We start from the raw sequence: 55,433 nt of genomic DNA on the forward strand, positions 1-55,433 counted from the left end.
GCCCGCCACGCAGACCACCGCCGAACCGTGACCAACCACGCTTAAGTTCCTGGCATTGGGAATCAGAGTCCGTGAGGGTTCCCCTCACGTACCGTGGGTCAGTGTCCGACGGCGGCCCGGACGGATTCCTTGAGCGAGCCGAGCGTCGCGATCACCGCGGTGGGTTCGTAGCCGCAGTGCGCCATGCAGTTGGCGCAGCGCGGGTCCTTGCCTCGGCCGAAGTTCTCCCATTCGGTGGTTTCGATGAGTTCCCGGTACGTCTTCGCGTAGCCGTCGTCCAGCAGGTAGCACGGGCGCTGCCAGCCGAGCAGGGAATACGACGGGATGCCCCACGGCGTGCATTCCAGGTCGCGTTTGCCCTCGAGGAAATCGAGGAACACCGGCGAATGGTTGAGCCGCCAGCGTTTCCGGTTGCCGCCGCCGAAGGCCTTGGCGAACAGTTCCCGGGTCTGCTGCACGCCGAGCCAGTGGTCCTGGTCCGGGGCCTTTTCGTACGCGTACCCCGGCGAGATCTGCATGTTGTCGACGCCGAGGTCGTTCAAGTAGTCGAGCACGTCGATGACGTCCTGCGGGGTGTCCCCGGTGAAGAACGTCGTGTTCGTCATCACCCGGAAGCCCTTTTCCTTGGCGAGCTTGATCGCGTCGACCGCCGCCTGGAAACCGCCTTCCTTGCGCACCGACGCGTCGTGCCGTTCTTCGAGGCCGTCGATGTGCACCATCCACGCGAAATTGCGGTGCGGCTTGAAATTGTGGATGTGCTTGGGCAGCAGAAGCGCGTTGGTGCACAGGAAAATGATCTTGCCGCGGTCGAGCAGCTGCCGGGTGATCTCGTCGATCTGCGGGTGCATCAGCGGTTCGCCGCCCGCGATCGACACCATCGGCGCGCCGCTTTCCTCGATCGCCCCGACCGCCTGCTCCACCGGCATCCGCTGTTTCAGCAGGGTGTGCGGCTGCGCGATCTTGCCGCAGCCGCCGCATTTGAGATTGCACGCGAAGAGCGGTTCCAGCTCGACCAGGAGCGGGAATTTCTCCTTGCGCAGCAGCTTCTGCTTCATCAGATAACCGCCCAGCCGAAGAGACTGGCGCAACGGCATGGCCATCGCTCAGAGCACCTCCCGAGGTAGGGTGAACGTCATTTCTTCCTCCGTCAGCGTGTTTTCCGCGACGCTGACCGGTCCCAATCCGCGCAGGGCTTCGACCGCTTCGGTCACGAGATGCGGCGGTGCCGACGCACCCGCGGTGAGCCCGATCCGCCCGGCGCCGGCGAGTTGGCGCAGGTCGATGTCGCCGCATCCGTCCACTAGCACCGCCGGGGTTCCCTCGCGTTCGGAGACTTCCACGAGCCGGCGCGAGTTGGACGAGTTCCCGGAACCGACCACCAGCACCAGGTCTACTTCGTGCGCGATGGCGCGCAGGGCCTGCTGCCGGTTGGTGGTGGCGTAACAGATGTCGTCCTTGCGCGGCGCGGAAAGTCCGGGGAATCGTTCGCGCAGCACGGACGCGATCTCCTCGGCCTCGTCGAGCGCCAGGGTGGTCTGCATGGTGTAGGCGGTCCGAGACGGGTCGCGCGCGGTGGCCGTCCGAGCTGCTGCGACATCGCCGACGACCACGACGTTGTCCGGCGCTTCTCCGACGGTGCCTTCGACTTCCTCGTGCTCGGCGTGTCCAATGAGGAATACCGTATCGCCGCGACCGGTGTAACGACGGACTTCGTTGTGCACCTTGGTGACCAACGGGCATGTCGCGTCCACAACAGACAGTCCACGATCGACTGCGGCACGCCGAACCGCCGGGGAAACTCCGTGCGCGGCGAACACGAGCGTCGAGCCTTCCGGAACTTCCTCCACCTCGTCGACGAACACCGCGCCGCGCCCCTGTAGCCGATGCACCACATGGGTGTTGTGCACGATCTGACGGCGCACGTACACCGGCGCACCGTGCTTCTCCAGCGCCCGCTCGACGATCTCGATCGCCCGCTCCACTCCGGCACAGAACGATCGCGGGCTGGCCAGGACGACCGTTCGCGGACCCACCGCCTCGGTCCACGCGGTGAGCGCGGGAGCGGCTCGACGCAAACTCCGCAACCCGGCGAGTCCATTGGAGACCGTGGAAGGATGAAACAGCGGCGCACCGACAGTGTCCACAATGGCCCGGACCACCGCGAACGGTTCGCCGCTGGCAGCAAGCCACGCGGACTCCATATCGACAGCCAGCGCGCCGCTAGCCGCTAACGAAGCCCGTTCCCGCTCCCGCACCACATGAGAGCTGCCAACGACCGGTCCGAGATGGACAGTGAGCCCAAGCCGCCGCAACGCACCCGCCAGCAACGGTGCGGACGGCACCGGCACCACGCCCGAAGGACCGCGCACTTCGGTGGCGACCACAACGTCTCCCGGCCGTACCTCCGGGGTGAGCCCGCCGCCGACCCCCGCCACGATCCGCGGCCCGGACGGGAGCCGGGCCGCGGCGGCAGCGGCCCGGCGAGGCCCGAGTCCAGTGTGGACCGTCCGCAGGCCGCGCAACGCGGCCTGCTCGATCCGCAGCGGGGTGCAGACGATCGGTGTCATGACCCGCCCCGGACATACCGGCCGAGTGCGGACAGCGGGAACACCACGCGATACAGGTGATACGACAGGTAGAAGTCGCCAGGGAAGCCGGTTCCGGTGTGCTTGTCCTCGTCCCAGCCGCCGTCCGGACGCTGCCGCTCGCACAGCCATTCGACGCCCCGGGTGACCACTTCGGACTCCCGCTCGCCAGCGGCGAGCAGCGCCAGCAAAGCCCACGCGGTCTGCGACGGCGTCGAATCACCGCGTCCGGCCCACGCCCGGTCGTCGTACGACCGCAGATCCTCGCCCCACCCGCCGTCGGCGTTCTGGTGCTCCGCCAGCCACTTCACCGCACGCCGGATCCGCGGTGAAGTCCCGGGAATTCCAGCGGCCACCAACGCGGGCACCACCGCACCCGTGCCGTACACGTAATTCGCGCCCCAGCGGCCGAACCACGAACCGTCGTCCTCCTGGTTGTCCAGCAGCCACCGCACCCCGCGACGGCATTCGCGCGTGTCGGATTTCCCTTCCGCCGCCAGCATTTCCACCACATGCGCGGTCACGTCGGCGGACGGTGGATCGATGACCGCGCCGAAATCGCAGAACGGCAGCCGAGTCGTCAGCACCTGTGTGTTGTCCGCGTCGAACGCGCCCCACCCGCCGTCGCTCGACTGCATTCCCTCCAGCCAAGCCACGCTCCGGTCGACCGCCTCCCGGATCCGCAGATGATCCGGTTTGCCCATCCGCCGCAGCGCGAGCACCACCTCGGCGGTGTCGTCGGTGTCCGGATAGCCGTCGTTGGCGAACTCGAACGCGAACCCGCCCGGCCGCAGCGAAGGCCGCCGCACCGCCCAGTCCCCGGACACCCGGATTTCCTCACCGAGCATCCAATCGGCCGCGCGGACCAGGGATTCGTCGCCGGGGGAGACGCCCGCGTCGAGCAACGCGGTCATCGCCAACGCGGTGTCCCACACCGGCGACTGGCACGCTTCGAGCCGCCGCACCCAGCCCTGGTCGGTCTTCTCGCGGATGGTGAACCCGTCCAGCCCGGCGATCCCGGCCTTGAGCGCGGGATGGTCGAGCGGGTAGCCGAGCAGGTGCAGCGCGAGGATCGAGTACACCCACGGCGGCTGGATCCCGCCCCACGAACCGTCGGCCTCCTGCCTCGCCAGTATCCATTCCGCCGCTTGGTTGAGAGCGAGCTTGCGCACCGGGTTGAGCGGCAGCTTCGCGTACGCGTGCAGCGCGGTGTCGAGGTTCTGGAACACGCCGTCCCACGTCCACGGCGCGCGCGTCTTGGGCGGTCGCTTGCCGGTGCGCAGCTCGGAAACCTCGAAGGGCAGCTTCCGCACCGGGCGCAGCGTGCCGACGATGGTCAGCGGCACGACGGTCTGCCGGGCCCAGCAGGCGAAGTCGTAGACGTTGAGCGGGAACCACGACGGCAGGAAGATCAGCTCCGGCGGCAGGCTCGGCAGCTCGTCCCAGGACCACTGGCCGACCATCGCGAGCCAGATCCGGGTGAACACCCGCGTGGCCTCGAGCCCGCCGTGGTCGCGGATGTACTCCGCGGCCGACGCCAGCCACGGCGCGTCCGCCGGGTCGCCGGCCAGCCGAAGCGCGACCCACGCCTCGACCGTCGTGGACAGGTCGGCCGGGCCGTCCGGGAAGTTCGCCCAAGTGCCGTCAGCGCGCTGCTGCGAGCGGATCCAGCGGGCGGACTCCTCGGCGAGCTGCGGGGTGAGGATGCCGAGGAAATGCCGGAGCAGCAGGTCCTCGGCGTCCATCGTGACGTTGGTGGCGAGTTCGCCCTTCCACCATCCGGCGCGGTCCTGCTCGCGGCGCAGGAACTCGACCGCTGAAGCGACCGTGCCGGCGGCGGTGCGCGCGGCGGGCGCGGAGGTGGAGGTCCGGGGGACGGTCTGGGTCATCACGCTTCCCTTCCGGCGATGAAGCGGGCGATCGAGACGAGGTCGGCGCGCGGGCCGGACGGGATGGCGGCCAGTGCTCGCTCGGCGGTGGCCACGTGCCGTGCCGCCTCGGCGGTGGCCCATTGGCGGCCGCCCGCGTCGTCCACCAGGGCGGCGATCCGCTCGAGGTCGGTGTCGTCCTCCCCGGCCAGCCACTCCGCCAGCCGGCGGCCCGCCGCGCCGCCGTGCGTGGTCGCGTAGGTGATCGGCAGCGACTTCTTGCGCGCCCGCAGGTCGGAGTACACCGATTTCCCGGTGACCGCCGGGTCGCCCCAGATCCCGAGCACGTCGTCGACGAGCTGGAACGCCAGTCCGATCTCCTCGCCGAACACCGACAGCGCGTCGACCACCTCGGCGGGCGCACCGGCCAGGACCGCCCCGATCGCGGCGCTGGCGGACAGCAGCGCGCCGGTTTTCCCGGCGGCCATCGTCACGCACTCGGCGAGCGCTACGTCGTCCCGCTGCTCGAACGCGACGTCCAGGAACTGGCCGTGGATGAGCCGTCGCGTCGTCTCGGTGAGCAACCGGCCGGCGGGCACGGCATGCGGGGAACCGCTGTCCAGCACCACTTCCTGGGCGAGCGCGAGCATCGCGTCCCCGGTCAGGATCGCGCTCGCCGCGCCCCACAGCGCCCACACCGTCGGCCGGTGGCGGCGCTCGGTGTCGCCGTCCATCAGATCGTCGTGGACGAGCGAGAAGTTGTGCACCAGCTCCACCGCGACCGCTCCGGGCACGCCGACCTCCACCGGCGCGCCCGCGGCCCGCGCGGACACCACGGCGAGCGCCGAGCGCACGGCCTTGCCCCCGTTGCCTTGCACCGGCACGCCGTTCGGATCGGTCCAGCCGAGGTGGTAGGCGCTGATCGCGCGGCTGGTGTCGTCCAGCCGGTCGACAGCGGCGCGCAACGCGGGCTGCACGACGTCGCGGGCGCTGCCGAGCACCGGCGGCACCGCTGATGTTGTCCTCTCGGTGGAAAATACCTCGGTCGTCATGCTCCGACTCCCTCCCTCTTGCCGTTGTGCTGAAGAAGGGCGGCGGCCGCGGCCGCACCACTGCGCGCGGCGCCCTCCATCGTCGCGGGCCATCCGGTCGCGGTCCACGCACCCGCCAGATACAGCCCGGGCAAGGCGGTGCGCGCGGGCGGCCGCAACGAGGCGGTGCCGGGACCGGGCCGGAACGTCGCGTGCCGCTCGCGGGTGACGAAAAAGTCGAGTACCCGCGCGCCGCGCGCCTCGGGCAGCAGCGTCAGCAGTTCGGGCAGAAGTTGTTCGCGCAGTTTCGCGGTGGGCAGGTCGATCTGCGCGTCCGCGGCGGACAACGACATCGCGAGGTACTGCCCGGAGTCCAAACCGGACTGTCGCGTTCGGTCGAACACCCACTGCACCGGTGTGCGCACGCCCGCGACGAACGGTTCGTCGAGGACCTTCCGGTCGAGCACCACGTGCACGTTCACGATCGGCGAGCTGCCGAGCCCGCCGGACCAGCCCGGCGGCAGCCCGATCGCCCCGGCAGGCGCGAGCTGTTCGGTCACCGGCGGGGGAGCGGCCAGGACGACCTGGCTGAACGTTTCCTCGCTGCGGTCGGTGCTCACCTGCCAGCCTTCGCTGATCGCGCGCACCTTCGTGCCGACCCGGACGTCCGCCCCGGCCTCGAGCAACCGTTCGCGTGCCGGGTCGCCGTGCAGTTCCCGCAACGGGACCAGCGACCATCCGATGTCGGCGGCGGCCGGATCGGTGAGCAGACCTTCCTGAAACACTGTCGCGGCGAGACTGAGCGACGCGTCGTCGGCGGTCGCGTTCAGCGTTGCCACGCCGACCAAATCCCACAACGCTTCGATCGCCGCCGCGCTTTGACCGTGCCGCCGCAGCCATTCTCCGAAGGACTGGCGATCCGTGCGATCCGCCTTCGGGTCCACCCGCCGCAACGCGAGCGCGGCGAGCGCGAACCGGGCCCGGTCGAGCGGACGGAGCGGGTCGTAGCGCAGCAACGAGGTGGCCAGGTGCAGGGGAGCGGGCAGGTCGTCGCGTCGCAGCCAGGTCGGCTCGGTCGCGCCCGGCAGGCGGATCGGGATCTCCAGCCTCGGCTGCAGCGTCACCCGATCGGCGACGCCGAGCCGGTCGAGCAGCGCGCGATAAGCCGTGCAGCAGCGGAGGAACACGTGCTGTCCATTGTCGACTCGCAGCTCGCCGCGAGCGAACGAATGCGTGAGCCCGCCCAGGTACGGCCGCGCTTCGAACAGCGTCACCGGCCGTCCGGCGTCGGCGCAGGCGAGCGCGGCGGCGATGCCCGCGAGCCCGCCGCCGACCACCGCGACCGGCGCGGTCATCGGCCGATCCCGGTCAGCGCCCGGAACGCCACCACCGCCTTTTCCCGGCCGGACAACGAAAGCCGCCGGTCGAACACGCGCGCGGGCCGCTCGTCGATCCGGTCCAGCAGCGTGCGGTAGATGCCGGACATCGCGGTGCAGCACGCGGCGCTGCGACCGTCCAAAGAGGGCACCAGGCGAAGACCGCGGGAGTACCAGTCGCGGGCCCGCGCGGCGCTGTCGTGGATCAGCGCGGCGAGCCCGCCTTCGGGGTCGGCCAGCTTCCCGTCCGGGCCGACGGACAGCTCGACGCCGAACCGGTCGAGGTCCTCTTTGGGCAGATACACCCGTCCGTTGAGCAGGTCCTCGCGGATGTCGCGCAGGATATTGGTCTGCTGCAAGGCAATCCCCAGCTCGTCGGCGTACACCGGCGCGTTCGGCTCCGGACGGCTGCCGAAGACGCCGAGGCACAGCCGCCCGACCGAACCCGCCACGCACCGGCAGTACTCGACCAGTTCCTCGAACCGCACGTATTCGCGCCCGGTCACGTCCATTTCGACGCCGTCGAGCAATTCCTCGAACGCGCCCAGCGGAATCGGGTACCGGCGGGCCGCGTCGGCGACCGCGACGTACACCGGATCGGTGGTCGCGGACAGGTCGCCGAGCGATTTCCGCACCCCGGCGAGCCCCTGCAGCTTCGCCTCGGCGGACGCCGCGGTGTCGTCGCCGATGTCGTCGATGATCCGGGCGAGCGCGTACACCGCGCACAGCGCCGCGCGTTTGTCCGGCGGCAGCAACCGGATTCCGTAGTAGAAGTTGCGTGCCTGTTCTTTCGTGACCGCCGCGCAGTGCGCGTAGGCCTCGTCCACTGTGCCCATCGCCGTCATCCGGACCGCCTCCTCGTGCCGACTTGCAGCCACCCCAGCCAACTCAGCAGTCCGGTCCGGCTCGGCCGGACCGGTGCGGACAGCACGTCGCCGCCGCTCGCGTGCAGCGCGTCGACCGTCGCGAGCCCGCCGGCGAGGAAGCCGCTCACCGCGAACCGCCCCCAGCCGGACAGGCGCCCCAGCAAATCCGCGCCGCCGCCCAGCAGGGCGGCGGCGCGGCCGGTTTCCCACCGCATCAGCGCTTTCATCTCCGGCGACGCGTGCGCGGCGCCCAATTCCTCCTCGGCAACGCCGAACTCGGCGAGATCCTCCCCCGGCAGGTAGACCCTCCCGTTGCGGTAGTCCTCGCCGACGTCCTGCCAGTGCTCCACCAGTTGCAGCCCGGTGCAGATCCGGTCGGACAGCATCCGCGCGGCCGGATCGTCCACTTCGAGCAGGTCGAGCACGATGCGCCCGACCGGGTCCGCGGAAAGCTGGCAGTACGCCAGCAAGTCCGCGAACACCGGATAACGGTGCACCTCCTGGTCCTGGAGGTTCGCCTGGACCAGCCGCTGGAACGGTTCCTCGGTCAGCCGTCCCGCCCGGATCGCCGGGAGAAGTCCACGGACAGCGGGATCTTCCGGTTCCCCGTCGCCGAACGCCGCGGACAGTTCCGCCGAGAAGACTTTGAGCTGCGCGACCCGGTCGCCCTCGGCCTCGTCGCCCAGATCGTCCACAGTGCGCGCGACGGAATAGACCGCGACGAGGTCGGCGCGCAGCTTTTCCGGCAGCACCCGAAGGGCCACCGGGAAGTTTTCCGCGCGCCGTTTCGCTCGCAGGCCAGACGTATCCGGAGCGTGACGGACTGCCGACGTCGATCTCATCCCCGCCAGTGTCGCGCCCCCGGTCGGGCGGCTTCTGCCGCCGGAAAGCGAATTTCGCTGGCTTCGACTTGGCACGAGAGGCCAAAGTGGGGACAGGATGTCCCGAAGCGACCCGAGGACCGCTGCCTGCGACGGAAGGACTCCCGGACACATGGGACCAGATCAGGTGACCCGGCTTGACGAACTGGAGACGGTGGTGACCCGCCGGCTGCCCGCCATGCTCAACGAGGTCCGCGACCAGCTCGCGGACGAGCACCCCGACTACGCGGAGTTCCTGACCGAAGAACTGGCCGACCTCGTCGCCGCCAGCGCGGGATTCGTCCGGCGGCTGATCGACATGGCGGCCGAGCCCGACGAGCGGCTGCCGGAACTGGGGTCCGGCGTCGAGCAGACGGTGTTCGAGGAAATCGGGCGCGCGCAATACCAGCAGGGCAGGCGCGTCACGAGTCTGCTGTCCGCCTATCGGGTGGGCGCGCGCGTGGCGTGGCGGCACGTTTCGGAAGCCGCGCTCGATCTCGACGTGCCCGCCGAACTGTTCGCCTCGCTCGCCACCACAGTGTTCGCTCTGGTGGACCAGCTTTCGGAATCCTCGCTGCGCGGGTATCTCCAGGAACAATCAGATGCCGTGCGCGCGCGGGAACGGCTGCGCGACGAACTGACCGCGCTGCTGTTGTCGGACCGTGCGGACAAGGCCGCGGTGCGCGCCGCCGCACTGCGCGCGGAGTGGCGGCTGCCGAAGCACGCCGCGGTCGTGCTGGTGGAGGACGACAACGAACTCGGCCGGGAATTGGTGTTCCGCCTGGAAGACAGCTGCCTGCGGCTGCGTCGCCCTGGAGCGGTCGTGGCGATCGTGCCGGACCCCGGCGGTCCTGGCAGGCGTGCGTGGCTGGCTCGCGCGCTGCGCGGCGGCGGCGCGGTGGTCGGCGCGACGGTGCCGCTCGACCGGCTCCCGGCCAGCCTGCGCATCGCCGAGGTGACCGCGCGACTGCGCCGCGACCACCTGCTCAGCGACGATCCGGTGTTCGCCGACGAGCACCTCGACGCGATCATCGTGCACCGCGACGACCGGCTGCTCGACGTGTTGCGAAGACAAGCCCTTGCCCCGCTTGACGAGCTGAACGAATCCGCGCGGGAACGCCTGTCCACCACGCTCACGTCGTGGTTGCTGCATCTGGGCGACCGCAAGGCGGTGGCGGAGGATCTGCACATCCACCCGCAGACGGTGTCCTACCGGCTCGGCCGCCTGCACGACCTGTTCGGGCCGTCGCTGGACGACCCGGCCGTGCGCGCGACGCTGGTGCTGGCGCTGGCCTGGGGGCCGCCTGGGGAGGTGGACGAAACCGGGTGAGTGGGGGAGATTCCCTGATGCGGTCGGGCTGGGGGCGTGCTTGGGTCTCGTGAGTGGCAATCCCGGTGAGAACCGGCTGTTGAGTTTCAGGACATCGCCGCTCACGAGGTACGCGGGGGAGGAGGTCTGCGTGGAACCGTCAGCTTTCGGCGCCGAAGCGTGCCGCGAGCGCGCGGTACAGGCCGGGCGCGGCGCCGCGCAGCGCGACGGGGACGCGCAGCCAGCGCGGCACGTAGTAGTCACCCGGATGCGCGGCGGCGCGCAGCACGGCGGCGGCCACGCGTTCGGCACTCACCGGCCGGGGCGTGCCGCGGGTGTACGGACGGCCGCGGCGTTCGAAGAATTCTGTGCGCACCACACCGGGAACTACGATTCCGACCGTTACTCCGGTGCCGTGCAACTCGAATCGGAGGCTGTCGGCGAAAGCGTCCACACCGGACTTCGCTGCGGCGTACACCGCTTCTCCGGCGACACCGGTGCGCCCGGCGATCGACGAGACGAAAACAATCTGCCCGCGGTCGCGTTCCAGCATCGCGGGCAGCAGCGCGCGGGTCAGGTCGAGCGGCGCGGTCAGGTTCACCGCGACCAGGTGCCGCAGCCGTTCCGCGGACAGCTCCGGCAGGGGACCGGCCCAGCCGAGGCCCGCGTTGTTGACGAGCAGATCCACCGATCCGGTGATCGCCAGCGCGCGTTCGGCGAGTTCCGCCGCGGCGCCGGGGTTCGCGAGGTCGGCGGCGAGCGCGGTGCCGCCGGTTTCCTTGGCGAGCGCGGCCAGCCGGTCCTCGTTCCGGCCGTGCAGCAGCACGTGGACGCCGGAGCGGGCGAGCTGCCGGGCAGTGGCGGCGCCGATGCCGGACGACGCGCCGGTGACGAGTGCGGTGCGGGCCATCAGGCGGCGGGCAGCGCGGCCGGCCGGTGGCCCATGCGCAGCGTGATGCCCGCCGAGCGCAGCGAACGCCGGAACCACCACAGCGAACCGGCGATGGCCAGCCCGATGAGCGAGTACGAGCCCGCGGTGCTCGCCATGAGGAAGCTGCCGACGGTTTCCCGCGCGAGCATCAGCAGCGTCACGCCGCCGTTCACCGCGAACACGAGCCCCCAGAGCACGGACACGCGCTGGAAGAACCTTCGCATTCCGGGATGCCCGGACAGCGTTTCGGGGAATGCGCAGAAATCGCCCGCGAGCCGCGCGAGAATCGGTTTGTTGAACGGCGCGGAGACCAGGAACAGGCCGGCGACGAGGAAATTCTGTAGAGTCGGCTGCAGGAAGTACAGGAAAGCGCTGCCGGTGACCAGGCCCAGCACAGTGCGCGCGACCAGCAGAGCCGTGGTCAGCAGCAGCACGGCGGGGATCTTCTTGCGCAGCGCCAGCCGGGTGCCGATCACGGCGACCGACCAGCAGAGCGCGGCGATGACCCCGCTGTCGAAGCTCACCAGCGTCAGCAGGAGATAGAACAGGCCGGCCGGGACCAGCGTCGACTCGAGCAGGTGCCGGCCCCCGCCCACGACGAGGTTGCGGAACGAGGGGAGGTCGATCGTATGGGGGTGTCGCATGCGGGTTCTGCTGCCTCCGGTGCCAACCGGGCGACTCGGCCTCGGACAAGGCTCGAGCATAAGCACGGCGGATGGGGACGGTGTGAGGTGAAGAGTCCGTGACAGTTACGGGGATGTCGCTGGTCGTGGCTGTCCCCGCCGCCGTCGCCGGCGCGGCGTGCATGGGACTCGCGAGCGCAGCGCAGGCCAGGGCGACCAAAGAAGTGGAAACCGGCAAACCGCTCGACCTGACGCTCTTCAAGCGGCTCGTCGGACGCCCATTGTGGCTCATCGGGATCGCCGCGACCATCCTGGGTCTCGTCCTGCAGCTCGTGGCGCTCGCGTTCGGGCCGTTGCTGCTGGTCCAGCCGCTGCTCGTGACGTCGCTCATGTTCGCCGGGCTCGCGTCCGCGCGGCTGGAACGCCGCCGTCCGGACCGCACGATGAGTGTCGGCGGCTTGCTGTGCGTGGCCGGGCTGGCCGCGTTCCTCGTCGTCGCCCGGCCGAGCGGCAACAGCGAGACGCTCGTCAGCGGAGGCGACCTGCTGCCGCTCGGCATCGCGCTCGCCGTGCTGACGCTGGCCTCGCTTGTTGTTGCCGCGTCAGCGAATTCCGGATCTTGGCGGGTGCTCGGGCTCGCGGTCGCCACCGGCGTGCTGTACGGCCTCACCGCCGGATTGATGAAGGTGGTCGCGGGCCAGTTCCGCGTCGGGATCGACGAGCCGTTCCGGCACTGGACGCTGTATCTGGTGTGCGTCGTGGGGCCGCTGGGATTCCTGTTGAGCCAGAACACGTTCCAGCAGGGCCGGTTCCTGACGCCGGCGCTCGCCGTCATCACCGCGCTGGATCCGCTGGTCGGCGTCGCGATCGGGCTGTCGTGGATGGGCGAATCGGCCGACGGGAGGCCGCTCGCGCTGTTCGGCGAGGCGCTCGCCGGGCTGGTGATCGTGGTCGGGATCGCGCTGCTGTCCACGCGCGCGTCGCATTTGTCGGCGGAATCGGAAATGCCGCCCGCCGAAGAGGAAACCGCGCCGGACGAGCCCGGCGAACAACCTGATTCGGATCCGGACGACGGGTACGGCCTCGCCGGGACCGCTTGCTAGCGAAGGGGGAAGCGCCGGTGCGCGTGCTGATCGTGTCCGCGAACATGGGGCAGGGGCACAACGCCACGGGACGCGCGCTCGAGGACGCGGTGCGCGAGCGCTGGCCGGACGCGACCGTTTCGTGGCTCAACGCCCTCGAACGGCTCGGCCCTGGTTTCGAAAGCCTTTTCCAGCGGATTTACGTCGCCAATGTGGAAAGCGTCCCGTGGCTTTACGAATTCTTTTACGGCGCGATCTGGCGCATTCCGTGGTTCGCCGCCGCGTCCCGCTGGTTCACCGCTTCGTGGTGCGGGGCGCGGCTCGCGAAACCGGTCGCCGAATTCGCGCCGGACCTCGTGCTTTCGACGTATCCGATGGGCACCGCGGGCCTGGCCTGGCTGCGCCGCAAGGGAAAACTCCCGGTGCCGCTCGGTGCGTGGGTTTCGGACTTCGCACCGCATCCGTTCTGGGTTTACGGCGCGGCCGATCTCACCATGGTGATGCACGACGTCGCGGTCGCCCCCGCGCTGCGCTCGTCGCCGTCGGCGCACGTCGGGGTGTCCGCGCCGCCGGTGCGCGCGGTGTTCCGCCCCGGCGACCAGCCGGCGGCGCGCCAGGAGCTGGAGCTGCCGCCGGACGCGTTCGTCCCGCTGGTTTCGTGCGGGTCGCTGGGTTTCGGCGAAATCGAGACGACGGTGCGGGAATTGCTGGCAGCGGACCCGTCCGTCGTGCCGATCGCGATCTGCGGGCGCAATGACGCGGTGGCTGCCCGATTGCGGGCACTGGACGAACCGCGGCTGCGCGTCGTCGGCTGGACGGACCGGCCAGAGGTCTACACGCTGGCTTCGGACGTCGTGGTGACCAATGCGGGCGGCGCGACTTCGTTGGAGGCGCTGGCCTGCGGGCGGCCGGTGCTGATGCATCACCCAATCGCTGCGCACGGCAAGGCCAACGCCCGGTTGATGGCCGCGGCCGGGCTCGCTCTAGTGTCCACAAAGGACGGTGAGCTGGCGGAGACAGTACGGGGCCTCTTGGCTGAACCGGAACGCCTCAAGGAGATGGCGGAAGCTGTCGCCCGGCATTGCGAGACAGCCACCCCGTTGCGGGCGGCGCTGGAATCGCTGGCTTCCGCGCCGCTGAACCCGCCGACGCAACGGCTCCGGCCGGAGGACGCGCTGTTCGTGCACGTGGCCACCCCGGAGGTGCCGCAACAGGTCGGTGCGGTGCTGCTGTTCGACCCGAAGCCGGACGGCACGCCGGTTACGCACGCGGACGCGGAGCATTTGCTGGCGGCGACTCCCGGCTTGCGGACGCGATTGCTGCCCGGCAGCGGGTTGTGGCGGGCGCGCTGGCAGGAGGACCCGGGCCGGACGTCCTCGGATGTGCTGACGTCGGTGCGGGTCGGCCCGGACGCGCCGTTGGACGCGGCTTTGACGCGGGAGATGGACGCGTTCTTCTCGGAACCGGTGTCCCCGGAACGCCCGGTGCGAGCGCGGCTGGTGACGGGGATCGAGGGGGAGCAGGGGGCGTTGCTGATCGCGTTGCACCACGCGGCGAGTGACGGGATCGCGGTGATCAGTGCGCTGGTGGGGCAGGCTCGGGGGAAGGATCCGCTGGTTCCGGTGGCGGCGCCTCGGCCTCGGTCTCGGTCTCGGCGGAGGGGGTGGTGGAGCCGCCCCAATGTGGCATTGGGTGCATCTCACGCACCGAACGCCGCATTGGGTGCGTCTGGCGCACCGAATGCCACATTGGGTGCGTCTCACGCACCGAACGCCGCATTGGGTGCGTCTGGCGCACCGAACGCCGCATTGGGTGCGTCTGGCGCACCGAACGCCGCATTGGGTGCGTCTCACGCACCGAATGCCACATTGGGACGCAACAGGTCTCAACCCGGGCGGAGTGCGGTGCGGGCGCGGCTTGCCGGGCTGGCGGCACCGGTGCGCGAGGTGCTCGCTCGGATCACAGGCCCGGCGTGGCACGGACTTGATCGGTCAGCAGGAACGGCCCGGGGTTCCGGTGCCGCCAAGCCCGCGCACCCGAAATCCGGATCAAGCGGCAAAGCCCGCAACCAAGCCGCCGATCTTGCCCGCGGCATCTGGGCCCTCGCCCGAGCCGGTGCCGCGCCCCGGGTCCGGTGGGACAAGCGGATCGACAGCCCCCAACGGCATTTCGCGCGCGCCCACCTCTCGGCTCCCGAGGTGCGGAAAGCCGCGCGGCGGGCAGCGGTCCCGACGACCAACCTCGTCCTCGCACTAGTAGCCGAGGCCTTGCACCGCGAGCTGGGCGGAACCGCGCCGGAGCAGCTTCGGGTGTTGATCCCGATGTCGGTCCGCGACACCGGGACCTTCCGTCAGCTCGGCAATCACACCGGCGCGGCGTCGATCGACTTGCCGACCGGGCCGATGTCCCTCTCCGAGCGGGTGCGGGCGACGGACCGGATGCTGTCCGACCAGGTCGGGCACGGCGCGCCCCGTGCGGGCAACGCGGTCGTGCGCGTCCTCGGGATTCTGCCGCCGGCGCTGCACCGCCGGGCGGCCAAGCTCGTCTATCGCGGCACGTGGTTCAGCGCCATCGCCTCGGTGCTTCCCGGCGCGCGGTCGCCGGTGGTGCTCAACGGTGCGCTTGTCCGCACGGTGTACCCGGTCTTGTCGCTCGCCCCGGGCGTTCCGGTCGCGGTCGGCATCATGACGTGGGCGGAACGGTTCACTGTCTGCATCACGGTGCCCGCCGGACAGGAGGAGCGCGGCGATCGGCTGGCGGCCGCGGTCGTCGAGGCGTTCGGCCGGTTGTAGTCACTGCGAGAAGTGCGTGCGCGGACGGGGGAGAAGTTCGCCGTCCACCTCGATGTCCACCATCTCGTTGTAGAACGCCACGAGTCCGGCGATCGGCAGCACCGCGGCGGTCGGGTAGGCGTAGGTCCAGGCGAGGTGCTCGTGCAGGACGTCGCCGACGCGGACGGACCAGTAGCCGGACGTCTCGCCCTTGTACGGGCAGGCGGTGACCATGTCCGGCTCGGCGACGAGGTGCGTGAAATCGACTTCGGTGCGGTTGAAGTAATACCGCGTCGGGAGGCCGGTTTCGAACAGCAGCACCGGCGACGACGATTCCGCCAAAGTCACGCCGTCGAGCGCTGCTCGGACATGGCGGGTCGAGCGCAAAGCGTCCACTCGCGTATACGGGTTGCGCGGGTGGACGAAAACCTGTTCGTCTTCTTCGAACCAGGCGTCCAAAGCGTCCCAGGAGAACCGGACGTGTCCAGGCAGGACAGAGTCGTTTACCCAAGCGGCGGCAGGCTTTTCGACCTCGCCGACGCGGAGCGCGTGCCTTCGGGCCGGGCCGTCGGTCTCGCCTTCGGGGACGAGTGCGCCGGAGAGAACGTCGTCGAGAGGGAAGTAGAACTGCGGATAGTACGGCCATTCCCAGACGTATTTCGCCCGCGTGCTGTCCACAATGGTCTTCCCGGCGAGCACTCCGCGCACTCGCCGGGGGACCGGTTCCACCTGCCCGGTTTCGACTGCCGCCGCTGGATAGTCGGTCATGGTCAGCGGCGCTTCGGGAGTTTCCAGCCGGGGCGCGGGAAGTGGCAGTTGTAACCGTGCGGGTAGCGCTGGAGATAGTCCTGGTGCTCCGGCTCCGCTTCCCAGAAGTCGCCCGCCGCGGTCACCTCGGTGACGACTTTGCCGGGCCAGAGGCCGGAGGCGTCGACGTCGGCGATGGTGTCTTCGGCGATCTGTTTTTGCTCGTCGGTGGTGTAGTAGATGGCGGAGCGGTAGCTGGCGCCGATGTCGTTGCCTTGGCGGTTCTTTGTGCTGGGGTCGTGGACCTGGAAGAAGAATTCGAGCAGGGCGCGGAAGTCGGTGCGGGCGGGGTCGTAGGTGACTTCGATGGTTTCGGCGTGGGTGCCGTGGTTGCGGTAGGTGGCGTGGGGGACGTCGCCGCCGCTGTAGCCGACGCGGGTGGCGGTCACGCCGGGCTGGTGGCGGAACAGCTCCTCCATGCCCCAGAAACACCCGCCGGCCAGGATCGCTTTTTCCGTCATTTCCTTCTCTCCCATCGCGGATTCCGTGTACAGGATGACGCTGCGGCGACGGTCGCTATTCCGGCCGCCCGGGGCCCGGTCAGAACTCCGTAATATCTCCCTCCGCCGCGGCCGCGACGAACAGCTCCAGCAGCGTCCGCAAGGCCTGTGACGGCGGCCGCTTCGCGGAGACGACGACGGTGAGCGGCCAGGTCAGCGACGTGTCGGCGAGCGGGATCGACACGACGCCCGGCATGGTCAGCCGGGCGGTGCCGGGCAGGACCGCGATGCCGAGTCCGGCGGCGACGTAGCGGGGGACCGTCCGCAGGTCGGCGACCTCGGCGGCCACCCGGCGCGAAAGCCCGAGCGTGGCGAATTCCCGGTCGACGGCCAGCCGGTTCCCGAAGCCGCGCGGGCAATCGACGAACAGCTCTCCGTCCAGTTCCGGCAGTTTGACCGACTCGCGCTCGGCGAGCGGATGGCTGTCCGGCAGCACTGCGTAGTACGGCACGCTGGCCAGTTGCGTCGCGTCCAGGCCGCCCAGCTCCGCCCGGGAGAGGCCGAGCAGCGCGACGTCGAGGCGGCCGTGGCGGACGTCGTCGGCGAGCCCGGACGACCCGGTGAGGGACACCGTCAGATGCAGGTCGACCAGCGGGTGCCTGCGGTGGAACGCGCCGAGCAGCACTGGCAGATCGAACGCGTTCATGCTGGTCAGCGTGCCGATCCGGAGGCTCCCGCGCAGGCCGGCGGACGCCTGCTGCACCACCTCGCGGGCCCGCTCCACCGATTCCAGCGCGGCTTTCGCCTCGGGCAGGAAGAGCTCGCCCGCGGTGGACAGCGCGACCCGGCGGGTAGACCGGTCGAACAGCGTCGCGCCGAGATCGGCCTCCAGCGCGCGGATCGTCGCCGAAACCGTGGACTGGGTGGCGAACAGCCGCTGCGCCGCCCGCGTGAAGCTCAGCTCCTCGGCGACCGCGACGAAGAACTCCAGCTGACGCGTCTCCATCGCCTAATTATCGCCGATCCAGATAACTATGACCAACACTTTTCGTTGGACTTGATGAGTGGAGCGGCGGATCGTGGCAGACGTAGGTTCCCGCTTGGAAGGTCGACATGGTCACCACAGTTCCGCCCGCTCTCACCGCCCCGGCCGGATGGCGCGTCAGCCACGGCTGGGGGTTCCGGGTGATCGCGTTCGCGTTCGCCGCGTGCCTCGCGTTCTCCACCGTGCCCACTCCGCTGTACGCGCTTTACCAGCAGCGGGACGGGTTTCCGACGTTCTTGGTCACCGTTGTCTTCGCGGCCTACGCCGTCGGCGTGATGGCCAGCCTCTACCTCGCTGGCCACGTCAGCGACTGGCTCGGCCGCCGTCGCGTGATCCTCGCTTCGGTGCTCGCCGAGGCGCTGTCCGCGGTCTTGTTCCTGCTCTGGCCGGAGGTACCGGGCCTGCTGATCGCGCGGTTCGTGTGCGGCGTGGGCATCGGCGCGCTGACGGCCACCGCCACCGCGCACCTTTCGGAGCTGCGCGCGGTGACCCGTCCGGACCAGGATCTCGGCCGCTCCGGCCTGATCGCCACCGTCGTGAACATGGGCGGCCTCGGGCTCGGTCCGGTGGTCGGCGGCGTCTTCGCGCAATACATCGACGCCCCGCTGACCAGTACGTTCGTCGTGTTTCTGATCGTGCTGCTGGTCGCCGCGTTCGCGGTGTGCCTGGTGCCGGAGACCGTCGAACGGCGCGAGGAGCGTCCGGCGTACCGGCCGCAGCGGGTGTCGCTGCCCGCCGGGGCGCGGCCGGCGTTCGTCGGCGCGGCGATCGGGGTGTTCGCCGCGTTCGCGATCACTGGGCTGTTCATGTCCCTCGCGCCGACGCTGCTCGCCGAGGGGCTGCACCAGCACAGCCGGATGCTCGCCGGGGTCGCCGCGAGCTCGATGCTGGCCGCCGCGGCGGTGTCGCAGGTGGTCTTCGCGTCGATGGCGTCGCGGGCACAGCTGCGGCTGGGGTTCGTGCTGATGCCGGTCGGGTTGGCGGTGCTGTCGGCGGCCGCGTTGCTGCCTTCGCTGGCTCTGTTCTTCGTCGGTTCGGTGATCGCCGGCAGCGGGATGGGGCTCGGGTTCCGCGCCTCGGTCGGGACGGTGGCCGCGCTGGCCGATCCGATGTCCCGGGGCGAGGTGCTGGCGGGGATCTTCCTGGCGGCTTACGCCGGGCTGGTGGTGCCGGTGCTGTTGGTCGGCATGGCGCTGTTGTGGATGCCGAGCCCGCTCGCGCTGGTCGGGTTTTCGGCCGCGGAGCTGGTGCTGCTGGGGTTCTCCGCGTGGCGGGTGCTGCGGACGGCCTGAGCCGGACAGTAGGCGGCAGCTTGGGTCAGGCGACTTCGGTGGACCGGCCGCGCGCGGCGCGGGCGCTCCACCGTCCGTCGTGCCGGTCCACGCGGATCGGGTGGCCGAACGCCCGGCTGATGCTCGCGGTGGTCACCGCCTGTTCGATCGGCCCGGACGACACCACCGAACCTTCCGCGATCAGCAGCGCGTGCGTCGTCGTCTCCGGCAGTTCCTCGAGATGGTGCGTGACCACGATGGAGGCGAGCCGGGGGTGGGTCCGGGTGAGCAGGTCGATCGTTTCGAGCAGCTGTTCGCGAGCCGCGACGTCCAGGCCGGTGGACGGTTCGTCGAGCAGCAGCAGCCGGGGGTCGCTGATCAGGGCGCGGGCGATCAGGGCGCGGCCGCGTTCGCCTTGGGACAGCGTCGGCCAGCGTTCGCCGGCCTTGCCGTCGAGGCCCAGCAATCCGATGAGTTCGTCGGCCTGCTCGATGTGCGACGCGGTGGGCTGCCAGCGCGGGGGAGTGTCGATGCTCCCGGTGATGCCGGTCAGCACGACCTCCCGGATGGCGAGCGGCGAACGCAGCGGATGCCGCGGGTCGACGTGCCCGATGCTGCGGCGCAACGCCTGCAGTTCGACGCGGCCGAGCCGTCCGCCGAGGACGTCGACGGTGCCGGTGGTCGGATGCGTGACGGCGCCGCAGAAACCGAGGATCGTGCTCTTGCCCGCGCCGTTCGGGCCGAGCAGCGCCCAGTGTTCGCCTGCCCGCACGGTCAGGTTCACGCCGTGCAGGATCTCCTTGCCCTGCCTGCGGAACACGACGTCGGTCAGCCGCAGCACGACCTCGCTCACGAAAGTGCCTCCTTCAAGGCGGTCAGGTGCGCCCGGCTCAGTTCCGCGGCGGCGGACGCGTCTTTGTCCGCGATCGCGTCGACGAGCGCCAGGTGGGCGGCTTGATCTTCTTCGGGCGCGGCGATCGGCCGCGCACGCAGCATGTCCGTCATCGCGCGGTGGACGCGCGGCACGAAACTGTCGAACAATTCGATCAGCACGTCGTTGTGCGCGGCGACGAGCACCGTGCGGTGGAACGCGGTGTCGGTGTCCACCAGGAACTCGACGTCCGGGTCGCCGAGCGCGCGAGCGGCGAGCGCGCGGCGGATCGCGCGCAGGTCGGTCGGTGTCCGCCGGAGTGCGGCGAGGGCGGCGGCTTCCGCTTCGATGGCGATGCGCGCCTCGATCACCGCCCCGATAGTGGCGCGGCGCAGCACCGCGTCCCAATCCTCGGCGACGTCCAGCGCGGTCACGAAAACGCCGGCGCCTTGCCGGGAATCGAGCACGCCTTTGCCCGCCAATTCGCGGATCGCCTCGCGCATCGTGGACCGGCCGACGCCCAGTTGCGCGGCCAGTGTCGTTTCCCCGGGCAATTTGTGACCCAGCGCCCATTCGCCGGCGCGAATGCGGGTCAGAAGTACTTCGGCGGCCTGCGCGGCGAGCGGGTGCCGGTGCACGAGAGGGGGCATCGGAGGGCTTTCTGATCGGGCGGGGCTACGGGAGCGAGACTACTGCGGGACATTCTTCCGGCGGGGTGTCGAGTGTGGAGCGTCACTAGTCTACTTGTCTGAGGAGTGCGGTATTTTATGACCCGTTCGGGTGGGTTACGGTGTTTCGACTGCCGCATTTCGCCCGCGCCGGGTAAGGATCGGCCGCATGCGTGCCAGGAAAATGGCCGTCGTCGGCGGAGCTCTCGCCGCGGCGGTGTGTGCGGTGGCGTTCGTGGCCGGTCCGGGCGCGAGCGCCGCTCAGCTGCCCGGGGGCTTGGGCCCGTGCGTCGGCGACGCCTGCCCGGGCAAGTACCCGCCGGTCAACAACGGGCCGTTCGCGGGACGCGACAACGGCATCAACGTCTTCGCCGGCGGCGACTTCCTCGTGCGCGAAGGCGCGGCCGAGGCCGAGGGCCGGGTCGTCGTGCTCGGCGGCTTCGACATGAACAAGCGCGCGGGCGGGTCCGCGATCTACAACGTCGGCATCGCGGGCGTCGGCTCGCGCGTGCCCCCGCCGGACGGCGGCGATTTCCTGACCACGGGCAAGAACGTCACGGTCGCGCCGAACCAGCGGCTGCTCGCGGACGACGGCGTCGTGCGGTACGGCGGCACTGTCACCGGGACCGTGACCGGCACGCTGAAGCAGGACCCGAACGCGGCGGACCCGTACAAGCAGCTTCGGCCGCAGCTGCAGGAGGCCAGCACCTGCTACGGCAAGTCCGCGGCGACCGGGACGGCGAAGAACGAGGGCTACCGGACGCTGTTCACCGGCGACGGGAAGTCCGCGCTGCAGGTGTTCAACGTCGACTTCGACCTCACCGGCCCCGGCGGCGGCATGCAGGGCCTCGAGTTCGCCGGCATCCCGGCGGGCGCGACGGTGCTGGTCAACCTCGTCGGCGGCAACCGGGTGATCAACACCTACACCGGCGACCTCGCCGACCAGGACCCGATCAACCACCTGCGCGAGAAGCTGCTGTGGAACTTCCCGGACGCGTCGAAGGTGAAGATCGCCGGGCAGGCGCAGTTCCAGGGCAGCGTGCTGGTCGGCAACCCGTCCAGCGACACGACGGTCACCGCGTCGGGCACCAACGGCCGGTTCTTCACCGCGGGCAACCTGCTGCACACGTCGGAAGGCGCGGCGGGCGGGCAGGAGTTCCACGCGTATCCGTTCAACGGCGACCTGCCGGACTGCGCCGGCCCGACGACGACGCCCACTACGCCGACCAGTACGACGTCCACGTCGACTACGTCCAGCACTACGACGTCCAGCACCACGACGTCGACGGAGCCGACCAGCACTACGACGTCGAGCACGTCGAGCACCGAGCCGACCAGCTCGACCACCACCAGCACGTCGAGCACGGAGCCGACGTCGAGCACCACGTCGACAACCTCCACGTCGTCGACCACGACTGAGCCGACGAGCACTACGTCGTCCAGCACGTCGTCGTCGAGTGCCACCTCGACCACGTCCAGCAGTTCGGCGACGTCCAGCTCCACCACGCCCGGCCCGTCCGGGACGTCGTCCTCGACCGCGCCGACGTCGTCCACTTCGTCCAGCGCGACGTCCTCGAGCTCGCAGCCGACGTCCTCGGCCAGCAGCACGAGCCCGACGACGTCCACTTCGTCCTCGGAGGCCCCGGCCCCGATCACGACCACCAGCGACAACTCCGGCGGCGTGGCCCCCGGAACCGGCCCGTCGGACCAGGGCCCGCTCGCGTCGACCGGCGCGGACATCCGCGGCTACCTGATCGGCGGCGGTGCATTGCTGCTCATCGGCGGCGCGCTGGTGGCGGCAGTGGCGGTTCGCCGCAAGCGCTCCTGACCAACGCCGTGAAGGGCTCCTTGAAGGAATCTGATTCCTTCAAAGAGCCCTTCACGGACAGTCCGGTCAGGCGGGCGCTCTTGGGCGACTCGTCGCCTGGCGGCGACATTGCCGTGATGGTTGCGTGGGGCACCCCGAAGCTTGATTGTGCTGACGGTCCGGGATTGCTTGTCAAGGCGGGAAAGATGCCTTGACAAGCAATCCCGGACCGCAGGGACGCTTCGTATCGGGGTGCGGGGGAGGGCTGGGCACCTCGACTGTTGGGTGCGCCGGTGCGGGGTGGTAGGTGAGGGGGCTGGGTGCGCTGATAGTGGGTGCGCCGGTGTCTGTCGAGGCGTGGTTCGTGAGGGTTCCCCTCACGAACTCAGAGTCCCGCAGGGTTCCCCTCACGGACTAGCGGGCAGCGGGCGTGCGGGAGGCGCGGTATTCGGCGGCCCGGGCCTCGTAGGCGCGGAGTTCTTCCTCCCGGTCCGGCACGTCGTGCTGGGCGCCAGCCGGTTGGTCGGCGAAGAAGCCCCGCAACGCCGCGTTCGCGTCGGCGGCTAGGTGTCCGGTACGGGCGAACATCGCGGTTTCGTAGCGGCTCAACGCGGCTTCGACGCTCGGCTCCTCGTGCAGCGCGTGCGCCAACTCCGCGCCGTCGAGCAGTGCCAGGTTCGCGCCGTGTCCGCCGAACGGGGCCATCGCGTGTGCGGCGTCCCCGAGCACGGTGATGCCCGGGACGCGTTCCCAGGTCAGGGGAGCGGGCAGTGCGGTGAACGCGCGCGCTACGTAGTCGCCGTCGTTGTCGGTCAGCAGCGGGCGCACTGTCGAGCCCCAGTCGCGGAACTCGCGCAGCAGGAACTCCCGCACCGAGGTGCAGTCAGCAAGGTCGACGCCTTCCCGTGCGGCCCAGTCTTCTTCGGCACGGAACGCCACGTAGCCGCGGATCACTCCGTTGCTGTTGCGCTGCACGATCACGGCCCGGCCAGCGCCGTCGGCGGTGAAGAGCTGGCCGTTGCCGACCAAGGCCGCGATACCGGGGTGCTGGGTTTCGACGTCGTCGAACCGGACGTCCAGAAAGGACACTCCGAGGTACTCCGGCATCGCGTCGGTGAGGCGTCGGCGCACCTTCGACCAGGTGCCGTCCGCGCCGATCACGACGTCGGCGTCCACTGTGGATCCGTTGGCGAAACTCAAGCGGTGGACGCCGTTTTCGGTTGTCAGGTCGGTGAGTTTGTGTCCCCAGTGGACGGTTCCGGGTGTGAGCTGTTCGTACAGCATGGTGCGCAACTGGCCGCGGTCGATTTCCGGGGCGGCGGTGTCGTCGTCGGCGGGCGTGAACTCCTTCAGCAGAGTGCCGTGGTGGTCGCGTCTGGTCATGGCTTGGCCTTCGACGCGGGCCAGTGCGTGGAAGGCGGGCAGCAGCCCGGCGTCTGCCAAAGCGATCTGCCCGCTGTCGGCGTGCAGGTCGAGCGTGCCGCCGGGATCTCGGGAATCCACGGCGGTGTCGGCGTCGTAGACGGTCGCGGCGAGGCCGTGCCCGTGCAGGACCTGGGCGGCGAGCAGTCCGCCCGGGCCGCCTCCGACGATGGCGATGCGCGGTGTCTCTTTCATGGTCGTCCCCTCTCGTGCCGGTGTGGTCTGCACCCAGCATAAGTGGAACCATATAAAAAGTGCAACCGTACAACTTAGTGAGTCATTGCACTTTACTGTGGACGCTTCGCCGCCAGTCCGGCGAGCACGATCCCGAGGGCGTATTCGAAGCTGTCCTCGACGGTGCTTCCGGCTGCCTGTCGTTCCCGCAGTCCCTGCGCCATCAGTGGAAACGGGATGCTCTCGATGGTCTCGTCCAGGTCGTCCGGCCAGGTCTGGTCCTCGACGGCACGGCCGAGGATGAAGTGCACGTACACCCCGGCGCACCGGGTCGCGTCGGCGAGCGGGAACCCGGCGCGGTGCAGCACGCCCACCGCGAGTTCGGCGAATTCGCCCAGCGAGCGGGCGGTCCGGAGGTCTGCGCCGAGCGCGATGCGAGCGCCGTCGCGATGGCCGAGTAGGGCGGCGTGCAGGGCGGTGCCCGCTTGCTCCAGCCAGTACAGCCACGGGGTGTCCAGTGGCGGGAGGCCGTCCAGGACTGGGGTGACGAGAGCGTCGGCGAGGTGGTCGAGCAGGGCCCGCTTGCTGCTGAAGTGCCAGTACAGCGCGGGTGCCTTGACGCCGAGTTCGGCGGCGAGGCGGCGCACGGTCAGCTTGTCGAGGCCGTCGGCGTCGACGAGGGCGAGTGCGGTCCGGACCGCGGCGGGGATCTCGATCGGCAAGGCGGTTGCCTCCTTAACTAGTTCAGGGCAGTCTAGTCTTTAACAAGTTAAGGAGAGTCATGGACGCAGATGTGCTGGTCGTCGGAGCCGGTCCGGTCGGCCTGTTCCTCGCTGCCGAACTCCGGCTCGGCGGCATCCGGCCACTGGTGGTGGAGCGGCTCGCGCGGTCCTCGACGGAACGGAAGGCGCGCGGCATCGGCGTGCTCGCGACAGAGGCGCTGACCCGGCGCGGTCTCGGCCCGCGGCTGGCCGCGGCGCACGAGGAGGGGATGCGCGATTTCGCCCGCGACCACGGCAGCTCGCTCGGCCACTTCGCGAACATCCACAAACTCCTCCCGGACGAAGACCGCCCGCGCACGCACATCTGGCAGCCGGAGCTGGAGCGGCTGCTAGCCGAATACGCGGTCGGTGTCCCGGTGCGCCGGGCGCATCGGGTGACGGCAATCGAGTCTGATGTAGACGGTGTGACGGCGGTTGTCGAGACACCGCAAGGAGAACAGCGGATCACTGCGGCTTACCTAGTGGGTTGTGACGGCGGCCGGGGGAAGGTCCGGAGTCTCGCCGGGTTCGGGTTTCCGGGCACGCCGCCGTTGTTGCGGACGCTCGCGGGCCAGGTCCGGTTCGAGGGACCGGTGCCGCCCGCCGGACGCTACCCCGACGGGTCGTTCCTGCACGGCGGAAGCATGGCTGGCGTCACTGAACTCGCCCGCGACGGCGAGCCCGACGGCCCGGTCGCTCCGGCGGAACTGGCGGCGGCGATCCGGCGGGTGACCGGCGAGGACGCCACCGTGACGGAGGTGCGCGATTCCCGCCGGTTCGCCGACCAAGCCCGCCAGGCCGACGACTACCGGCGCGGCCGAGTCCTGCTCGCGGGCGACGCCGCGCACGTCCACTCGCCGAGCGGCGGGCAAGGGCTCAACCTCGGCCTGCTGGACGCGGCGAACCTCGGCTGGAAGCTGGCCGCGGTCGTGCGCGGAGAAATGCCGGATACGTTGCTGGACAGCTACTTCTGCGAACGCGGCCCGGTCGGCGCGGCGGTGTTGCGCAATACGTGCGCGCAGTCGGCGTTGCTCGCGCCGGGACCGCATGTCGACGCGCTACGAGAGATCGTCGCGGAGCTGATGGATCTTCCGCAGGCGAACCGGTACTTCTCGGACCTGCTGTCCGGAGTCACGGAACGCTACGAATTCCCTTACCCCGCTGAGGAACCAGTCGGGCTGCACAGTCCAGAAAAGTCCCTTGTGGACGATGACGGCCGGGTCACGCGGCTGTCGGACCACACTCGCACGGGGCGAGGCGTGCTGGTCCTCGATCCGGAAAACCGAGACCTCGCTGCGCTGGCAAAAAAGCGGGCCGAGGTGGTGCCGGTGACGAACACCGGATCGTTCCTGCTGCGTCCGGACGGGGTCATCGCCTGGGCCGGGGGAGAAGCCGAGCTGAAGGTCGCGCTGGATGCCTGGTTCGGCTAGGCGTTCGCGCGGCTCCGCCACAGCAGCCAGCCGAAGTACGGCGCCCCGATCAGCGCGGTCACCAGGCCCGCCGCGATCTGGGTCGGTGCGAGAACCGTGCGTCCCAACGTGTCCGCGACGCACACCAGCACCGCTCCCAACGCGGCTGCCACTGGCAGCGAGCGCGAGTGGCGGGAACCCACCAAAGCGCGCGCGGCGTGCGGGGCGACGAGGCCCACGAAACCGAGCGCACCGACCGCACACGCAGCAGCTGCGGTGAGCACGGCGGCGAGTGCGGCGAACGCGAGGCGAGACCGGTCCAGCGGGACGCCGAGCACGCGCGGCACGTCCTCGTCGAGGGAGACCAGATCGAGCGTCCGCGCGCTGGACAGGGCGATCGGCAGGGCGATGAACAGGCACAACAGCACCGGCAACACCTGGCCGAACTCCCGGCCGTAGGTCGATCCGGCGAGCCAGGTGAGCGCGAGGTGTGCGTTCCACGGCGAGGTCAGCACCACGACGAGCGTCGTGATCGCCTGCGCGCCCGCGCTGACGCCGATGCCGACCAGCACCAGCCGGTCCGACGACAGCCCGCGGCCGGTCGAACCGCGACCGGTGGCGAGCCAGTGCACGAGGGCGAACGTCGCGAACGCGGCGACGGTCGCCGCGCCCATCATCGGCCAGATTCCGATGCCGGGCACCAAGAGCACGACGCTGATCGCGCCGACACTCGCGCCGGGCGTCACGCCGAGCAGGCTCGGTTCGGCCAGCGGGTTGCGGCAGATCGCCTGCACCAGCGACCCCGCGACGGCCAGCGCCGCCCCGCCGAGCAGCGCGGCGAGCATCCGCGGCCAGCGCAGGTCGAGGGCGAACGACACCTCGGTGCCGGACACCCCGCGCAGCCAGTTCAGGACGTCGCCGAGCAGTACGATCCGGTCGCCCAGCAGGAGCGCGGCGATCACCGCGCCGACGAGCGCGACCGCCAGCACGACGCCAGTCCCGGCTACCCAACGACGCGACCGGACGGTGCCGTGCGTGCCGCGTGCGGACGGTGTTCCGGAGGGTTGCCGTCGGGCCAGCCAGACCAGGACGGTGGCACCGGCGAGGGTCGTCACGACACCGGTTGGCACTGAAACCGCTTTGTCCGCCGGGACGATGGCGCGCAGCAGGACGTCGGCGGTCACGACGACCAGCGCCCCGGTCAGTCCGGTGAGCGGCAGCAACAGCGGATGTTTGCCGAGCCCGGGCACCCGGTTGGCCAGCAGCCGCGCGATGACCGGCGCGCACAGGCCGACGAACCCGATCGGCCCGGCGACGGTCACCGCCACCGCCGAAAGCAGCACCGCCACGACGACAGCCAACGTGCGCGTGCGGCGGACGTCGATGCCCAGCACGCGCGCGTGATCGTCGCCGAGGCTGAGGACGTCGAGCCGGTGCGCGAGCAGGAGCGTGGCCACGATGCCGATCGCGATCACCGGCGCGGCAAGGGAAACCTGCCGTAATCCGGATTGGACAGTCGTGCCGCTGCCCCAGCCGTACAAGCCCGCGGTCCGCTCCTGGAACAACATCAGCAGCACGGACGTGAGCGCGGTCAGCGCCAGCGCGATCGCGGACCCGGCGAGCACGAGCCGGGCCGCTCCGCCGCTGCTGCTGCGAGCGACGAGCAACACCAGCCCGGCCGCCGCGAGACCGCCGACGAAGGCGACGATTCCGTTGACGTAGAAGGGAAGCGAGATCCCGAACGCCGCGACGCCGACCACCGAGACGTACGCGCCGGCGTTGACCGCGAGCGTGTCCGGCGAGGTGAGCGGGTTCCGCGCCACCGATTGCAGCACGCAGCCCGCGAACCCGAGCGCCAGCCCCACGAGCAGCGCCGCGGCCAGCCGGGGGAGCCGGCTGGCCACGAGCACTGCCACCGCCTGGCTGCGCGCGTCGTCGTCCGTGCCGGGGAAAACGGCGCGCAGGAGTTCGCCGAGCCCGACGTGCGACGTGCCTTGCAGCAGGTGCACGGCGGACAGGACGAGCAGCGCGACAATTCCGCTGAGGAAGACGACGGACGCCGTGAGCCTCGGTTTCCGCGAGACGAGCGGCCGGGCGGGTGCGGGGGCTGGTGCGGTCATCGGATCAGCGCGTCAGAGCGCCGGTGAGCGCGTCCACGTAGGCGATCGCCGACTTCGGGCCGCCGAACATCCAGATGCCGTCCGGAATCCGGTGCAGCTTCCCGGCCTTGACGAACGGCAGCTGCTTCCACACCGCGTTGCCCGCGAGCTCCTGGGTGAAGACGTCGGACTCGGCGGCGTTGGCGGCGTAGACGAAGGACGTGGCTGGATCGGTGATCTTGGTCAGGCCCTCGACGTCGGTGGGGGCGAGGCCGTAGACCTTGTCGCCCTCGCCGGTCCACTGGTTCGCGACGCCGAGTTGGTCGGCGATGCTGCCGAGGAACGAGCCCTTCGTGTACATCCGGACGGTGACCGTGCCGGAGGTCGCGTAGCCGTCGGTCATGACGAACTTGGCCCCGGTCTTGCCCGCGTCGGCGAGCTTCTTCTTGCCCTCGGCGACCTTGGCGTCGAATTCGGCGAGCAGCGTGCGGCCCTGCTCCTGCGTTCCGGTCGCCTCGGACAGCGTGGTCACGGTCTTGCGCAGGTAGCCGATCGGGTCGGCCGAATCCGATCCGCGCAGCGTGAGCACCTTCGTCTGCTTCGACAGCTGTGCGATGACGTTCTCCGGCAGGTCCGTGGTGGTGACCACGAGATCCGGGTGCAGCGCCGCGACCGCGTCGAGGCTCGGCTCGCCGCGGGTGCCGACGTCCGGAGTGGACGCGGCGAGCGGCATCGCCTTGTCGTAGGTGTTGTAGCCCTTCACGTCCGCCGCGCCGATCGGCTTCACGCCCAGCGCCAGCAGGTTCTCGGTGAGGCCCCATTCCAGCGATACGATCTTGGCGGCGGGCGCGGGCAGGTCGAGCTTGCCGCGCTCGTCGGTCAGGTGGACCGGGCCGGACGGCTTCGCGGCGGCGGCCTGGTCCCCGGCGGCGGGGGCCTCGGTGGTGCCGCACGCGGCGAGCGCGAACGTGGCGAGCAGCGCCGCGGCGGTCTTCAGGAATGGCCTGCGGGCAGGTTTGGGCACACTGGACACGGGGTTTTCCTTTGAACTAGGGGATGGGTCAAGCTGAGCGGACCGGCCGCGGCCGGGAGGTGTGCCGTCCGACCGGGCGCGTGCGGACGTGCCCCTCGTCGTCGACGTGGACGTCGATGCGCAGGCCGTAGACATCGCTGAGCAGATCGGCGGTCAGCACGTCGGCCGGGCGGCCGGTCGCGCGGACGGAGCCGCGGCACAGCAGCACCACCTCGTCGGCGACGGCGGCGGCCTGGTCGAGGTCGTGCAGCACGACACCGACCGCGACGCCGTGCTCGTCGGCGAGGTCGCGGACGAGGTCCAGCGTTTCGATCTGGTAGCGCAGGTCGAGGAAGGTGGTCGGCTCGTCGAGCAGGACGACGCCGGTGTCCTGGGCGAAGCAGGTCGCCAGCCAGACGCGCTGGAGTTCGCCGCCGGACAGCTCGTCCACCGGGCGTTCGGCCATCCCTTCGACGCCGGTGTGCCGCATGGCCCGCTCGACCAGCTCCGGTCCCTCGGGATCGCCGGAGCCGAAGCGGCCGCGGTACGGGTGGCGGCCGTAGGACACGACGTCGCGCACGCGCACGCCGCCGGGCGTGGGGCGCGACTGGGTCAGCAGCGTGACGTGGCGGGCGAATTCCTTGGGGGACAGGGCGAGCGCGTCCTGTCCGGCCAGGGTGACGTCGCCCGCGGTCAGCGGGTGCAACCGGGCGAGCGAACGGAGCAGCGTCGACTTGCCGGAGCCGTTGGGCCCGACCAGGACGGTGACCGCGCCCGCGCGCAGGACGATCTCGGCGTCCTGGACCACCGGCTTGGCGCCGTAGCCGAGCGCGAGCCCGGTGCCGGCGAGCGCCGGTGCTTCCGGCCAGGGTTGACTCATGAAGGTTAGCCTAACCTGATCGAGTGAAATTCCGAAAGCGGACACCGCGGCGGTGTCGGACGTCACGGGCGTTTTGTACCGGGCGGGCCCGCCAGGATGTGAAACGCCTTTGCCGCGTGCCGTTGCCGCTCTAGCTTCTGATCGGGTCAGAGGTTTTCGGATTTCCGGGTGACGAGGGGAGCCGGTGCGTGGCCACGGGCGAACTCGCGACGACGACGCTGCCGGTCGGGGCAGGCTGGCTCGGGTCCCGCATCGGCGAGCGCACGGCGCGGGGCGTGGCCGGGACGGTGTCCGGCCTGATCCGCGACGGGGAGGTGCCGCCCGGGACGCGGCTGCCCACGGTGCGGGCGCTGGCGGCGGAGCTTTCGGTCAGTCCCACGACGATCGCCGAGGCGTGGTCGCAGCTGCGGGCGGCCGGGTTGATCGGCACGGGCCGGCGGCGCGGAACGATAGTGCTGGAACCGCCGTCGAGCCCGCCGCCGGAGCGCGCGTTTTCCGGCTGGCAGACGGTCGATCTGGAACACGGCCTGCCGGATCCGGGACTGCTGCCGCCGCTGGAGGACGCTGTCGCGGCGGGTGTCCACACGGAACGGTTCGGCGGTCCGGTCAAGAACTCGATCACGCCGCAATTGCGGGCCGCGGTGAAGCCGACGTGGCCGTTCGCCGCCGAATCGTGGACGGTCGCGGCCGGCGGGCAGGACGGGATGCTGCTGGCCTGCCAGGCGGTCGCGCGGCCGGGCGACGTGATCGCCCTCGAAGCGCCGACCGCGCCGTGGCTGCGCGAATTGCTGCGCCGGTCGCGGATTCACGTGGTGCCGGTGCGCTGCGACGACAACGGGCCGCTGCCGTCCTCGCTGGCGGCGGCGCTGGAACACCGGCCGGTCGCGTTTGTCTACCAGCCGCGCGCGCAGTCGCCGCTCGGGCATTCGGTTCCGGCGGACCGGCTCGCGGAACTCGCCGCCGTACTGTCCGAAGAGGACCTCACGGTGATCGAGGACGACGATTTCGGGCCGTTGGCTTCGGCTCCGTCGTTGAGCCTCGGCACGCACTTGCCTGGCCGGGTGTTGCTGGTGCGGTCGTATTGCACCGCGTTCGGGCTTGAATTGCGGAGTTGCGTGATCGGCGGTTCGGCGGTGCTGGTGGAGCGAGTGCGGCAGCAGCGTGGTCCGGGGTCGGTGTGGTCGAGCCGGATTCTTCAGGACGCGCAGGCGTTTTTGCTGACTGACCCCGGCAGTGCGGAACTGCTGAACCGGGCGCGGCATCGCTACGCGCAGCGGCGGACGGCATTGACGGAAGCGTTGCGGGAGCACGGGATTTCGGTGCGGGCCCGGGACGGTTTGACGTTGTGGGTGCCGGTTCCGGAGGAATCGCGGACGTTGATGACCTTGGCGGCCAACGGGGTTTCCGCCGGGTCGGGTACTCGCGCGGGCAATCCGGGGACGCCGCACATCCGGATAGCGACGGGGCAGTTGCCGGACGATCCGGCGTTGGTGGCGGATCTGGCCCGGATGATCGCCCGGGCCGCACGGCGGGCTTGATGTCTGTTTTGGACAATGCCGCGTGGGCCTCGCTTACTGGCCCGCATGCCGGTTTCGCGGAGCGGGTCGGACAGGCCGTGCGGTATCCGGTCGATGTTTCGGTGTTTCTGGCGGTGCCCGACGAGCCTTCCGACGGCGTGTGGGACGACGTCGCCGCGCTCGCCGGGCCGGGTGCCGTGGTGCCGGTTCTCCCGCAGGCGGGGCCGCCTCCGCCGGACTGGGAGCTGCTGGACAAGATGGCCGGGGTCCAGTTGGTGGACGCCGGGGTCGATGCCGTACCCGATCCGGAGGCTGTCCGGCTGACTCTGGCTGACGTGCCGGAGATGCTGGATCTGGTCGCCCGTACGAAGCCTGGTCCGTTCTTGCCGCGCACTGTTCTGCTGGGGACGTACCTCGGCATCCGGTACAACGGCGCGCTCGTCGCGATGGCGGGGGAGCGGCTGCACCCGCCGGGGTGGACGGAGATCAGCGCGGTGTGCACGGACCCGGCTTACCGCGACCGCGGTCTCGCCGGGCGGTTGGTGCGCGCGGTGGCCGCGGGGATCCGCGAGCGGGGCGAGACGCCGTTCATGCACGCGGTGGCGACGAATGCGAACGCGATCCGGCGGTACGAGGGGATGGGGTTTCGGTTGCGCCGCACCAATGCGTTCGGCCGGGTGCGCATTCCGGAGGACTGGCGGGCGGCGGCTTGAATCAGCTCCCGGTTCGGTAGTGCTCTCCTTGCTGGGGCAGGGCAAGACAGAACGGGTGCCCGGCGGGGTCGGTGTAGACGCGGAACAGGGGCGCGCTGTCCACTAGCCGCGCTCCCAGCGCCAGGACCCGGTGTTCGGCCTCGTCGAGATCGGCCACCTCGACATCGAGGTGCATCTGCTGCGGATCGCGCGGGTCCGGCCAGACTGGCGGGCGGTAATCGGAGACCTGCTGGAAGCCGATGCGCGGTTCGCCGCCGGACGCCGCGCCGATCGACACCCAGGCTTCCTCGTCTTCGACCCGGTGCATGCCCAGCAAAGCCTCGTAGAACGCGGCCAGTTTCCGCGGTTCCGGGCAATCGACGACCAGGGCGAGCCAGTGTCCGATCATCTGCCCAGTCTGGCAGGCCTCCGGTGGGCCGGAGACCTGCCAGGCGGTCAGGAATCGCTCAACAGCAGGCCCGGCGGGTTCACGTCGGCCTTCTTCACCGCTTCGTTCTCCAGCCCGTACGCGGCAAGCCATTTCGCGTACTGGCCGTGCTGAATCAGATAATCGATCGCCGCGGCGACCGGCTTCACGAGACCGTTGTCCTTCTTGGTCGTAGCCGCGATCAGCCCCTGCAGTGTGGCCCCGGCACCGGAGTACTTGCCCGCGCTGCGGGTCGGGTTCGGGGTCTTCGCGGTCTGCGCCGCGTGGTAGGCGATGCCCGGGTTCGGCGCGAAGTACGCGTCGATCCGCCCGGACGCCAGCGCCAGGTACGTGCTGTTCTTGTCCGCGAAATTGCGCACGTCGAGTTTCTTGCCCTCAGCGGTGAGCTTTCGCTGCCATTCCTTGAGGATTTTCTCCTGGTTGGTCCCGCTGTCGACAGCGACGGTCTTTCCTGCCAGAACCTCGTAATTGCCGTCGAAGTTCCACGTGTTCGCGCGGTTCGTCTCGAAGCCGAGGTTGTCCTCGCGGTAGGCGGCGAAGTCGAAGCCTTGTTGTTTCCGCTGTTCGGTCACCGTGATGTTCGAGAACCCGGCGTCGAACTGGCCGCTTTGCAGGCGTACGAACAGGTTCTGCCAGGAAGCGTTCTGGACGTCCGGCTCCAGCCCGAGCACCGCGGCGACGAGACGGCCGAGGTCGGGTTCGGCTCCGGTGAGGGTGCGCTGGTCGGTGCCGACATAGGCCAGCGGCGGGAAGCCCGACGGCAGCGCGCCGATGCCGATCGTCAGCTTGCCCTTGTCGAGAAACTTCTTCGGCAGTTGCGCGCGGATCTCGGCGACGACGGGCACGGTCAGCGAAACCGGGTGCGCGTCCGCGGTGTTCGCGGCGACGGAAACGGTCTGCGAACCGTTCGCGCTGGTCGACGCCTGGGTGCTGCCGCCGCACGCGCCGGCGAGCAGCGCGACCGCGGCGAGGACGGGCAGGATCGTGCGGGTTTTCATGCGTTCTCCGGGATTTCGAGGCGGGCGACCTTCCCGAGGAAGGCTCGGGTCCGGTCGTGGCGGGGACGGTCGAGGACGGCTGACGGCGGCCCTTCTTCGATGACACGGCCTTCGTCGAGGAATACGACGTGGTCGGCGATCTCGCGGGCGAAGCCGATTTCGTGTGTCACCACGATCATCGTGGTGCCGGACCGGGCCAGTTCGCGGATCACGGCCAGCACTTCGCCGACCAGTTCCGGGTCGAGCGCGGACGTAGGTTCGTCGAGCAGGATCAGCCGCGGTTCGAGCGCGAGCGCTCTCGCGATGGCGACCCGTTGCTGCTGCCCGCCGGACAGTTGCCGCGGGTACGCCCTTTCCTTGTCTTCGAGACCCACGCGGACGAGCAATTCTTTCGCCCGCGTTTCCGCCTCGGCGCGGGCTAGTCGTTGCGTGACGATCGGCGCTTCCACGATGTTGTCGAGGATGGTGAGATGCGGGAAGAGGTTGAAATTCTGGAACACAAAACCGATCCGCGACCGTTGCCGCAGAATCGCGCGCTCGCTCAGTTCCTTGAACCGGTCGCCGTGCACGCGGACGCCGACGAGTTCGTCGTCGATGCTGACGTAGCCGCTGTCAAGGCGTTCCAGATGGTTGATCGTCCGCAACAAAGTCGATTTCCCGGACCCGGACGGCCCCAGCACCACGGTCACTTGCCCGCCGGGCGCGGTGAAGTCGATTCCGTCGAGCACCCGGGTCCCGTCGTACGTCTTGACCGCGCTGCGAACGCGGACTTCGGCGCTCATCGAGCCACCCCCAGCGAGCGCAACCGGGCGCGGAACCGCTGGAACGGCGTCGGCGGAACGGTGCGCAGTGCGCCGCGGGAAAAGAAGCGCTCGACGTAATACTGGATCACCGACAGGACGCTGGTGAGAATGATGTACCAGACCGTGCCGACGAGCAGCAGCGGAATGATCTGCCCGCTGTTGGTGCTGGCCTGGGTTTCGACCACGCCGAACAGTTCCAGCAGCGACGTGATGTAGACGACCGAAGTGCCTTTGAGCAGGCCGATCAGCTGGTTCGCGTAGGCGGGCACGATCGCGCGGGTGGCCTGCGGCAGGATGATTCGCCGGTATTGCCGGGATCGCGGAAGTCCGAGCGCGGCCGCCGCTTCGAGCTGTCCTTGATCCACTGAAAGCACGCCAGCACGAACGATTTCCGCGGCGTAGGCGGCTTCGTTCAAGCTCAACCCGAGCACTGCGACGACAAAGAAACTCAACACGTCGGTGGCGCTGAAGCTGAAGAACGACGGCCCGAACGGGATTCCGAGGCTGAGCGTGCTGTACAGCGCGGTCACGTTGGCGAGGAACAGCAGCAGCACGATCAGCGGAATCGAGCGGAAGATCCACACATACGCCCACGAAACCGCTTGGAGCAGCGGGTTTTTCGACAGCCGCAGCAACGCGAGGACGATCCCGCCGACGAGCCCGAACACCGCGGCGAGGCCGGTCAATTCGAGGGTGAGCAGCAGTCCGTCGAGGATTACCGGACGGAAGAACCAATAGCCGAAGACGTCCCACTGGAACACCGGATTGGTGATCAGCGCGTGCGCCAATTGGGCTAGCAACACGAGTACGACCGCGGCGGCGACCCAGCGCCCAGGACGGCGCAACGGGGCGACTTTCTTCGCGGCAAGCTCGCGCAACCGCGCTTCACCGGGCGGTTCGGGACCTGCGGACGGCACCGGCACGGCGCGCAGCGTCGGAGGAGAACTCACAGTGGCTCCTGGGGATCGCGGAGAGGGCGATCGCCACTGTGACCCGCGGGGTTCCCGGCTGTCGAGTGTCCTCTTGGGACTCCCACATGGTGAGCGCGGTGATACGGAAGGAGGTTTTGTACCGGCTTTGTTACTGACTGTCTACTGTGGACTAGCGGAGCAGGTGCCGGTCCAGGGACGGGTTCCGGAACTTCCCGGCCGGGTCCAGTTCGGCGGCCAGCTTCCGGAACTGCCGCACCCCGTGGTGGTCCAGATCCAAAGCCGCGCCGTGGAACAGCTTCCCCCAATGGGCCCGAACACCGAACGGAGCGAGCTTCTCCTCGATCAACGGCAGCACCGCCTCGACCTCCGGCTGACGCTGCTGCCAGGTGAAATGCACCGCCACCCGGTCGCCGCCATACGCCGGGCTCAGCCAGAGCTCGTCACCGGCGACGGTGCGGATCTCCGACACCACCAGCAGCGGCGCGATGAGGTCGCCGATGCCGCGCAACGCCTCGAACGCGGCGGCCGCGTGCGCGCGCGGCACGAAGTACTCGCTCTGCAATTCCGCCCCGACGCTCGGCGCGAATTCCAGCCGGAAATGCGGCAGCCGGTCGTACCACGGTCCGGGAACGCCGCCTTGCACTGTGGTGTTTTCCGCCGAAATGCCCGCTGCGTGGGCGGGGTGGCGCGGGCCGTCGGCGGGAAGCGCGCCGAACAGGGAATCGGGGATCTCGGCCGGGACGCGGTTCTTCACCAGGACTTGGTCGACGACGTCGCGCGCCCAGTTCGTGAACAGGCTGACGCTGTAGCCCGCGGCCTGGATCTCGTCGAAGTGCTCCAGCGCGGCGGACCACGGGAGTGCGTCGAAAACGTCTTGGCGCACCGAGAAAGTCGGCTCTAGATCGAGGGTGAGCCGGGTGAGGACGCCGAGCGCGCCGACGTTCACCACGACACCGGGGAACTCGGCGTCGGCGCGGGAGAAGGTGCGCAGAGAGCCGTCGGCGATGAGGAGTTCGACGGCGGACACCGCTGAGGCCAGGCCGGGCAGTCGCTGTCCGGAGCCGTGGGTGCCGGTCGCGACGCTGCCCGCGATGGTGATGTGGGGGAGTGACGCCAGGTTGGCCAGCGCGTACCCGGCCTCGTGCACCTGCGCGACGACGTCGCCGTAGCGGGTCGCGCCGCCGATGGTGAGCGTCTCGGCGGTGATTTCCGGCGTGATGGGGACGGCGGAGAGATCGAGTTGGATGCCGTCCGGGCTGTCGGCGACCGTGTTGAAGCTGTGCCGGCTGCCGAGCGCCTTGACCCGGGTTGCGCTCGCGACGAGTTCCCGCGCCTCGGAAAGGGTGCGCGGGGCGAGGATCTCGCGGGCGCGATAGGTGAGATTGCCAGCCCAGTTTTCGATCACGAACGCCGAGCCTAACCGGCCCCGGCGCGGCAGACTGGGGACAGGCTGAGACGAGGAGACCCGACATGCATTCCGCTGGACTCGTGCTGCACCCGCGCCGCGACTCGAAAGCCGCGGTCGACGCGGTGCTGGGCTGGGCCGCCGTCCGCGGGATCGAGATCCTCGGCATCGTGGACGAGATCGCGCGGGTCGACTGTTCCGCGACCGGAGTCCAGTCCGCTGAACTGGGCAAACGGTCGGATCTGGTGGTCAGCCTCGGCGGCGACGGCACCATGCTGCGCGCGATGCGGCTCGCCGACGGGCAGCACGCGCCGGTGCTCGGAGTCAACCTCGGGAAGCTCGGTTTCCTCGCCGAGGTCGACGTCCCGGACCTGCCGCTCGCGCTGTCCGCGATCGACCGGGAGGAGTTCACCGTCGAGCCCCGGATAGCGGTTGACGCGCGGTTCGGCGGCCGGATCGAGACCGCGTTCAACGACGTCGCGGTGGTGCGCGTGCCCGGCGACGGGAGTGCCGTGGTCGCGGTGCTGGTGAACGGCGAACAGTTCGTGAGCTACGCGGCCGACGCGGTCGTGGTCGCGACGCCGACCGGGTCCACCGCATACAGCTTCTCCGCCGGCGGGCCGATCACGAGCCCGGCGGTGGAAGCGCTGCTGGTCACGCCCGCCGCGCCGCATTCGGCGTACAGCCGCGGCGTCGTGCTGTCGGTGCACGACACCGTGACGCTGGAGGTGCTGCCGTCGAGCGGGCGGCTCGCGGTGGAGGTCGACGGCCAGGTGGCGGGGTATGTCGGGCCCGGCGAAACGATCGACCTGCACGCCCGGCCGAACGCGGCCCGCGTCGTCCGGCTCGGCATGACGACCTTCTACCAGCGCGCCCGGCGCAAGCTGCGGCTCTCTGATTCGGCGGAGATTCCGCTGTCCTGAGCAGGTCGTGCGGTCGGCTAGTAATCGCGTCCTGACCTGCAGTAATACTGGGTGAACTGTGCCCACTGTCACTTGTCGGTGACATTGCCGTGTCCTATTCGTAATGTCGGGGCGGCTTTGCGGATCCGAACGAGGAGATGGTGGTGCGAGGTGTCCGGTAGACATCGGGACGGATCGAAGTCGTGGCGGCTGCCGACCGCGGCGGGCGTGCTGGCCGTCGGCGCGCTGGCGGTGCCGGTGTGGCTGACCGCCGGTGCGGTCGAACCGCAACAATTCCCGGCCGCCGCCGCGGAAATGCACGCGTTCAGCGCGCCACGGGCGTCGAGCACCGCTCCGTCCACCACTTCGACGCCGCCCACGACGTCTTCCAGCGCCGCCCCGACGACGTCTTCCTCTTCGCCGACCAGCAAAACGACCTCGCGCACTCCGGAAGCCCCGGCGGCGAAAGCGTGTTCGTCCACTTTGGCCGGTACTCAGCCCGCGGTGGCGCAGGTCGGCAATTATCTCAAAGAGAAGTTCTCGGTGAATACGGTCGGCGGCCGGGCCGGACGGTCGGGAGCGAGCGACCATCCGGCCGGTCTCGCGCTGGACTTCATGGTCGACACGAAGACCGGAAACGCTTTGGCCGCTTATGTTCTCGAGCACCAGAGCGAGTTCGGCGCGAAGTACGTGATCTGGCAGCAGCGCTACAACGACGGCGGCGGCTGGTCGGCGATGGAGGACCGCGGCGGCGAGACCGCGAACCACTTCGACCACGTCCACGTTTCGTTCGAGCGCGGCGCGAAGGTTTCGGTCACCTGCTGACACCCGACTTTCGGAGGTGGGCCGGAATCACCGCGGAGAGCACACTGTGCGCGGCCGATTGGTCACCGTCCGCACGGGGTGGCCATCCTTCGCTGCGTGAGGAGCTCCGATGGCGGGCAAGTTCTCGATCCGGCTCACTCTCAGCGTCGTCGGGGTGCTGGTCGCACTCGGCGGCACCACGACCGCCGCAGCCGCCGCCGCGCCGGACGATCCGGTTTCGTGGCGCGTACCCGCTACTCCCGCTGAGGCGGCTTCTTTGGCGCACGCCGGGTTCGACGTCGCGGGGACCAGCCCGGGCGTGGCCTACGTAATCGGGAACCAGGCGGTCGCCGGGCAGTTGCGGGACCGGGGTTATGCGCCGGAATTCTTCGACACTGTCTACAAAGGAGTAACGACGCGCGCCGCGGGCGACACGTTCTACGGCGGCTATCGCACGGTCCCGGCGCAAGAAGCGCACCTCGCGAAAGTCGCGGCGGCGCACCCGGAGCTGGCGACCGAGTACACGCTCGGCCAGTCGTGGCTGAAGACCCAGGGCAACGGCGGCCACGACATCAACGCGATCTGCCTGACCAAGAAACAGGACGGCGACTGCACGCTGTCCACGAAATCACCGAAGCCGAAATTCGTGCTGATGGCGCAGATCCACGCCAGGGAGATCTCGACCGGCGAGGTCGCCTGGCGCTGGATCGACTACCTCGCCGACGGGTACGGCAGCGACGCCACCGCGACGTCCATTTTGGACACCACCGAGGTGTGGGTGGTGCCGATCTCGAACCCGGACGGCGTCGACATCGTCGCCTCCGGCGGGAATTCGCCGAAGCTGCAGCGCAAGAACGCGGATACCGCCAACGGCAATTGCGGCGGGACGAACAACGGCATCGACCTGAACCGCAACTCGACCTTCCGCTGGGGCGCGGACTCGAACTCGCCGTGCGCGGAGACCTACCAGGGACCCGAGGCCGGGTCGGAACCCGAGGTCCAGGCGCTGGAGAAGCTGTTCCGCTCGATCTACCCCGAACAGCGCGGCAGCGGCGACAACGACCCGGCCCCGGACACCGCTCGCGGCACGATGATCACGTTGCACAGCTACGGGAACGACATCATCGTCCCGTGGGGCTTCACTTCCGACCCCGCGCCGAACGACGCCGCACTGCGCAAGCTCGGCGCGAAGTTCAGCGATTCGAACGGGTACCTGGTGGGGACCAACACGGAAACCGTGGGCTACTCGACCAGCGGCACGACGGACGACTTCACCTACGGCGCGCTGGGGGTCGAGAGCTTCACGTTCGAGATGGGCGGGCAGAGCGGCAGTTGCGGCGGGTTCTTGCCGCGGTATTCGTGCGTGGACAGCACCTTCTGGCCGAAGAACAAGGGCGCGCTGATCACGGCGGCCCAGTCGGCGGCGGCTCCGTATCAGCAGTGAGGTGCGGCTGAGCGCGGTGCACTCAGGCAGGTGACGCCTGGGTGCACCGTAGCGTGTGTGGAGTGGATTACCTGCAGTGGCGCGACGACATGCGCCAAGCGATCGACGGCTATATGCCCCGTATTCAGGCCATCTTCGCCCGACTCGGCCAGCTTGAGCCGGACACGGTGTCGGACGAGGTCGATTCCGTCGCGCTGACGAAAGCCGAAGAGGCCGATCCGCCGCTGCCGTGGGCGCTGCTTGAGCTGTACACGTCCATCAGGGAAGCGAGCTTCGCGCACCTGCACAACGCTTACTTCATTCACTCCCTCGACTTGGTGCTGGACGGTCTGCACCGTTCCGGCATTCCCGTCTGGGCGCCCGAAGTCACTGATGAGCGGCTCGCCGTCTTCGCCTCGAACGGCGGCGGGCGCATGTTCGCGGTCGGATACCGCAGTGGGACCGTGTACAGGCTGCCGGTCGGTGCTGTCGTGGACAAGGTCTACGACGGCTCGATCGACTCCATCGGGCCGGGCGAGATCGCGAAGGACATCCCGGAGTTCCTGGACCGGCTTCTGCGCATCGCGCAAGCCTTCCGCGAAGAAGACGACGAGGACGACGACGAGGAGCGCTTCATCATGTGAGAAGTCGTCACCTTCAGTTAACTCGTCGGGCGATCTATCTCACCCCGCCGCTCAGGTAAACGTCACCATCCTGAGGCTGTCATATGTACGTACATCCCGTACAGTAGTTCTGTAGCAGAACTAATCGTGCGGGAGGCGGCAGTGACGATCGGCCTGGAGCGGGCTCGGCCGGCGGTCGTGCGGGATCATCCGCAGGCGGGGTGGTTCGCCGTCGGCGCGGTGTGTTTCGGGGCGTTCATGGGGCAGCTCGACGCCAGCATCGTCACGCTCACCTTTCCCGCGCTGCAGCACGAGTACGGGGCTCCGCTGGCCGCCGTCCAGTGGGTGTCGCTGGCGTATCTGCTCGCGCTCGTGGGATTGCTGGCGGCGGTCGGGCGGGTGGCCGACGCGGTCGGGCGGAAGCTCACGTACGTGCAGGGGTTCGGTGTGTTCACCATCGCGTCCGTCGCGTGCGGGCTCGCGCCGACGCTCGGCTGGCTGATTGCGTTCCGGGTCGTCCAGGCGATCGGGGCGGCGATGTTGCAGGCCAACAGTGTCGCGCTGGTGGTGCGGAGCGTCCGCGAGGACCGCGCGCGCGCCGCGCTCGGGGTGCAGGCGGCGGCGCAGGCGTTGGGGCTCGCGCTGGGACCCGCGGTCGGCGGGCTGTTGGTCGACACCGTCGGCTGGCGGTGGGTCTTCCTGGTCAACGCGCCGGTCGGGCTGGCCGGGCTGATCGCTGGGCGCTACCTCCTGCCGCGCACTCGCGAGCGCACGCCGCTGGGCCGCTTCGACGGGGCGGGGGTCGGGCTGCTGGCGACCGCGTCGACGGCGTTGCTGCTGGTGATTTCCGGGGTGTCCGGGCTGGCGATGCCGGGGTGGCTGCTCGTCGCGCTGGTCGGGGCGGCCGTCTTCGCCGCGATCGGGTTCGTGCTGCGCGAAAAGGCGGCGAGCAGCCCGGTGTTGCAGCTGTCGGTGTTGCGGCCGCCGGTGGTGTCGCTGGGGCTGGCCGGTGCGTTGTGCGGATACCTCGTGTTGTTCGGGCCGCTGACGTTGCTGCCGCAGGTGCTCGGCACGGCGGGCGGGACCGGTGCGGTGCTGACGTGTCTTCCCGCCGGGTTCGCGGTCGCGGCGGTGCTCGCCGACCGGGTGCTGCCGAAGCGGCTCGGGTCCCGCGGACGCACCGTGCTGGGCGCGCTCGTCGCGGCGGCGGGATGCGCGGCGCTGGGACCGGCGTCCGCTCCTTGGGAGGTGGGCGTGTCGCTGGTGGTGGCCGGGCTCGGTCTGGGAGTGTTCATTCCAGCCAACAACTCGGCTGTCATGAGCGCGATCCCGGCGCGGATGTCGGCCACCGGAGGAGGACTGGTGAACATGGCGCGCGGACTGGGGACGGCGCTGGGCGTGGCGCTCGTGACACTGTGCCTGCACACCGGCGGGGAAACGGCCGCGCTGGCGGTGCTCGCCGGGGCCGGCGTCCTGGCCGCGGCGACCGGGCTGGCGGCACGCCCGGAGCGGGCCCGGTGACCGCGCCGGAACCTGCGCTCGCCGACGTCGTCGCCCGGCTCCGGCGGGCCATGCGGCGGGCCGCGCGCACCGCGGATCCGGACAACACGTTGTCGGTGGCGCAGTTGGAGTTGCTGTCGTGCCTCTTCGAGAATCCCGGCGCGCGGCCGAGCCGGATCGCGCAGTTGCTGAAGCTCGCGCCGAATTCGGTGACCACGATGGTCACGGGGTTGCGTTCGCGGGACCTCGTGACCCGCACCAGCGGCGGTGACGACCGGCGGACGGTGGCGCTCGAACTCACCGACACCGGCCGGGCCGCGGTCGAGCGGTGGCAGGGGCACAACGCGGCGATCTTGGCCGCGGCTCTGGACGGGGTGCATCCGGCGTGGCGGCACCTGATCGCGGCGGCGGTGCCCGCGTTGAACGAACTGGTGGGGGCGATCGACGCGTTGGCGGAGTCGGATCCGGCGCGTCCGTGAGGGGAACCTTCACGGACTCAGAGTCCCTCAGGGTTCCCCTCACGGACCTGAGAGGACGCGGCTAAAGCGCGGGCGGCCCAGCCTCGACCCGCCGCAGCACGGGCTCCAGCTTGTCCTCCTCCGCGCTCCCGAACGGCAGGCTCTCCTCCCACCACGTAACACCGGCCTCGGCGAACGGTTCGACGACACTTCGCGCCTGGGCCGGGTCGGCAGGGCTCGTTCCGCCGAACACCACGTCGAACGGTGCGTCGGTGTCCCGCTCGCTCCGGATGTAGGCGATCATGTCGCGCACCTCGGACACCTCCGGCAAACCCTTGGCACCAGCGGACTCGAAGATCGGCACCACGCCGTCCCAGCGAGCCGCGCGGCGCATCGGGCGGCGGTTGGGCCACCGGCCCGCCACCCAGACCGGCGGGCGCGGGCGCTGCACCGGCGGCGGGAGGAGCGTCACGTCGCGGGCGGTGAAGTGCTTGCCGGAGAACGTCACCGGTTCGCCGGTCCAGAAGCGGGTGATCAGGTCGACGCCCTCGTCCAGCTTCTCGGCGACCGCCTTCGGGTCGGCTGATTCGCCGAAGTCGCCGAACTCCGCCTCCAGCGGCGCGCCCAGCCCGACGCCGAACACGACCCGGCCGCCGGAGAGGTTGTCCAAAGTGGACACCACGCGGGCGAGCTGCTGCGGGCGGCGGCGCGCGACGGGCGTGACCATCGGGCCGAGCCGGATCCGGCTGGTGGCCAGTGCGGCGGCGGCGAGCAGGATCCACGGGTCGCCGAACAGGCGGCCGGGACGTTTGTCCAGCACCACGTGGTCCCAGACGAACAGGCCGTCCCAGCCTGCCTCTTCGGCTGTCGAAGCGACCTTGGCGACCGCGCGCGGGTCAGCGAAGTCGCCGAAGTTCGGGATGCAGACCGAGAAACGCATGCCGCCAACCCTGCCCAGCCCCGGCGAACGCGTCAAACGGATTTGCCCGCCACGAAGGTCTGCCGCACCCGGGCCCGCAGCAGCGCGTCTGGTGCTTCGACGAACGGATCGACGTCCAGCACTACGAAATCCGCGGCCAGGCCCGGCGCGAGCTGGCCGGTCAACCCGTCCCACCGGCACGCATACGCGGCGTCCCGGGTGCCGTGGGCGAGGGCTTCGGCCAGGGGCAGGGCGTATTCCGGCAGGTTGGGTTCCAGGTCAGGGTTCAGCGCGGACCGGCGGGTCGTCGCGATGTACATGTTCGGCAGCGGCGGGTGCGGCGCGGTCGGGGCGTCGGAGCCGAACGCGAGGACGGCGCCCGCGGCGGTCAGTTCCGGCCACGGGAAGCCGCGCCGCACACGGTCGTCGCCCAGTTTCGCGCGCCAGTTTTCCTGGATCGCCGGGTCGGCGTGCACTGGCTGCATCGACGCGACGGCACCGAGTTTGGCCAGCCGCTTGACGTTCTCGGAGGTCACGGTCTCCAGGTGTTCGAGCCGATGCCGCCGGTCGCGCGGTCCGTTCACCTTGATCGCGTGCTCCAGCGCCGACAGTGCGATGTCCGACGCTTCGTCGCCGATGGCGTGCATCGCGACCTGCAGGCCCGCCGCGTCTGCCGCCGCGACGACCGGGGCCAGCGCGTCCGGCGGCCACAACGGCCCAGGGTGGCTGCCGTCGGCGAACGGCTTTTTCATGGCCGCAGTGCAAGTGTCGATGACTCCGTCGACCATCAGCTTGATCCCCGCCACTCGCAGCCACGGCCCGGACAGCCGCGCGCTCAACTCGGCCGCGCGCTCGACCTGACGGAGATCATCCCGGGTGTTTCCGGTGCGTTCGATCAGCCAGTGTCCGGCGACACGCAGCGGAAGCCGTCCGTCTTCGAGGGCCCGTTCCAGAGCGGCGAGATCGGCCTCGGTGAGCGCCATGTCGACAGCGGTTGTGACGCCGTCCGCGAGGTATTGCGCGAACGCGGACGCCAGCGCACGGTCCCGGTCGGCGTCGCTGGTCTGGTCGTCGAGGAAGTGCCGCATCAGTTGCAGCGCGGCGGTTTCGTACAGCATGCCGTCCGGCTCGCCGGTCTCGTCGCGGCCGATGTGCCCGTCGAGCGGGTCGGGCGTGTCGCGGTCGATGCCCAGCTCGCGCAGGGCGGCGCTGTTGACCCACGCGGAGTGGACGTCGTTCGCGGCAAGGTAGACCGGCCGGTCCGGGACCACCGCGTCGATCAGGTTCCGGTGCGGTGCCTGGCCGCCGAGTGCGTCGAAAAGCCAGCTGCGGCCTAGGATTCGCGGTGCCGCCGGATTGTCCGCTGCGGCGCGGGCGAGCCGGTGTTGGATGTCTTCGGGGGAAGTCGCGGAGAACAGGTCGACTTGCTCCAAGGCTTCGCCCATCGACACCAGATGCGTGTGCGCGTCGACGAAACCGGGCAGCACGAAGGCTCCGTCCAGTTCGACTACTTGAGCCTCGATCTGGTCGGCCTCCGCGGTGCTGCCTACGTATTCAATGGTTTCGCCACGCACGACCATGGATTCCGCCCAGCCGGACGCGCTCGCGGTGAAGATCCGGCCGCCGCGGTAGTGCACCGGGGTCATCGGGCCACCACCGTTTCCGCCGCCGCGAACGTCCGCCAGCCCGCCAGGCCGCCAGGGTGTTCGGGTTGCCCGCGTGCACCCGCACGGTCCGGGCGGCTGGTTCGAGCAGGACCGTGGCCAGGGTCGCCCAGCGGTCGCCGAACGCGGCGTCCGGTTCCGGGACGCAGCACAGCTTCGGTTCGCCGGGGCCGGAGCGGAGGAAGGCGACGAGGTCGACGGCATGGGCGGGCGTCGGATAGTCCCGAAGCCGGGTGGTCATCAGGGCGTGCCGCAGCTGGGAGTCCGGCTCGAACAGGCCGCGTTTCTCGCGGGCGGCGGTGTCAGGATCGAGAAAGTGGTTGGTGTGCAACAGAAAACCTGCTTCCGGGTCGAGGGTGGTCACTCCGGCCGGGCTCAGCTCGGCGCAGACCGCTGTGTCGGGATCGAGCAGTGTGAAAGCTCCGGACGTGCGGATCGGTGCTGTTCGCAGCAGGTCGAGCGCTTCGGCGGTGCTGCCTGCCTCGGCGAGCACGGCTGCGGCCAAGACGTGGACCGGGACACCGGCGGCGGAATCGTCCTGGTGGCCGAGGATATTGAAGAACAGGCCGAGACCTGCGCTGTTGACGCCGATCTTGCCGAGGATGCCGTGTTCGGTGATCCCGGCGAAGGCGTACCGCGTGCCGCGTACTTCCTGCGTGTGCCAGCAGTCCGAAAGTTCGGTGTGCCAGTCCCAGGTTTGGATTCCGAACGGCGAGCTGGTGCCGGGAACACGCACGAGGGTTGAGCATTCCGGCCGGGTGCGCGGTTCGGCGGAGATGATTTCCGTGCGTCCGTTGAGCGCTGCCGCTTGCCACAGCTCGATCGCGGCACCTGCGGCGATGCCCGCGATTTCGTCGGCGTAGCGGCTCCGCCAAGCGTCGACGTTGTCCAGCAACCGGAGTGCGTCGGTCCGGATCTGCTGCTCGGGAATGCCGAGGGTGTCGAACCAGCGCAGATACAGCTCCAGCGTGTCGGCGAGGCCAGCGCGCAGCTGGGCGCCGCGCGAAACGCCGCGGGCGTGCGGGTCGGGGTCGTTGACGAGCAGGTGCATTCTGTTCCTTGCGATCGAGGTCAGGCGGCGGCGCGGGGGCGGCCGGCGAGCAAGTAGATCGCGGCGGCGATCAGCATTCCCGCTGGCAGCGAGAAGTCGATCCCGCCGGCCGCGCGCGCCACGAATCCGGTGTACATGCCGGGAACGGAGAGACAGAACGCGGACGCGGTCGCGCCGAGGACGAGGGCGGCGATTCCAGGCCAGTGCACGCCGCCGACGTACCAGAACGGGCCGCCGCGGCGTTCGTCGGCGAGCGCGTGGCCGTCGTAGCGGTTGCGGCGCAGCAGAAGGTCGGTCACGTAGATCGCCATCATCGGCCCGAGCACGACGACCATCAGCTGCATCAGGTCGTTGACTGCCTTGAGGAAATCCGACACGAGCAAGGCGTACAGGGTGAGCAGCACCCCGGCGGTGCCGTCGAGCAGCACGCTGCGGGAACGGCGCAGCCGGACGCCGATCGCCTGCAGTGCGAGGCCGGAGCTGTAGACGGTCATCGCGTTGTTGGCGATCGCGCCGAGGATCACCGCGACCAGGAAGATCGGGGTGAACCAGGACGGCAGAACGGATTCCAGCGCGGTTTGCGGGTCGCTCATGTCCAAAGTGGTCGCGGCGAACGCGCCGAGCGCGGTGAACGCGACGCTCGGCAGGAAGGCTCCGGCGGCGGTCCACGCGGCGACGGCGAACGGTTTGGTGTCGCGCGGAAGGTAGCGCGCGAAGTCCGCGCTGGTGTTGTAGGACAACGCGGCGGACGCGACCAGGGCCACGCCGCCGGCCAGCGCCGCCCACAGCGCGGCCCCGTGCAGCGGCGTCGCGGGCTGGTAGCTCCACGCGGTGTGCCGGATCAGGAATCCGCCCAGCACCAGGAAAACCGCGGTCGTCACGATGGCGAGCGGCAGGTAGAGCCGCACGATCACGGAGTGGCCGTAGACGCTGATCACTAGCGTCGCGGCGGCGATCGCGACGATCACGAGGACCTTGCCCAGGGTGTTCAGTTCGATGCCGAGCCGCGCGCACAGGCTGAACGCGGTCACCGAGGCCGCCGACCAGCTCAACGCCACGTAGCAGACCGAAACGAGCCAGCCGTTCAGCCCGATCACGAAGCGGTTGCCGCGCGTGCCGAACATCGCCCGCATGATGACCTCGCTCGGCGCGCCCGCCGCCGGGCCGCTGACCGCGACGAGACCGACCAGCGCCCAGCACAGGTTGCCCACGACGATCACCGCGAGCGCTTGCGGCAGGCTCAATCCGCTGAGCACCAGCGCGCCGCCGACGACCAGGCTGAGGTAGCTGACGTTGGGCGCGGCCCACACCCCGAACAGGTCGCGGGCCCGGCCGTGCCGCTCGTCGTCGCCGATGACGTCGATGCCGTGGGCTTCCACCCGGGGACCGCGCCCGGAGCGGGCGGGCGGCGGCGCGGACGTGCCGGGCGGCGCGGGCGGGGTGGCGGGAGCGGTCATGGCGAACCTCCGGACCGGGGAATCGACCCGGGTCACGGTAAGGACCCAAATCGATTTGGGCAATGGCCGGGCCGGAGCGGTTTCCAAAACGATTTGGCCGAGGTTAGGCTGCTGCGCCATGGCCGGGAAGAGAACGCGGGCGACCATCAAGGACGTCGCCCGCCGCGCCGGGGTTTCGCCGACCACGGTGTCGCACGCCTTCAGCGGGAACGGGACTGTCGCGGCCGAGACCGCGGAGCGGGTGCGGGAGGCGGCGCGCGAGCTGGGCTACCGGCCGGACACGGTTGCCCGTGGGCTGCGGTCCAGCAGGCTCGGGGTGCTCGGGCTGGTGGTGCGGCCGCTCGACCCGCTGGACACCGCGTTCCTGGAAGGCGTCGACTACTTCCTGCGGTTCGCCGGGTCGGCCGCGCTGGCCGCGGTGGAACGCGGGTACGGCCTGATGCTGGTGCCGGACCCGACGCGCGCCGACGCGCCCGCGGTCGGGCTCGCCTGCGACGGGTTCCTGATCACCGAACCGGTCGAGAACGATCCGCTGATCACGATGCTGACCCGCGAGTGCGTGCCGTTCCTCGGCGTCGGGCGGGACCCGGCGCGGCCCGCGTCGCCGGACTACCTCGACCTCGGCACCGGGCGGATCGTCGCCGAGGTGCTCGACCACCTGGCCGCGGCGGGCGGGTCGCGGGTCGCGGCGGTGCTGGGCACCGATCGCAACGAGTGGAACCTGGACGCCGAAAGGGCTTACCTGGACTGGGTTCGCGCTCGCGGGCAGCGGCCGCTGGCGGTGCGCCGCGCGGAGGTCGCCGGGGAAGCGGGCGGACGCGAGGCGGGGGAGGAACTGTTCGGGCTGGCCGAGCCGCCGGACGCGGTGTACTGCCAGACCGGGCGGCACGCCGCCGGGGTGCTGGCCGCCGCGCGGGCGCGGGGACTGGCGGTGCCCGGCGACGTGCGCATCGCCTGCGGCGCGGATTCCGATTCCGAGCACACCCGGTCGTCCGTCCCGCCGATCACATCCGTCGACCTCCGGCCGGTGCGGCTGGCCCGCATCGCGGTCGCGGTGCTCGCCGACCGGGTCGAAGGGATCGAGCCGCCTGTCCCCGGGCCGGCGGAGTACGAGCTGATAGTGCGCGGGTCGACCCGGGGATAAGCGGATGTTTTCGTTCCGGGTCAGGCGTGCGGGACCGCTCCGACGCGCGATTCGCGCGGCCGCAATCCCGAGAGCGCCCCGCTGAGCGCGAGCCGGCCGGGGCCGGTGAACGCGAGCAGCAGCAGCGCCCAGCAGAACATCGCGGCCGCTTCGCCGCCGTTCTCGATGGGGAAAAGCCCTTGCGACACATGGACGGAGAAGTAGGCGTACGCCATCGACCCGGACCCGATCAGCGCGGCGACCCGGGTGGCGACGCCGAGCAGGACGAGACCGCCCGCGACGAGCTGGATGAGCGCGGCCCACCACCCCGGCCACGAGCCCGCCTGTGCCGCGCCGTGCGCGCCGAGCACTCCGAACAGCGATTTCACGCCGTGGCAGGCGAAAAGGAACCCGACGACGATGCGGAACAAACCGAGCGCGTAATCCTGTGCCGCGTCCAGCCGGTGCATGATGCCTCCACATAGGACGACTCGGGCGGACGGCCGTTCGGACATCGCCACCGTCCGCAGAGTGGTCCAGACCTTTCCTGGACCGGTGTCAGGTATACCGGTGACCGGAGTCTCGGCGATACCTGCGAAAGTCAGGTTTCGCCTGATCCGCGGGCTGTGGTAACGGCTGGGGAAGGGGGTGGCGTCCGGTTCGGGGAACCGGCGGGTCCGTTGGGGGGAACGGGGTTTCCGGCGTCTGCCGGGGAGCCGCGCCGGAAGGGACGCGGGCGCGGATTCCGTGGCGGGCAACGTGGTACGGGTTCCGGGCCGGGCTCGGGGCTGTGGGGAGCGGCGAATGGCTGGGACCTCGCTGATGCCTCCGCGACGCAGCGGGCGGAACTCGAGGACGCGGCCGCGAAGCGGAACGCGTCGAGATCCGGCGAGCACGCACCGCCGTCAGTGTTTCGAACCCGCGACCATGGCCGACGACGGGATTCGTGGCCCCGCAGCGAATCGAGGTGTCATTTCCGGTCGATGTCCGCGTAGAAGGAGCGGAGGGCGGCCGCGAGCCGGTCGGGGGCCTCCATCGCTACGTAGTGGCCGATCCGCTCGATGTGCACGGCGGTCACGCTGCTGGCGACCTGCCGCAGCGTTGCGGGTGTGAAGTTCGCCGAGCGGCCTGCCACCGCGAGTACGGGCATGTCCAGTTTGCGGGCCGCGAGCGCGCGGAGTTCTTCGCCCTCGGAGAGCAGCGACCGGTACAGGCCCGCGGCGCCCGCGAACGCGTCGGGCCGGGCGTAGGAGCGGACGAGTTCGTCGATGTCGGTGTCGGTGAACGCGTCGGGGTTCGCGGCGAGCGAGGGGATCGCGTAGTCGGCGAGGAACTCGCGCTCGCGTCCGGCGAGGAGCATCTCCGGGATGCCGGGGGCGGCGAGAACGCCGATGTGCCAGGCGCCGCCGTGGGCGACATCGGCGAGCGCTTCGGCGCCGAATCCCGGGAGCCCGGTCTCGATTCCGGTGTAGCTGCGGACGAGGTCCGGGCGGGTCGCGGCGACCCGGAACGTCGTGGGGCCGCTGATGTCCTGGCCGGTGAGGTGGACGGGTCCGACGTCCAGGCGGGCGATCAGGTCGCCGAGGTCTTTCGCCGCGGTCGCGCTGTCGTGCTCGGGCGTGGCGGCGGCGGAGTCGCCGAATCCGCGAAGGTCCGCGGCGAACACCCGGTGGTGCTCGCTGAGCAGGGGGATCAGCTTGCGAAACACCCACCAGGTCTCCGGAAAGCCGTGCACCAGCAGCACGGGAGACCCGGCGGTGCCGGCGGCGACGTAGTGCAATTCGGTGCCGTTGAGGCTGATTCGGTGGTGGTCGACACCGGGGATGGTGGCGGCGAGGCGGTTCATCGGGACCCCTTCGAGTCGATAGACAAGTAACTTGTCGAACCCTAGAGGATGGACAAGTAACTTGTCTACATGGAGGGGCCTCGTATGATCGGCCGCATGGCGCAGTCCAGCGGTGCCGAGCTCGCGCTTCTGCTGCTCGGCGGATTCCACTCCATGGTCGACGAGGTGAACGCGGAGCTCGCGAAGCGCGGCCACGAAGGCGTCCGCCCCGTGCACGAGTTCGCCTTGCGCGCCGTGGACGCGGGCGCGGACACTGCCTCAGAACTCGGCCGTCGGCTGTCGGTCACCAAACAGGCGGCCGCGCAGACCATCGCCGCACTGGAGGACTTCGGCTACGTCGACCGTGAGCCCGACCCGAGCGACGCACGCCGCAAGCGGGTGCGGGTCACCCCGCGAGGCCACGAGCTGATGGCCATCGGCGGCGCCCTGTTCGACGACGTGCGCGGCCGCTGGGCGACCCGAATCGGACCCGCGCAGCTCGAGACCCTGGAAGCACAGCTGGCCCAGCTCACTGAGCGGCGCTCGTTCACTGCCGACGATTTGCGGGACTGACGGGCAGGCGCCGCCAGTTCGAAATGACTCGTTGACGACTTGGCCTAGAGGCAGGCCTCAGGAGAGGCTGGGGTCAGGTACGCGGCGGCCAGCCGGATTCCAGCAGTGCGAACACCGACGCCAGCGCCGCGGCGGGATCCGGCGCGGTACCAGTGAGATCCGGGATTTCCAGCACGAACCGTGCCAGAGCCCGGACCGCTGGATCGTCCGGCGACAGGCCACTCTCGTCGGCCAGTGCCGTGGTCAGGTCGGGTTCGCAGGAATGCCACAGCCGCCGCGCGTATTCGCGCAGGGCGGGCGTGTGCACGATCAGGTCGCGTTTCGGGGCGTGTTCCGGCGGGATGTCCGTCGAGTACGGGCCGCGGGCGGCGAAGAATCGGTGCAGGGCCGCGAGAATCGGCTCGTCCCGGTCGCGGACCGCGGCGACGATCCCGGCGCGGCGTTCGGAACCGTTGTCGAAGATCAGGGCGTCTTTGCCGTCCGGGACATGGGCGAAGAGGGTCGCGACGGAGATGTCGGCCTCCTCGGCGATCTGTGCGACGGTCACCCCGTCGTAGCCGTGCTTCAAGAACAGCCGCAGCGCGACCTCGTCCAGCTTGCGCCGGGTTTCGAGCTTGCGGCGTTCGCGCCGCCCGGTGTTGACCACGACCCCCACTGTACCTAAATCTGAAGTGGGTTTAAAGTTGGAATCACTTCAGGTTTAGGAGGGTGTCATGGCGGTGCTGGTGACCGGGGGCAATGCCGGGATCGGCTACTTCGTCGCGGAGCAGCTGGCCGAGGCGGGGGTAGAGGTGGTGCTCAGCAGCCGGGACGCGGCGAAAGCGGGGGTTGCGCTGAAGGTCCTTCGCGAGCGGGTGCCGGGGGCGCGGGTGTCGTGGGCGCGGCTGGACCTTGCCGACTTGGCCTCGGTGAAGGGGATCGAGGTCGGGGAGCTCGAGGCGGTCGTGCTGAACGCGGGCGTGTATCTCGACGGGCCCGAGCGGCGGGAGACCAAGGACGGGCACGAGATGACGTTCGGGGTCAATCACCTCGGGCACTTCGCGCTGACTGCGGCGCTTCAGGACCGGTTGAAGCCGGGCGCGAGGATTGTGACGACGGGGAGCTTCGCGGCGAAATCGGCGAAGCTCGATTTCGAGGATCTGCAGAGCACCCGTGACTACGAGCCGAAAACTGCGTATGAACGGTCGAAGCTCGCGCAGACCCTGTTCGCGCTGGAGTTGGATCGGCGGCTGAGGGCGGCGGGCAGCAGCAGGCTGAGTGTTGTCGCGCATCCTGGCGGAGCGCTGGACAGCCTGACTCCGGACCGGCCGCCGCTGCATGTGCGCAGCACGAAACAAAAGCTGAGCCTCGCGCGAATCGCCTTGCAGGGCAAGGACGGCGGTGCGCGACCAGCGGTGCGGGCGGCGGTCGGTCCGGATGTCCACAGTGGTCAGATCTGGGGGCCGCGCGTGTTCGGTCTCAAAGGACGGCCCCGGCCGGAGCCGGTGCGAGGGCCGTATGCGGACGCTGAAGCCGCCGCCCGGTTGTGGGCGGCGAGCGTGGAACTGACCGGGGTCGAGCCGTCGATCAGCTGACGTCGATCAGCACCTTTCCAGTGACGCCCTTTTCCGACGCCTCGTGCGCGCGAGCGGTTTCCGCCAGCGGGAACCGGTGGACGGGCAGGCCGTGATCGGGGCCGAGCCGGAGTCCGCCGTCGACCAGGGCGGCGTTCAGGTCTTCCGCGCCGGCGCGCAGCCGGTCGAATCCGACGGTGTAGAGCACCAGGAACTGGTAGCGGCTGTTGAGGAAAACGTTCTGTCCGAAGTCGACAGTCACGGTTCCGTTGCCGCGGTCGTCGCCGTAGGCCGCGACCACGCCGCGCGGGCGGAGTACCGCGGCGTGCAGGGGAGCGTTCACGCCGACGGCGACCTCCACGATCACGTCGACCCCGTCCGGCGCGATTTCCCGGATCGCCGCGGCGACGTCCCCTTCGGTGTACCGCACGACATGCTGCGCACCGGCGGCGCGCGCGAGGGCCGCCTTGTCCTCGGTGCTGACGGTGGCGATCACGGTCGCTCCGGCCCAGCGCGCCAGCTGGATCGCGGCGTTGCCGACCGCGCCCGCGCCGCCGCTGACCAGAACAGTCTTGCCCGCCAACGCATTCGGTGCCAGCCGCTGCGGTCCGTCCTCCGCGACAGTGAGCGCGCGGTGCGCGGTGAGCGCTGGGATCGCGAAAGCGGCGCCCTCGTCGAAACCGACTCCGTCGGGGAGCGGGACGAGCCGGTCCGCCGGAAGCACGGTGTACTCCTGCGCGGTCCCGGACGTCGGCGAGTGCGCGGCGGCCAGCAGCAGCCACACCCGGTCGCCCGCGGAGAATCCGTCCACCCCGGCGCCGATCGCGTCCACGACGCCGGCCCCGTCCTGGTTGGGCACGGACAACTCCGCCTCGGTACCGAAACGGGAGCCGGAGCGCGCCTTCCAGTCGGTCGGGTTCACCGCGGACACGGCGATCCGCACGCGCACCTCGCCCGGCCCCGGCTCCGGCACGGCGAGTTCGGACAACGTCAGCACTTCCGGGCCGCCGAACTGGCGGTAGGTCACAGCTTTCACCCTCGGTGCAATTCACCGGCGGGCGCGGCTATTCCCGCCGCGTTCGTCAGCGTCCGCTGAGCCGCGCGACCACCGGGGCGAAATCCTCGAGGAAAGCGCCGTTCACGCTGTAATACGACACCCCGAGTTCCTCGCGCCGCCGCTGCAGTTCCTCGGCCATCGCGGCCGGTCCGCCGCGCAGCAGGGTGAGCGAATCGTGTTCGACCAGGGTCTCGATGTCGTGCCCGATGAAGCCGCGGATCCACGGCGGGATTTCCTCGCCGACCACGAAAATGTTCATCGCCAGCTCGACCTCCCGGCCGTCGGCCGCGCCGCGGATCTCGGCGGCGTACTCCGCGGTCTCCGCCCGGCTCGCGAGGATGCTGTGGGCGAGGGTGACGACATCCGCGCGTTCACCCGCCAGCCGGCGCGCTTTCGGCCCGCCCGCGGCGACCATGACCGGCGTGTGCGCGTCTCCGTCGAGTCGGCGCAGGTGCGAGATCGTGTCCGACACCTGGGCCAGCCGCTCCGGGCCGGTACCGTACGGCAGGCCCAGCTCAGCGGCGGCTTCGCGCATCGGCGGGATGCCGGTGCCGATGCCCATCTCGAACCGGCGGTCGGTGAGCACGCTGAGGCTGTGCGCCTCCCAGGCGGCCGCGCGCGGGGTGCGCAGCGGGCTGGCGAAAACGAACGTCCCGACCCGCAGTTCGGTCGTCACCGCCGCCGCGACGGCCAGCGCCGCGGTCGGGGTCGGGAGATGCAGGTTGTCCGGCGACAACAGGGTCGAATATCCGAGGTCTTCGGCGCGCCGTGCGGTTTCCCGCCATTTCGCTCCGCCCTCTTGCGGCGCCGCGACAACCCCGAACCGAAAAGTTTTTCCCGCCATGGCACCAGAAAACCACGGCTGCCGCACTCGCGCCAGCAAATGCGGCAGCCGGGCGGGTCAGCCGCGCTGGTACTGCTCCCAGGTCAGCTTCGGGTTGACCGCGGGGCCGTCGTCCTTGCCGTGGTTGGCGAGGCCGTTCTGCCCGAGGTAATAGGCTCCGACCTGGTGCTGCGCGCCCGAGGACAGGTCGGGATCGTTCACCGCGACCGCGTGGATGTGGTAGCCCCAGTCGCCCTGCGAGGGCGTGCGCACCCAGGCCGCGAACCCGACTTTCCGGAGATCCTTGGCGAATGCGGTGCGGGTCGCCGAGGACATGTCCGCCACCGAGACGTCAAAAGCGCCGCCGCCGTCGTGCGTTCCGGCCGACGCGCCGACGCCGCCCGGGTTGTACGACCCCTGGGTGAGGCCGACGTCCTTGCCGAACAGCTTCTCCGCCGCCTGAAGCATCGCCTTGGTGCGCGTGTTCAGCGTGACGCCGTGATAGGTCACGTGGCTGCCCGCGGCCACCGCATTGGACACGCTGTACTGGCCGGCTCCGAGCTTCTCCAGCGACGTCTTGCCGGGCAGGCCGGACGCGTCGATTCCGGTGTAGCCCAGCGACTTCTGGTACTTCGAGTAGGCGTCGATCGTCGTGGTGCCGAAGTAGCCGTCGACGTACTTGGCGTCCAGCAGTCCCTTGGCCTGCAACGCCTTCTCGACCAGCAGGACGCTGTCGTGTGCGCCCGGCGTCTGGGTGCTGTCGGCGCGCTGCGGGTCGATCTGGGCCGCGAGCAGCACGGCTTCCATGTTCGCCGCCGGCAGTGCCGCGGCTATGCCCGGAGCGGCGACGGCGACCGTGGCCGCCGCCGCGGCCCCGGCGGTGAGCACTGCGAGTTTCCTGAGCATCCGTGTCCT

General features: G+C 70.1%; 51 protein-coding genes. 17 read left to right on the forward strand and 34 right to left on the reverse strand.

The window, feature by feature from the left end:
• Nucleotides 1–98: 98 nt before the first annotated feature.
• The 7 genes from hpnH to hpnC are packed head-to-tail and all read right to left on the reverse strand — an operon-like array spanning nucleotide 99 to nucleotide 8,568.
• Nucleotides 99–1,100, reverse strand: a complete 1,002-nt coding sequence (gene hpnH / locus ACFORO_RS06375) for an adenosyl-hopene transferase HpnH (RefSeq protein ID WP_377870422.1) — start codon at nucleotides 1,098–1,100, stop codon at nucleotides 99–101.
• 3 nt (nucleotides 1,101–1,103) lie between these two features.
• Nucleotides 1,104–2,567 carry a 4-hydroxy-3-methylbut-2-enyl diphosphate reductase gene (gene ispH, locus ACFORO_RS06380; protein ID WP_377870423.1) on the reverse strand — a complete coding sequence of 488 codons (1,464 nt, stop codon included), beginning with the start codon at nucleotides 2,565–2,567 and terminating at the stop codon, nucleotides 1,104–1,106.
• The gene (gene shc, locus ACFORO_RS06385; protein ID WP_377870424.1) at nucleotides 2,564–4,474 is read right to left on the reverse strand and encodes a squalene--hopene cyclase; all 1,911 of its coding nucleotides are present in this window, start codon (nucleotides 4,472–4,474) and stop codon (nucleotides 2,564–2,566) included. The genes ispH and shc overlap by 4 nt, the downstream gene beginning before the upstream one ends.
• Nucleotides 4,474–5,505: a polyprenyl synthetase family protein gene (locus ACFORO_RS06390; protein ID WP_377870425.1), complete on the reverse strand. Its 1,032-nt coding sequence runs from the start codon at nucleotides 5,503–5,505 to the stop codon at nucleotides 4,474–4,476. The genes shc and ACFORO_RS06390 overlap by 1 nt, the downstream gene beginning before the upstream one ends.
• Nucleotides 5,502–6,839: a hydroxysqualene dehydroxylase HpnE gene (gene hpnE / locus ACFORO_RS06395; protein ID WP_377870426.1), complete on the reverse strand. Its 1,338-nt coding sequence runs from the start codon at nucleotides 6,837–6,839 to the stop codon at nucleotides 5,502–5,504. Before hpnE ends, ACFORO_RS06390 begins: the two co-directional genes overlap by 4 nt.
• On the reverse strand, nucleotides 6,836–7,696 hold the full coding sequence (gene hpnD / locus ACFORO_RS06400; protein WP_377870609.1) for a presqualene diphosphate synthase HpnD: 861 nt from the start codon (nucleotides 7,694–7,696) through the stop codon (nucleotides 6,836–6,838). Before hpnD ends, hpnE begins: the two co-directional genes overlap by 4 nt.
• A gap of 5 nt (nucleotides 7,697–7,701) precedes the next feature.
• The gene (hpnC, locus tag ACFORO_RS06405) at nucleotides 7,702–8,568 is read right to left on the reverse strand and encodes a squalene synthase HpnC (RefSeq protein ID WP_377896497.1); all 867 of its coding nucleotides are present in this window, start codon (nucleotides 8,566–8,568) and stop codon (nucleotides 7,702–7,704) included.
• Between the two features lie 151 nt (nucleotides 8,569–8,719).
• Here hpnC and ACFORO_RS06410 point away from each other — a divergent pair, with 151 nt between their 5' ends.
• The gene (locus ACFORO_RS06410; RefSeq protein ID WP_354749904.1) at nucleotides 8,720–9,916 is read left to right on the forward strand and encodes a PucR family transcriptional regulator; all 1,197 of its coding nucleotides are present in this window, start codon (nucleotides 8,720–8,722) and stop codon (nucleotides 9,914–9,916) included.
• A 139-nt stretch (nucleotides 9,917–10,055) separates the two neighbouring features.
• On the opposite strand, the gene ACFORO_RS06415 is transcribed toward ACFORO_RS06410, so the two are convergent.
• Nucleotides 10,056–10,805: an SDR family NAD(P)-dependent oxidoreductase gene (locus tag ACFORO_RS06415; RefSeq protein WP_377870428.1), complete on the reverse strand. Its 750-nt coding sequence runs from the start codon at nucleotides 10,803–10,805 to the stop codon at nucleotides 10,056–10,058.
• Nucleotides 10,805–11,470: a VC0807 family protein gene (locus ACFORO_RS06420; RefSeq protein WP_354749900.1), complete on the reverse strand. Its 666-nt coding sequence runs from the start codon at nucleotides 11,468–11,470 to the stop codon at nucleotides 10,805–10,807. Before ACFORO_RS06420 ends, ACFORO_RS06415 begins: the two co-directional genes overlap by 1 nt.
• Before the next feature lie 98 nt (nucleotides 11,471–11,568).
• Between ACFORO_RS06420 and ACFORO_RS06425 the strand changes: the two genes are divergently transcribed.
• Together ACFORO_RS06425 and ACFORO_RS06430 are read left to right on the forward strand one after the other, a co-directional pair.
• Nucleotides 11,569–12,552, forward strand: coding sequence for a DMT family transporter (locus ACFORO_RS06425; protein ID WP_377870429.1), 984 nt, complete (start codon nucleotides 11,569–11,571; stop codon nucleotides 12,550–12,552).
• Nucleotides 12,553–12,569: 17 nt separating this feature from the next.
• Nucleotides 12,570–15,323, forward strand: a complete 2,754-nt coding sequence (locus tag ACFORO_RS06430; RefSeq protein ID WP_446681598.1) for an MGDG synthase family glycosyltransferase — start codon at nucleotides 12,570–12,572, stop codon at nucleotides 15,321–15,323.
• Here ACFORO_RS06430 and ACFORO_RS06435 read toward each other — a convergent pair whose 3' ends face one another.
• The 3 genes from ACFORO_RS06435 to ACFORO_RS06445 all read right to left on the reverse strand — a co-directional run bounded on the left by ACFORO_RS06435 (nucleotide 15,324) and on the right by ACFORO_RS06445 (nucleotide 17,555).
• Nucleotides 15,324–16,070, reverse strand: a complete 747-nt coding sequence (locus ACFORO_RS06435; protein ID WP_377870430.1) for a DUF427 domain-containing protein — start codon at nucleotides 16,068–16,070, stop codon at nucleotides 15,324–15,326. It lies immediately after the preceding gene.
• Nucleotides 16,071–16,072: 2 nt separating this feature from the next.
• The gene (gene msrA / locus ACFORO_RS06440; protein WP_377870611.1) at nucleotides 16,073–16,570 is read right to left on the reverse strand and encodes a peptide-methionine (S)-S-oxide reductase MsrA; all 498 of its coding nucleotides are present in this window, start codon (nucleotides 16,568–16,570) and stop codon (nucleotides 16,073–16,075) included.
• Nucleotides 16,571–16,649: 79 nt separating this feature from the next.
• The gene (locus tag ACFORO_RS06445; protein ID WP_377870431.1) at nucleotides 16,650–17,555 is read right to left on the reverse strand and encodes a LysR family transcriptional regulator; all 906 of its coding nucleotides are present in this window, start codon (nucleotides 17,553–17,555) and stop codon (nucleotides 16,650–16,652) included.
• A gap of 107 nt (nucleotides 17,556–17,662) precedes the next feature.
• Between ACFORO_RS06445 and ACFORO_RS06450 the strand changes: the two genes are divergently transcribed.
• Nucleotides 17,663–18,886 carry an MFS transporter gene (locus tag ACFORO_RS06450; RefSeq protein WP_377870432.1) on the forward strand — a complete coding sequence of 408 codons (1,224 nt, stop codon included), beginning with the start codon at nucleotides 17,663–17,665 and terminating at the stop codon, nucleotides 18,884–18,886.
• A 25-nt stretch (nucleotides 18,887–18,911) separates the two neighbouring features.
• Here ACFORO_RS06450 and ACFORO_RS06455 read toward each other — a convergent pair whose 3' ends face one another.
• Both ACFORO_RS06455 and ACFORO_RS06460 read right to left on the reverse strand, forming a co-directional pair.
• A complete protein-coding gene (locus tag ACFORO_RS06455; RefSeq protein WP_377870433.1) occupies nucleotides 18,912–19,718 on the reverse strand; it encodes an ABC transporter ATP-binding protein in 807 nt (268 codons plus the stop codon).
• The gene (locus ACFORO_RS06460) at nucleotides 19,715–20,386 is read right to left on the reverse strand and encodes a FadR/GntR family transcriptional regulator (RefSeq protein ID WP_377870434.1); all 672 of its coding nucleotides are present in this window, start codon (nucleotides 20,384–20,386) and stop codon (nucleotides 19,715–19,717) included. The genes ACFORO_RS06455 and ACFORO_RS06460 overlap by 4 nt, the downstream gene beginning before the upstream one ends.
• A gap of 187 nt (nucleotides 20,387–20,573) precedes the next feature.
• Between ACFORO_RS06460 and ACFORO_RS06465 the strand changes: the two genes are divergently transcribed.
• The gene (locus ACFORO_RS06465; RefSeq protein ID WP_377870435.1) at nucleotides 20,574–22,232 is read left to right on the forward strand and encodes a choice-of-anchor A family protein; all 1,659 of its coding nucleotides are present in this window, start codon (nucleotides 20,574–20,576) and stop codon (nucleotides 22,230–22,232) included.
• Between the two features lie 393 nt (nucleotides 22,233–22,625).
• On the opposite strand, the gene ACFORO_RS06470 is transcribed toward ACFORO_RS06465, so the two are convergent.
• Nucleotides 22,626–23,828: an FAD-dependent oxidoreductase gene (locus tag ACFORO_RS06470; RefSeq protein WP_377870436.1), complete on the reverse strand. Its 1,203-nt coding sequence runs from the start codon at nucleotides 23,826–23,828 to the stop codon at nucleotides 22,626–22,628.
• A gap of 92 nt (nucleotides 23,829–23,920) precedes the next feature.
• Nucleotides 23,921–24,529 (reverse strand): TetR/AcrR family transcriptional regulator C-terminal domain-containing protein, encoded by a 609-nt coding sequence (locus tag ACFORO_RS06475; RefSeq protein ID WP_377870437.1) that lies wholly within the window; start codon nucleotides 24,527–24,529, stop codon nucleotides 23,921–23,923.
• Nucleotides 24,530–24,588: 59 nt separating this feature from the next.
• On the opposite strand from ACFORO_RS06475, the gene ACFORO_RS06480 reads away from it, so the two are divergent.
• Nucleotides 24,589–25,998 (forward strand): FAD-dependent monooxygenase, encoded by a 1,410-nt coding sequence (locus ACFORO_RS06480; protein WP_377870438.1) that lies wholly within the window; start codon nucleotides 24,589–24,591, stop codon nucleotides 25,996–25,998.
• Here the strand turns inward: ACFORO_RS06480 and ACFORO_RS06485 are convergent.
• The 3 genes from ACFORO_RS06485 to ACFORO_RS06495 are packed head-to-tail and all read right to left on the reverse strand — an operon-like array spanning nucleotide 25,995 to nucleotide 29,968.
• On the reverse strand, nucleotides 25,995–28,097 hold the full coding sequence (locus ACFORO_RS06485) for an iron ABC transporter permease (RefSeq protein ID WP_377870439.1): 2,103 nt from the start codon (nucleotides 28,095–28,097) through the stop codon (nucleotides 25,995–25,997). The two genes, ACFORO_RS06480 and ACFORO_RS06485, sit on opposite strands and share 4 nt — an antisense overlap.
• Before the next feature lie 4 nt (nucleotides 28,098–28,101).
• Nucleotides 28,102–29,109, reverse strand: a complete 1,008-nt coding sequence (locus tag ACFORO_RS06490) for an ABC transporter substrate-binding protein (protein ID WP_377870440.1) — start codon at nucleotides 29,107–29,109, stop codon at nucleotides 28,102–28,104.
• Nucleotides 29,110–29,137: 28 nt separating this feature from the next.
• The gene (locus ACFORO_RS06495; protein WP_377870441.1) at nucleotides 29,138–29,968 is read right to left on the reverse strand and encodes an ABC transporter ATP-binding protein; all 831 of its coding nucleotides are present in this window, start codon (nucleotides 29,966–29,968) and stop codon (nucleotides 29,138–29,140) included.
• Between the two features lie 188 nt (nucleotides 29,969–30,156).
• Here ACFORO_RS06495 and ACFORO_RS06500 point away from each other — a divergent pair, with 188 nt between their 5' ends.
• Entirely contained in the window at nucleotides 30,157–31,506 is a 1,350-nt protein-coding gene (locus tag ACFORO_RS06500) for an aminotransferase class I/II-fold pyridoxal phosphate-dependent enzyme (protein ID WP_377870442.1), read from the forward strand.
• Complete coding sequence (locus ACFORO_RS06505) at nucleotides 31,503–32,198, forward strand: GNAT family N-acetyltransferase (protein WP_446681599.1); 696 nt, start codon at nucleotides 31,503–31,505, stop codon at nucleotides 32,196–32,198. The genes ACFORO_RS06500 and ACFORO_RS06505 overlap by 4 nt, the downstream gene beginning before the upstream one ends.
• A 1-nt stretch (nucleotide 32,199) precedes the next feature.
• Here ACFORO_RS06505 and ACFORO_RS06510 read toward each other — a convergent pair whose 3' ends face one another.
• From ACFORO_RS06510 to ACFORO_RS06530, 5 genes are all read right to left on the reverse strand, one after another.
• Nucleotides 32,200–32,586, reverse strand: coding sequence for a VOC family protein (locus ACFORO_RS06510; RefSeq protein ID WP_377870444.1), 387 nt, complete (start codon nucleotides 32,584–32,586; stop codon nucleotides 32,200–32,202).
• Nucleotides 32,587–32,633: 47 nt separating this feature from the next.
• On the reverse strand, nucleotides 32,634–33,623 hold the full coding sequence (locus tag ACFORO_RS06515; RefSeq protein WP_377870445.1) for a transporter substrate-binding domain-containing protein: 990 nt from the start codon (nucleotides 33,621–33,623) through the stop codon (nucleotides 32,634–32,636).
• Nucleotides 33,620–34,405, reverse strand: coding sequence for an amino acid ABC transporter ATP-binding protein (locus ACFORO_RS06520; RefSeq protein WP_377870446.1), 786 nt, complete (start codon nucleotides 34,403–34,405; stop codon nucleotides 33,620–33,622). Before ACFORO_RS06520 ends, ACFORO_RS06515 begins: the two co-directional genes overlap by 4 nt.
• Nucleotides 34,402–35,376, reverse strand: coding sequence for an amino acid ABC transporter permease (locus ACFORO_RS06525; RefSeq protein ID WP_377870447.1), 975 nt, complete (start codon nucleotides 35,374–35,376; stop codon nucleotides 34,402–34,404). The genes ACFORO_RS06520 and ACFORO_RS06525 overlap by 4 nt, the downstream gene beginning before the upstream one ends.
• Nucleotides 35,377–35,527: 151 nt before the next feature.
• Nucleotides 35,528–36,763 (reverse strand): FAD-binding protein, encoded by a 1,236-nt coding sequence (locus tag ACFORO_RS06530; protein WP_377870448.1) that lies wholly within the window; start codon nucleotides 36,761–36,763, stop codon nucleotides 35,528–35,530.
• Nucleotides 36,764–36,828: 65 nt separating this feature from the next.
• Between ACFORO_RS06530 and ACFORO_RS06535 the strand changes: the two genes are divergently transcribed.
• From ACFORO_RS06535 to ACFORO_RS06560, 6 genes are all read left to right on the forward strand, one after another.
• Nucleotides 36,829–37,686: an NAD(+)/NADH kinase gene (locus ACFORO_RS06535; protein WP_377870449.1), complete on the forward strand. Its 858-nt coding sequence runs from the start codon at nucleotides 36,829–36,831 to the stop codon at nucleotides 37,684–37,686.
• A 150-nt stretch (nucleotides 37,687–37,836) separates the two neighbouring features.
• Nucleotides 37,837–38,490 carry a hypothetical protein gene (locus ACFORO_RS06540; RefSeq protein WP_377870450.1) on the forward strand — a complete coding sequence of 218 codons (654 nt, stop codon included), beginning with the start codon at nucleotides 37,837–37,839 and terminating at the stop codon, nucleotides 38,488–38,490.
• A 109-nt stretch (nucleotides 38,491–38,599) separates the two neighbouring features.
• Nucleotides 38,600–39,913: a M14 family zinc carboxypeptidase gene (locus ACFORO_RS06545; protein WP_377870451.1), complete on the forward strand. Its 1,314-nt coding sequence runs from the start codon at nucleotides 38,600–38,602 to the stop codon at nucleotides 39,911–39,913.
• A gap of 62 nt (nucleotides 39,914–39,975) precedes the next feature.
• A complete protein-coding gene (locus ACFORO_RS06550; protein ID WP_377870452.1) occupies nucleotides 39,976–40,536 on the forward strand; it encodes a hypothetical protein in 561 nt (186 codons plus the stop codon).
• Between the two features lie 141 nt (nucleotides 40,537–40,677).
• Nucleotides 40,678–42,036, forward strand: coding sequence for an MFS transporter (locus tag ACFORO_RS06555; protein ID WP_377870453.1), 1,359 nt, complete (start codon nucleotides 40,678–40,680; stop codon nucleotides 42,034–42,036).
• Nucleotides 42,033–42,494: a MarR family winged helix-turn-helix transcriptional regulator gene (locus tag ACFORO_RS06560; RefSeq protein WP_344279323.1), complete on the forward strand. Its 462-nt coding sequence runs from the start codon at nucleotides 42,033–42,035 to the stop codon at nucleotides 42,492–42,494. Before ACFORO_RS06555 ends, ACFORO_RS06560 begins: the two co-directional genes overlap by 4 nt.
• A 61-nt stretch (nucleotides 42,495–42,555) precedes the next feature.
• Here ACFORO_RS06560 and ACFORO_RS06565 read toward each other — a convergent pair whose 3' ends face one another.
• From ACFORO_RS06565 to ACFORO_RS06580, 4 genes are read right to left on the reverse strand one after another with little or no spacing between them, the layout of a single operon-like run.
• A complete protein-coding gene (locus tag ACFORO_RS06565; protein WP_377870454.1) occupies nucleotides 42,556–43,413 on the reverse strand; it encodes an LLM class flavin-dependent oxidoreductase in 858 nt (285 codons plus the stop codon).
• 32 nt (nucleotides 43,414–43,445) lie between these two features.
• Nucleotides 43,446–45,038: an amidohydrolase gene (locus tag ACFORO_RS06570; RefSeq protein WP_377870455.1), complete on the reverse strand. Its 1,593-nt coding sequence runs from the start codon at nucleotides 45,036–45,038 to the stop codon at nucleotides 43,446–43,448.
• Nucleotides 44,947–46,107, reverse strand: a complete 1,161-nt coding sequence (locus tag ACFORO_RS06575; RefSeq protein WP_377870456.1) for a C45 family autoproteolytic acyltransferase/hydolase — start codon at nucleotides 46,105–46,107, stop codon at nucleotides 44,947–44,949. The genes ACFORO_RS06570 and ACFORO_RS06575 overlap by 92 nt, the downstream gene beginning before the upstream one ends.
• 20 nt (nucleotides 46,108–46,127) lie before the next feature.
• Nucleotides 46,128–47,564: a purine-cytosine permease family protein gene (locus tag ACFORO_RS06580; RefSeq protein WP_377870457.1), complete on the reverse strand. Its 1,437-nt coding sequence runs from the start codon at nucleotides 47,562–47,564 to the stop codon at nucleotides 46,128–46,130.
• A gap of 118 nt (nucleotides 47,565–47,682) precedes the next feature.
• Here ACFORO_RS06580 and ACFORO_RS06585 point away from each other — a divergent pair, with 118 nt between their 5' ends.
• The gene (locus ACFORO_RS06585; protein WP_377870458.1) at nucleotides 47,683–48,708 is read left to right on the forward strand and encodes a LacI family DNA-binding transcriptional regulator; all 1,026 of its coding nucleotides are present in this window, start codon (nucleotides 47,683–47,685) and stop codon (nucleotides 48,706–48,708) included.
• A gap of 20 nt (nucleotides 48,709–48,728) precedes the next feature.
• Here ACFORO_RS06585 and ACFORO_RS06590 read toward each other — a convergent pair whose 3' ends face one another.
• Nucleotides 48,729–49,157, reverse strand: coding sequence for a DoxX family protein (locus ACFORO_RS06590; RefSeq protein WP_377870459.1), 429 nt, complete (start codon nucleotides 49,155–49,157; stop codon nucleotides 48,729–48,731).
• A gap of 500 nt (nucleotides 49,158–49,657) precedes the next feature.
• Nucleotides 49,658–50,533, reverse strand: coding sequence for an alpha/beta fold hydrolase (locus ACFORO_RS06595; RefSeq protein ID WP_377870460.1), 876 nt, complete (start codon nucleotides 50,531–50,533; stop codon nucleotides 49,658–49,660).
• A gap of 96 nt (nucleotides 50,534–50,629) precedes the next feature.
• On the opposite strand from ACFORO_RS06595, the gene ACFORO_RS06600 reads away from it, so the two are divergent.
• A complete protein-coding gene (locus ACFORO_RS06600) occupies nucleotides 50,630–51,085 on the forward strand; it encodes a MarR family winged helix-turn-helix transcriptional regulator (RefSeq protein ID WP_377870461.1) in 456 nt (151 codons plus the stop codon).
• Nucleotides 51,086–51,158: 73 nt separating this feature from the next.
• Here ACFORO_RS06600 and ACFORO_RS06605 read toward each other — a convergent pair whose 3' ends face one another.
• The gene (locus ACFORO_RS06605; RefSeq protein ID WP_377870462.1) at nucleotides 51,159–51,731 is read right to left on the reverse strand and encodes a TetR/AcrR family transcriptional regulator; all 573 of its coding nucleotides are present in this window, start codon (nucleotides 51,729–51,731) and stop codon (nucleotides 51,159–51,161) included.
• Nucleotides 51,732–51,798: 67 nt separating this feature from the next.
• Here ACFORO_RS06605 and ACFORO_RS06610 point away from each other — a divergent pair, with 67 nt between their 5' ends.
• Nucleotides 51,799–52,659 carry an SDR family NAD(P)-dependent oxidoreductase gene (locus ACFORO_RS06610; RefSeq protein ID WP_377870463.1) on the forward strand — a complete coding sequence of 287 codons (861 nt, stop codon included), beginning with the start codon at nucleotides 51,799–51,801 and terminating at the stop codon, nucleotides 52,657–52,659.
• Here the strand turns inward: ACFORO_RS06610 and ACFORO_RS06615 are convergent.
• Genes ACFORO_RS06615 through ACFORO_RS06625 form a run of 3 tightly spaced genes read right to left on the reverse strand, consistent with a single transcriptional unit; the run spans nucleotide 52,652 to nucleotide 55,424 of the window.
• Nucleotides 52,652–53,674 (reverse strand): NADPH:quinone reductase, encoded by a 1,023-nt coding sequence (locus ACFORO_RS06615; RefSeq protein ID WP_377870464.1) that lies wholly within the window; start codon nucleotides 53,672–53,674, stop codon nucleotides 52,652–52,654. The genes ACFORO_RS06610 and ACFORO_RS06615 overlap by 8 nt on opposite strands.
• A 46-nt stretch (nucleotides 53,675–53,720) precedes the next feature.
• Nucleotides 53,721–54,539, reverse strand: a complete 819-nt coding sequence (locus ACFORO_RS06620; protein ID WP_377870465.1) for an LLM class flavin-dependent oxidoreductase — start codon at nucleotides 54,537–54,539, stop codon at nucleotides 53,721–53,723.
• A 57-nt stretch (nucleotides 54,540–54,596) separates the two neighbouring features.
• Nucleotides 54,597–55,424, reverse strand: a complete 828-nt coding sequence (locus ACFORO_RS06625) for a peptidoglycan-binding protein (protein ID WP_377870466.1) — start codon at nucleotides 55,422–55,424, stop codon at nucleotides 54,597–54,599.
• Nucleotides 55,425–55,433 lie beyond the last annotated feature (9 nt).

The organism is Amycolatopsis halotolerans (assembly GCF_042647905.1).
Taxonomy (GTDB): Bacteria; Actinomycetota; Actinomycetes; order Mycobacteriales; family Pseudonocardiaceae; genus Amycolatopsis; species Amycolatopsis halotolerans.

What these genes read in the sequence shown, in the direction of transcription:
- hpnH (WP_377870422.1), bottom strand. Translation starts at nt 1,100, where the DNA reads ATGGCCATGCCGTTGCGCCAGTCTCTTCGGCTGGGCGGTTATCTGATG.
- ispH (WP_377870423.1), bottom strand. Translation starts at nt 2,567, where the DNA reads ATGACACCGATCGTCTGCACCCCGCTGCGGATCGAGCAGGCCGCGTTG.
- shc (WP_377870424.1), bottom strand. Translation starts at nt 4,474, where the DNA reads ATGACCCAGACCGTCCCCCGGACCTCCACCTCCGCGCCCGCCGCGCGC.
- ACFORO_RS06390 (WP_377870425.1), bottom strand. Translation starts at nt 5,505, where the DNA reads ATGACGACCGAGGTATTTTCCACCGAGAGGACAACATCAGCGGTGCCG.
- hpnE (WP_377870426.1), bottom strand. Translation starts at nt 6,839, where the DNA reads ATGACCGCGCCGGTCGCGGTGGTCGGCGGCGGGCTCGCGGGCATCGCC.
- hpnD (WP_377870609.1), bottom strand. Translation starts at nt 7,696, where the DNA reads ATGGGCACAGTGGACGAGGCCTACGCGCACTGCGCGGCGGTCACGAAA.
- hpnC (WP_377896497.1), bottom strand. Translation starts at nt 8,568, where the DNA reads ATGAGATCGACGTCGGCAGTCCGTCACGCTCCGGATACGTCTGGCCTG.
- ACFORO_RS06410 (WP_354749904.1), top strand. Translation starts at nt 8,720, where the DNA reads ATGGGACCAGATCAGGTGACCCGGCTTGACGAACTGGAGACGGTGGTG.
- ACFORO_RS06415 (WP_377870428.1), bottom strand. Translation starts at nt 10,805, where the DNA reads ATGGCCCGCACCGCACTCGTCACCGGCGCGTCGTCCGGCATCGGCGCC.
- ACFORO_RS06420 (WP_354749900.1), bottom strand. Translation starts at nt 11,470, where the DNA reads ATGCGACACCCCCATACGATCGACCTCCCCTCGTTCCGCAACCTCGTC.
- ACFORO_RS06435 (WP_377870430.1), bottom strand. Translation starts at nt 16,070, where the DNA reads ATGACCGACTATCCAGCGGCGGCAGTCGAAACCGGGCAGGTGGAACCG.
- msrA (WP_377870611.1), bottom strand. Translation starts at nt 16,570, where the DNA reads ATGACGGAAAAAGCGATCCTGGCCGGCGGGTGTTTCTGGGGCATGGAG.
- ACFORO_RS06445 (WP_377870431.1), bottom strand. Translation starts at nt 17,555, where the DNA reads ATGGAGACGCGTCAGCTGGAGTTCTTCGTCGCGGTCGCCGAGGAGCTG.
- ACFORO_RS06450 (WP_377870432.1), top strand. Translation starts at nt 17,663, where the DNA reads ATGGTCACCACAGTTCCGCCCGCTCTCACCGCCCCGGCCGGATGGCGC.
- ACFORO_RS06460 (WP_377870434.1), bottom strand. Translation starts at nt 20,386, where the DNA reads ATGCCCCCTCTCGTGCACCGGCACCCGCTCGCCGCGCAGGCCGCCGAA.
- ACFORO_RS06465 (WP_377870435.1), top strand. Translation starts at nt 20,574, where the DNA reads ATGCGTGCCAGGAAAATGGCCGTCGTCGGCGGAGCTCTCGCCGCGGCG.
- ACFORO_RS06470 (WP_377870436.1), bottom strand. Translation starts at nt 23,828, where the DNA reads ATGAAAGAGACACCGCGCATCGCCATCGTCGGAGGCGGCCCGGGCGGA.
- ACFORO_RS06480 (WP_377870438.1), top strand. Translation starts at nt 24,589, where the DNA reads ATGGACGCAGATGTGCTGGTCGTCGGAGCCGGTCCGGTCGGCCTGTTC.
- ACFORO_RS06485 (WP_377870439.1), bottom strand. Translation starts at nt 28,097, where the DNA reads ATGACCGCACCAGCCCCCGCACCCGCCCGGCCGCTCGTCTCGCGGAAA.
- ACFORO_RS06495 (WP_377870441.1), bottom strand. Translation starts at nt 29,968, where the DNA reads ATGAGTCAACCCTGGCCGGAAGCACCGGCGCTCGCCGGCACCGGGCTC.
- ACFORO_RS06510 (WP_377870444.1), bottom strand. Translation starts at nt 32,586, where the DNA reads ATGATCGGACACTGGCTCGCCCTGGTCGTCGATTGCCCGGAACCGCGG.
- ACFORO_RS06515 (WP_377870445.1), bottom strand. Translation starts at nt 33,623, where the DNA reads ATGAAAACCCGCACGATCCTGCCCGTCCTCGCCGCGGTCGCGCTGCTC.
- ACFORO_RS06520 (WP_377870446.1), bottom strand. Translation starts at nt 34,405, where the DNA reads ATGAGCGCCGAAGTCCGCGTTCGCAGCGCGGTCAAGACGTACGACGGG.
- ACFORO_RS06535 (WP_377870449.1), top strand. Translation starts at nt 36,829, where the DNA reads ATGCATTCCGCTGGACTCGTGCTGCACCCGCGCCGCGACTCGAAAGCC.
- ACFORO_RS06545 (WP_377870451.1), top strand. Translation starts at nt 38,600, where the DNA reads ATGGCGGGCAAGTTCTCGATCCGGCTCACTCTCAGCGTCGTCGGGGTG.
- ACFORO_RS06565 (WP_377870454.1), bottom strand. Translation starts at nt 43,413, where the DNA reads ATGCGTTTCTCGGTCTGCATCCCGAACTTCGGCGACTTCGCTGACCCG.
- ACFORO_RS06570 (WP_377870455.1), bottom strand. Translation starts at nt 45,038, where the DNA reads ATGACCCCGGTGCACTACCGCGGCGGCCGGATCTTCACCGCGAGCGCG.
- ACFORO_RS06575 (WP_377870456.1), bottom strand. Translation starts at nt 46,107, where the DNA reads ATGCACCTGCTCGTCAACGACCCCGACCCGCACGCCCGCGGCGTTTCG.
- ACFORO_RS06580 (WP_377870457.1), bottom strand. Translation starts at nt 47,564, where the DNA reads ATGACCGCTCCCGCCACCCCGCCCGCGCCGCCCGGCACGTCCGCGCCG.
- ACFORO_RS06585 (WP_377870458.1), top strand. Translation starts at nt 47,683, where the DNA reads ATGGCCGGGAAGAGAACGCGGGCGACCATCAAGGACGTCGCCCGCCGC.
- ACFORO_RS06590 (WP_377870459.1), bottom strand. Translation starts at nt 49,157, where the DNA reads ATGCACCGGCTGGACGCGGCACAGGATTACGCGCTCGGTTTGTTCCGC.
- ACFORO_RS06595 (WP_377870460.1), bottom strand. Translation starts at nt 50,533, where the DNA reads ATGAACCGCCTCGCCGCCACCATCCCCGGTGTCGACCACCACCGAATC.
- ACFORO_RS06600 (WP_377870461.1), top strand. Translation starts at nt 50,630, where the DNA reads ATGGCGCAGTCCAGCGGTGCCGAGCTCGCGCTTCTGCTGCTCGGCGGA.
- ACFORO_RS06610 (WP_377870463.1), top strand. Translation starts at nt 51,799, where the DNA reads ATGGCGGTGCTGGTGACCGGGGGCAATGCCGGGATCGGCTACTTCGTC.
- ACFORO_RS06620 (WP_377870465.1), bottom strand. Translation starts at nt 54,539, where the DNA reads ATGGCGGGAAAAACTTTTCGGTTCGGGGTTGTCGCGGCGCCGCAAGAG.
- ACFORO_RS06625 (WP_377870466.1), bottom strand. Translation starts at nt 55,424, where the DNA reads ATGCTCAGGAAACTCGCAGTGCTCACCGCCGGGGCCGCGGCGGCGGCC.